This is a genomic window from Candidatus Pelagibacter bacterium nBUS_29 (genome assembly GCF_051200905.1).
In the GTDB taxonomy this organism is placed as follows: Bacteria; Pseudomonadota; Alphaproteobacteria; order Pelagibacterales; family Pelagibacteraceae; genus Pelagibacter.
Window position 1 is genome coordinate 173,015 of record NZ_CP172843.1, and the last position, 57,671, is coordinate 230,685.

Annotated in this window: 53 protein-coding genes, 1 tRNA gene, 1 other RNA gene and 2 pseudogenes (2 of these 57 running past the window's edge); 48 read left to right on the forward strand and 9 right to left on the reverse strand. The window is 30.6% G+C overall.

Going from position 1 to position 57,671, the window contains the following annotated elements; translation table 11 throughout:
- Positions 1-450: the beginning of a type I glyceraldehyde-3-phosphate dehydrogenase gene (gene gap / locus ACIJYA_RS00895; RefSeq protein ID WP_435088606.1), read on the reverse strand. It extends 558 nt beyond the left edge of the window; 450 of the gene's 1,008 nt are visible here — the first part of the coding sequence; it begins with the start codon at positions 448-450; the stop codon falls past the left edge of the window.
- Positions 447-2,411 carry a transketolase gene (tkt, locus tag ACIJYA_RS00900; RefSeq protein ID WP_435088607.1) on the reverse strand — a complete coding sequence of 655 codons (1,965 nt, stop codon included), beginning with the start codon at positions 2,409-2,411 and terminating at the stop codon, positions 447-449. Before tkt ends, gap begins: the two co-directional genes overlap by 4 nt.
- A 53-nt stretch (positions 2,412-2,464) precedes the next feature.
- Between tkt and ACIJYA_RS00905 the strand changes: the two genes are divergently transcribed.
- The 18 genes from ACIJYA_RS00905 to ACIJYA_RS00990 all read left to right on the forward strand — a co-directional run bounded on the left by ACIJYA_RS00905 (position 2,465) and on the right by ACIJYA_RS00990 (position 18,272).
- Positions 2,465-2,788 carry a 5-formyltetrahydrofolate cyclo-ligase gene (locus ACIJYA_RS00905; protein ID WP_435088608.1) on the forward strand — a complete coding sequence of 108 codons (324 nt, stop codon included), beginning with the start codon at positions 2,465-2,467 and terminating at the stop codon, positions 2,786-2,788.
- On the forward strand, positions 2,776-3,222 hold the full coding sequence (locus tag ACIJYA_RS00910) for a cell division protein ZapA (protein ID WP_435088609.1): 447 nt from the start codon (positions 2,776-2,778) through the stop codon (positions 3,220-3,222). Before ACIJYA_RS00905 ends, ACIJYA_RS00910 begins: the two co-directional genes overlap by 13 nt.
- A gap of 6 nt (positions 3,223-3,228) precedes the next feature.
- Positions 3,229-3,768 (forward strand): 5-formyltetrahydrofolate cyclo-ligase, encoded by a 540-nt coding sequence (locus ACIJYA_RS00915; RefSeq protein WP_435088610.1) that lies wholly within the window; start codon positions 3,229-3,231, stop codon positions 3,766-3,768.
- 1 nt (position 3,769) lies between these two features.
- Complete coding sequence (locus tag ACIJYA_RS00920; protein ID WP_435088611.1) at positions 3,770-4,573, forward strand: TIGR00282 family metallophosphoesterase; 804 nt, start codon at positions 3,770-3,772, stop codon at positions 4,571-4,573.
- An 8-nt stretch (positions 4,574-4,581) separates the two neighbouring features.
- Positions 4,582-5,307 (forward strand): YebC/PmpR family DNA-binding transcriptional regulator, encoded by a 726-nt coding sequence (locus ACIJYA_RS00925; RefSeq protein ID WP_435088612.1) that lies wholly within the window; start codon positions 4,582-4,584, stop codon positions 5,305-5,307.
- Positions 5,307-5,798, forward strand: coding sequence for a crossover junction endodeoxyribonuclease (locus tag ACIJYA_RS00930; RefSeq protein WP_435088613.1), 492 nt, complete (start codon positions 5,307-5,309; stop codon positions 5,796-5,798). Before ACIJYA_RS00925 ends, ACIJYA_RS00930 begins: the two co-directional genes overlap by 1 nt.
- A gap of 52 nt (positions 5,799-5,850) precedes the next feature.
- Positions 5,851-6,525, forward strand: coding sequence for a protein TolQ (gene tolQ, locus ACIJYA_RS00935; protein ID WP_435088614.1), 675 nt, complete (start codon positions 5,851-5,853; stop codon positions 6,523-6,525).
- Complete coding sequence (tolR, locus tag ACIJYA_RS00940) at positions 6,526-6,942, forward strand: protein TolR (RefSeq protein WP_435088615.1); 417 nt, start codon at positions 6,526-6,528, stop codon at positions 6,940-6,942.
- A 6-nt stretch (positions 6,943-6,948) separates the two neighbouring features.
- Positions 6,949-7,809, forward strand: coding sequence for a cell envelope biogenesis protein TolA (locus ACIJYA_RS00945; protein WP_435088616.1), 861 nt, complete (start codon positions 6,949-6,951; stop codon positions 7,807-7,809).
- Between the two features lie 8 nt (positions 7,810-7,817).
- On the forward strand, positions 7,818-9,161 hold the full coding sequence (gene tolB, locus ACIJYA_RS00950) for a Tol-Pal system beta propeller repeat protein TolB (RefSeq protein WP_435088617.1): 1,344 nt from the start codon (positions 7,818-7,820) through the stop codon (positions 9,159-9,161).
- A gap of 85 nt (positions 9,162-9,246) precedes the next feature.
- Positions 9,247-9,741: a peptidoglycan-associated lipoprotein Pal gene (gene pal / locus ACIJYA_RS00955; protein WP_435088618.1), complete on the forward strand. Its 495-nt coding sequence runs from the start codon at positions 9,247-9,249 to the stop codon at positions 9,739-9,741.
- A gap of 82 nt (positions 9,742-9,823) precedes the next feature.
- Entirely contained in the window at positions 9,824-10,819 is a 996-nt protein-coding gene (ybgF, locus tag ACIJYA_RS00960) for a tol-pal system protein YbgF (protein WP_435088619.1), read from the forward strand.
- Complete coding sequence (gene tilS / locus ACIJYA_RS00965; protein WP_435088620.1) at positions 10,779-11,804, forward strand: tRNA lysidine(34) synthetase TilS; 1,026 nt, start codon at positions 10,779-10,781, stop codon at positions 11,802-11,804. The genes ybgF and tilS overlap by 41 nt, the downstream gene beginning before the upstream one ends.
- A 66-nt stretch (positions 11,805-11,870) precedes the next feature.
- Positions 11,871-13,778: an ATP-dependent zinc metalloprotease FtsH gene (ftsH, locus tag ACIJYA_RS00970; protein WP_435088621.1), complete on the forward strand. Its 1,908-nt coding sequence runs from the start codon at positions 11,871-11,873 to the stop codon at positions 13,776-13,778.
- Between the two features lie 9 nt (positions 13,779-13,787).
- Complete coding sequence (gene folP / locus ACIJYA_RS00975) at positions 13,788-14,843, forward strand: dihydropteroate synthase (RefSeq protein WP_435088622.1); 1,056 nt, start codon at positions 13,788-13,790, stop codon at positions 14,841-14,843.
- Positions 14,840-16,171, forward strand: coding sequence for a phosphoglucosamine mutase (gene glmM, locus ACIJYA_RS00980; RefSeq protein ID WP_435088623.1), 1,332 nt, complete (start codon positions 14,840-14,842; stop codon positions 16,169-16,171). Before folP ends, glmM begins: the two co-directional genes overlap by 4 nt.
- On the forward strand, positions 16,168-16,980 hold the full coding sequence (gene thiD, locus ACIJYA_RS00985; protein WP_435088624.1) for a bifunctional hydroxymethylpyrimidine kinase/phosphomethylpyrimidine kinase: 813 nt from the start codon (positions 16,168-16,170) through the stop codon (positions 16,978-16,980). The genes glmM and thiD overlap by 4 nt, the downstream gene beginning before the upstream one ends.
- Positions 16,980-18,272 (forward strand): adenylosuccinate synthase, encoded by a 1,293-nt coding sequence (locus ACIJYA_RS00990; protein ID WP_435088625.1) that lies wholly within the window; start codon positions 16,980-16,982, stop codon positions 18,270-18,272. Before thiD ends, ACIJYA_RS00990 begins: the two co-directional genes overlap by 1 nt.
- On the opposite strand, the gene rpoH is transcribed toward ACIJYA_RS00990, so the two are convergent.
- Both rpoH and ACIJYA_RS01000 read right to left on the reverse strand, forming a co-directional pair.
- Positions 18,269-19,162, reverse strand: a complete 894-nt coding sequence (gene rpoH / locus ACIJYA_RS00995; protein WP_435088626.1) for an RNA polymerase sigma factor RpoH — start codon at positions 19,160-19,162, stop codon at positions 18,269-18,271. The genes ACIJYA_RS00990 and rpoH overlap by 4 nt on opposite strands.
- Before the next feature lie 41 nt (positions 19,163-19,203).
- Complete coding sequence (locus ACIJYA_RS01000) at positions 19,204-20,184, reverse strand: RluA family pseudouridine synthase (RefSeq protein ID WP_435088627.1); 981 nt, start codon at positions 20,182-20,184, stop codon at positions 19,204-19,206.
- 23 nt (positions 20,185-20,207) lie between these two features.
- Here ACIJYA_RS01000 and ACIJYA_RS01005 point away from each other — a divergent pair.
- Positions 20,208-20,284 (forward strand) — tRNA-Arg (locus tag ACIJYA_RS01005).
- Positions 20,285-20,357: 73 nt separating this feature from the next.
- Here ACIJYA_RS01005 and ACIJYA_RS01010 read toward each other — a convergent pair.
- Positions 20,358-21,290, reverse strand: a complete 933-nt coding sequence (locus tag ACIJYA_RS01010) for an L-threonylcarbamoyladenylate synthase (protein ID WP_435088628.1) — start codon at positions 21,288-21,290, stop codon at positions 20,358-20,360.
- Between the two features lie 20 nt (positions 21,291-21,310).
- Between ACIJYA_RS01010 and ACIJYA_RS01015 the strand changes: the two genes are divergently transcribed.
- From ACIJYA_RS01015 to dxs, 3 genes are read left to right on the forward strand one after another with little or no spacing between them, the layout of a single operon-like run.
- On the forward strand, positions 21,311-21,547 hold the full coding sequence (locus tag ACIJYA_RS01015; protein ID WP_435088629.1) for an exonuclease VII small subunit: 237 nt from the start codon (positions 21,311-21,313) through the stop codon (positions 21,545-21,547).
- Positions 21,544-22,416: a polyprenyl synthetase family protein gene (locus ACIJYA_RS01020; RefSeq protein WP_435088630.1), complete on the forward strand. Its 873-nt coding sequence runs from the start codon at positions 21,544-21,546 to the stop codon at positions 22,414-22,416. Before ACIJYA_RS01015 ends, ACIJYA_RS01020 begins: the two co-directional genes overlap by 4 nt.
- Positions 22,416-24,329: a 1-deoxy-D-xylulose-5-phosphate synthase gene (gene dxs, locus ACIJYA_RS01025; protein WP_435088631.1), complete on the forward strand. Its 1,914-nt coding sequence runs from the start codon at positions 22,416-22,418 to the stop codon at positions 24,327-24,329. The genes ACIJYA_RS01020 and dxs overlap by 1 nt, the downstream gene beginning before the upstream one ends.
- Positions 24,330-24,337: 8 nt before the next feature.
- Here the strand turns inward: dxs and aroC are convergent, their stop codons facing one another.
- Positions 24,338-25,420 (reverse strand): chorismate synthase, encoded by a 1,083-nt coding sequence (gene aroC, locus ACIJYA_RS01030; protein WP_435088632.1) that lies wholly within the window; start codon positions 25,418-25,420, stop codon positions 24,338-24,340.
- Positions 25,421-25,453: 33 nt separating this feature from the next.
- On the opposite strand from aroC, the gene pdxH reads away from it, so the two are divergent.
- Positions 25,454-26,080, forward strand: a complete 627-nt coding sequence (pdxH, locus tag ACIJYA_RS01035) for a pyridoxamine 5'-phosphate oxidase (protein ID WP_435088633.1) — start codon at positions 25,454-25,456, stop codon at positions 26,078-26,080.
- Here pdxH and ACIJYA_RS01040 read toward each other — a convergent pair.
- Positions 26,077-27,090, reverse strand: a complete 1,014-nt coding sequence (locus ACIJYA_RS01040) for a polyprenyl synthetase family protein (RefSeq protein ID WP_435088634.1) — start codon at positions 27,088-27,090, stop codon at positions 26,077-26,079. The two genes, pdxH and ACIJYA_RS01040, sit on opposite strands and share 4 nt — an antisense overlap.
- 116 nt (positions 27,091-27,206) lie before the next feature.
- Here ACIJYA_RS01040 and ACIJYA_RS01045 point away from each other — a divergent pair, with 116 nt between their 5' ends.
- From ACIJYA_RS01045 to ppdK, 4 genes are read left to right on the forward strand one after another with little or no spacing between them, the layout of a single operon-like run.
- Positions 27,207-28,013: a S49 family peptidase gene (locus tag ACIJYA_RS01045; RefSeq protein WP_435088635.1), complete on the forward strand. Its 807-nt coding sequence runs from the start codon at positions 27,207-27,209 to the stop codon at positions 28,011-28,013.
- Positions 28,003-28,884 carry a glycine--tRNA ligase subunit alpha gene (locus ACIJYA_RS01050; protein ID WP_435089238.1) on the forward strand — a complete coding sequence of 294 codons (882 nt, stop codon included), beginning with the start codon at positions 28,003-28,005 and terminating at the stop codon, positions 28,882-28,884. The genes ACIJYA_RS01045 and ACIJYA_RS01050 overlap by 11 nt, the downstream gene beginning before the upstream one ends.
- Positions 28,885-30,951 carry a glycine--tRNA ligase subunit beta gene (glyS, locus tag ACIJYA_RS01055; RefSeq protein WP_435088636.1) on the forward strand — a complete coding sequence of 689 codons (2,067 nt, stop codon included), beginning with the start codon at positions 28,885-28,887 and terminating at the stop codon, positions 30,949-30,951. It begins immediately after the preceding gene.
- On the forward strand, positions 30,951-33,608 hold the full coding sequence (ppdK, locus tag ACIJYA_RS01060; RefSeq protein ID WP_435088637.1) for a pyruvate, phosphate dikinase: 2,658 nt from the start codon (positions 30,951-30,953) through the stop codon (positions 33,606-33,608). The genes glyS and ppdK overlap by 1 nt, the downstream gene beginning before the upstream one ends.
- A gap of 18 nt (positions 33,609-33,626) precedes the next feature.
- On the opposite strand, the gene ssrA is transcribed toward ppdK, so the two are convergent.
- Positions 33,627-33,925: a transfer-messenger RNA gene (ssrA, locus tag ACIJYA_RS01065) on the reverse strand.
- A 4-nt stretch (positions 33,926-33,929) separates the two neighbouring features.
- On the opposite strand from ssrA, the gene thyX reads away from it, so the two are divergent.
- Together thyX and ACIJYA_RS01075 are read left to right on the forward strand one after the other, a co-directional pair.
- Positions 33,930-34,877: an FAD-dependent thymidylate synthase gene (thyX, locus tag ACIJYA_RS01070; protein ID WP_435088638.1), complete on the forward strand. Its 948-nt coding sequence runs from the start codon at positions 33,930-33,932 to the stop codon at positions 34,875-34,877.
- 67 nt (positions 34,878-34,944) lie between these two features.
- A complete protein-coding gene (locus ACIJYA_RS01075; RefSeq protein WP_435088639.1) occupies positions 34,945-35,826 on the forward strand; it encodes a 2OG-Fe(II) oxygenase in 882 nt (293 codons plus the stop codon).
- 8 nt (positions 35,827-35,834) lie between these two features.
- Here ACIJYA_RS01075 and ACIJYA_RS01080 read toward each other — a convergent pair whose 3' ends face one another.
- Complete coding sequence (locus tag ACIJYA_RS01080; RefSeq protein WP_435088640.1) at positions 35,835-36,659, reverse strand: Mrp/NBP35 family ATP-binding protein; 825 nt, start codon at positions 36,657-36,659, stop codon at positions 35,835-35,837.
- Between the two features lie 51 nt (positions 36,660-36,710).
- Here ACIJYA_RS01080 and hflK point away from each other — a divergent pair, with 51 nt between their 5' ends.
- The 19 genes and pseudogenes from hflK to ACIJYA_RS01175 form a co-directional block, all read left to right on the forward strand.
- A complete protein-coding gene (gene hflK / locus ACIJYA_RS01085; RefSeq protein WP_435088641.1) occupies positions 36,711-37,814 on the forward strand; it encodes an FtsH protease activity modulator HflK in 1,104 nt (367 codons plus the stop codon).
- The gene (hflC, locus tag ACIJYA_RS01090; RefSeq protein WP_435088642.1) at positions 37,815-38,684 is read left to right on the forward strand and encodes a protease modulator HflC; all 870 of its coding nucleotides are present in this window, start codon (positions 37,815-37,817) and stop codon (positions 38,682-38,684) included.
- 10 nt (positions 38,685-38,694) lie between these two features.
- Complete coding sequence (locus ACIJYA_RS01095; protein ID WP_435088643.1) at positions 38,695-38,880, forward strand: DUF2065 domain-containing protein; 186 nt, start codon at positions 38,695-38,697, stop codon at positions 38,878-38,880.
- 1 nt (position 38,881) lies between these two features.
- Positions 38,882-40,291: a Do family serine endopeptidase gene (locus ACIJYA_RS01100; RefSeq protein ID WP_435088644.1), complete on the forward strand. Its 1,410-nt coding sequence runs from the start codon at positions 38,882-38,884 to the stop codon at positions 40,289-40,291.
- A gap of 2 nt (positions 40,292-40,293) precedes the next feature.
- A complete protein-coding gene (gene miaA, locus ACIJYA_RS01105; RefSeq protein WP_435088645.1) occupies positions 40,294-41,205 on the forward strand; it encodes a tRNA (adenosine(37)-N6)-dimethylallyltransferase MiaA in 912 nt (303 codons plus the stop codon).
- Between the two features lie 48 nt (positions 41,206-41,253).
- Entirely contained in the window at positions 41,254-43,020 is a 1,767-nt protein-coding gene (locus ACIJYA_RS01110; RefSeq protein WP_435088646.1) for an acetolactate synthase 3 large subunit, read from the forward strand.
- Positions 43,021-43,569, forward strand: coding sequence for an acetolactate synthase small subunit (ilvN, locus tag ACIJYA_RS01115; RefSeq protein ID WP_435088647.1), 549 nt, complete (start codon positions 43,021-43,023; stop codon positions 43,567-43,569).
- Positions 43,570-43,588: 19 nt separating this feature from the next.
- Positions 43,589-44,611 carry a ketol-acid reductoisomerase gene (ilvC, locus tag ACIJYA_RS01120; RefSeq protein ID WP_435088648.1) on the forward strand — a complete coding sequence of 341 codons (1,023 nt, stop codon included), beginning with the start codon at positions 43,589-43,591 and terminating at the stop codon, positions 44,609-44,611.
- An 83-nt stretch (positions 44,612-44,694) separates the two neighbouring features.
- Positions 44,695-46,257: an ABC transporter substrate-binding protein gene (locus ACIJYA_RS01125; RefSeq protein ID WP_435088649.1), complete on the forward strand. Its 1,563-nt coding sequence runs from the start codon at positions 44,695-44,697 to the stop codon at positions 46,255-46,257.
- 62 nt (positions 46,258-46,319) lie between these two features.
- Positions 46,320-47,303, forward strand: a complete 984-nt coding sequence (locus tag ACIJYA_RS01130) for an ABC transporter permease (protein WP_435088650.1) — start codon at positions 46,320-46,322, stop codon at positions 47,301-47,303.
- Positions 47,287-48,222 (forward strand): ABC transporter permease, encoded by a 936-nt coding sequence (locus ACIJYA_RS01135; RefSeq protein WP_435088651.1) that lies wholly within the window; start codon positions 47,287-47,289, stop codon positions 48,220-48,222. Before ACIJYA_RS01130 ends, ACIJYA_RS01135 begins: the two co-directional genes overlap by 17 nt.
- Entirely contained in the window at positions 48,219-49,901 is a 1,683-nt protein-coding gene (locus ACIJYA_RS01140; RefSeq protein ID WP_435088652.1) for a dipeptide ABC transporter ATP-binding protein, read from the forward strand. Before ACIJYA_RS01135 ends, ACIJYA_RS01140 begins: the two co-directional genes overlap by 4 nt.
- A 101-nt stretch (positions 49,902-50,002) precedes the next feature.
- On the forward strand, positions 50,003-51,571 hold the full coding sequence (locus tag ACIJYA_RS01145; RefSeq protein WP_435088653.1) for a 2-isopropylmalate synthase: 1,569 nt from the start codon (positions 50,003-50,005) through the stop codon (positions 51,569-51,571).
- 1 nt (position 51,572) lies between these two features.
- A pseudogene (locus ACIJYA_RS01150) lies at positions 51,573-52,608 on the forward strand (rod shape-determining protein).
- Positions 52,609-52,613: 5 nt separating this feature from the next.
- Positions 52,614-53,471, forward strand: coding sequence for a rod shape-determining protein MreC (gene mreC, locus ACIJYA_RS01155; protein WP_435088654.1), 858 nt, complete (start codon positions 52,614-52,616; stop codon positions 53,469-53,471).
- Positions 53,471-53,989, forward strand: a complete 519-nt coding sequence (locus ACIJYA_RS01160; RefSeq protein ID WP_435088655.1) for a rod shape-determining protein MreD — start codon at positions 53,471-53,473, stop codon at positions 53,987-53,989. The genes mreC and ACIJYA_RS01160 overlap by 1 nt, the downstream gene beginning before the upstream one ends.
- A 43-nt stretch (positions 53,990-54,032) precedes the next feature.
- Positions 54,033-55,885: pseudogene (gene mrdA / locus ACIJYA_RS01165) on the forward strand (penicillin-binding protein 2).
- Positions 55,886-57,010 (forward strand): rod shape-determining protein RodA, encoded by a 1,125-nt coding sequence (rodA, locus tag ACIJYA_RS01170; RefSeq protein WP_435088656.1) that lies wholly within the window; start codon positions 55,886-55,888, stop codon positions 57,008-57,010.
- A 69-nt stretch (positions 57,011-57,079) separates the two neighbouring features.
- A protein-coding gene (locus ACIJYA_RS01175; RefSeq protein ID WP_435088657.1) for an NAD(P)/FAD-dependent oxidoreductase crosses the window boundary here: on the forward strand, positions 57,080-57,671 show its 5' end (the start). The gene runs 650 nt beyond the window's last position; the window shows 592 of its 1,242 coding nt (coding positions 1-592); the start codon lies at positions 57,080-57,082; the stop codon falls past the right edge of the window.

Below are 57,671 nucleotides of genomic sequence, written 5' to 3' on the forward strand. Positions count from 1 at the left end.
AGCAGAAATTATTTCATCATTTTTAGTAAGTTCACCTTCATTTACACCAAAAACAATAGTTTTGTCAGCGTTTTTACATGGAGCAGAAACTATAACTTTTTTTGCACCATTATTAATGTGTGCTAGTAGTTTTTCTTTTGAATTAAATTTTCCAGTACACTCAAAAACATAATCAACACCAAGTTTTTTCCAATTAATATCTTCAATTTTTGACTCTTGGGAAAAAGTAATCTTATTTTTATTAATAATTAAATGATTTTCATCACAATCAAGATCTGCATTAAATTTTCCATGTACAGAATCATATTTAATTAGAGCGCAACTTGCTTCAGAATTAGATCTGTTATTGATGTGTTTTATTTTTATATTTTTGTTTTGACTTTCAATGATCGCTCTAATAACCATCCGTCCAATTCTTCCCATTCCATTTATTCCAACATTTATAGTCATATTTTTTTTCTAACTAGTTTTTTTGATTTGTTTGTAATGTTTGCTGCTGTTAAACCAAAATGTTTATAAATTTCTTTGTATGGTGCACTTTTACCAAATGTATCAATTCCAAAAGTTAAACCATTATCACCAACATACTTTTTCCAGCAATCTGTTGATGCCGCTTCTATAGAAATTTTTATTTTTGTTTCATTAATAATTTTTTGTTTGTATGAATTTGGCTGTAAGTCAAAAAGATCTTGGGAAGGCATCGATATCACTTTTGAGTATATCTTATCTTTGGCCAATTTATGACTAGTCTCGATCGCCAAATTAACCTCAGAGCCACTTGCAAGTATTGTTAAATCAATCTTTTTATTTGTTCGTAATATTTCATAGGCTCCAAAAGAACACTTATTGATCTTTGAATATTTTATTCTTATTGGATCAAGGTTTTGCCTAGTCAAAGATAAAACACTTGGTGTTTTTGAACTTTTTAGCGCATGTTCCCAACACTCAATAGTTTCCATTCTATCTGCAGGTCTAAAAACATTAAGATTTGGAATAGAACGTAAGCCTGACAATTGTTCTATTGGTTGATGAGTTGGGCCATCCTCACCAAGACCAATTGAGTCGTGTGTCATAACATAAATAACTCTTTGCTCCATTAGTGCTGATAATCTTATTGATGGTTTACAATAATCTGAAAATATTAAAAATGTTCCACCATAAGGAATAAAGTTACTATGAAGGGCAAGTCCATTCATTATCCCACTCATTGCATGTTCTCTCACACCATAGTGAATGTAATCACTATTAAAGTCACCTGGTTTTACTATTTTATGATGTTTTGTTTTAGTATTGTTTGATCCTGCCAAATCAGCAGAACCTCCAATTAAATTATTACTAACACTAGTCAATGCATTCAAAGTAAGTTCTGAGGATTTTCTTGTTGCTAAACATTTAAGTTCTTTAATTGTTTTTTGTTTTTCTGTTTTTAAAATTTTTGTAAAATTATTTTTTAGTAAATTATTTATTATTACTTTTTTCTTTTTATAAATTTTGTTCCAATTATTCTCAAGTTTTTGTCCTTTTTTACCAATTTTTTTCCACTCATTTAAAATTTTATTTGGAATTTCAAAAGGTTTGTAATTCCAATTAAGAGCATTTCTTACTAATTTAATTTCATCTAAACCTAGAGGACTTCCATGAGATGATGATTTACCAGATTTATTTGGTGAGCCATAACCAATTTTAGTCTTACATGAAATAACAGTTGGTTTTTTTGCATTTTGGACTTTTTTTAGAGCCTTAAAAATTTCTTTTTCATTATGACCATTGATAAGAATGTATTCCCAGCCATAACTTTCAAATCTTTTTTTAAAGTTATCTGAAACTGCCAAACTAGTTGGTCCGTCAATCGATATTGAATTATTATCAAAAAGCATTACTAGATTTTTGAGTTTCAAATGTCCCGCCAAACTCATTGCTTCGTGACTTATTCCTTCCATTAGACAACCATCTCCTGCAAGAACATAAGTTTTGTGATTTATAATTTCTTTACCAAGTTTCTTTTTTAAAATTTCTTCAGCAACTGCAAACCCAACAGCATTTGCAATTCCCTGACCAAGTGGACCAGTTGTAGTCTCAATACCAGTTTTGGAGTGATACTCTGGATGACCTGCACAAATTGAATTAAGCTTTCTAAATTTTTTTATACTACTAAGTGAAATACTTTTATATCCAGTCAAGTATAACAGAGAATAAAGTAGCATGGAGCCATGACCTGCAGATAAAACAAATCTGTCTCTATTAAGCCAATTTGGATTTTTAGGATTAAATCTTAAAAAATTTTTAAATAGAACAGTTGCAACATCTGCCATACCCATCGGCATACCAGGGTGACCAGAATTTGCTTTCTGCACAGCATCAATTGAAAGAAATCTGATGCAATTAGCTAAATCATTATGTAGTTTATTCAAAAATATCCTGACTAGACTTAGAAGAATCTATTTAATAATATAAACATATATATATGAATTCTATAATCGAAAAAGAAAAAAAATTAAACGAGGCTTTATCAAAGTTAAAAAATTTAGATCTAACTAATCCTGATTTGAGAAATAATATTGATGATTTAAATTCTCAAAAAACTCAATTAGAAATTGAAAAATCTCAATTAGAGGATAAATATAAATCTTTATTGGATGAACACACAAATTTAACAAAAAAACTTGAAGAAATTCAAAATAATGAAAAATTAGAAGAGAAAAAACAGACCGAGTTCTCTGAAAAAATTGATGAATTAAACCAAGAAACAGATACTTTGTTGGAAGAAATAGACAAATGGCAAATGTAAGCATTAAATTTAACAATAAAGAATTTTTATTGTCATGTGAGGATGGTCAAGAGGAACATCTTGAGGAACTATTAATCCATATTAATCAAAAGTTTAATGATTTAAAAAACAATCTTGGAAATTTAGGAGAAAATAAATTGCTTTTAATTACAGCTGTAAAAATTATGGATGAGTATTATGAAACTAAAAAAAGGGTTGATCAAAAAAAAAATGAATTAAAAGATCTTTCTAATAAATTTAGAGAATTGAAATCACTTATTTATGACTATAGAGATAAAAAAGAAGAAGAGGTTAAAGAGTTAAATGCTAATCATTCAAATTTTAAAAACGAAATTGAGGCCAATCATAAAAAATACGAACAATTAATTGATGAAGCTGCAGATGAGATATCTAATTTTGTTGAAAAAACTAAATTAGAAAATATCTCTCAATAAATCTTTGTGAATAAATCTCAAATTAGAAAAAAGATTTTAAAAATTAGAAAAAAAAATTTTGATAAAAAATTTAAAATTAATTCAGGTAAGTTAATTACCTATTTAGAAACAAATATATCAAATCTTAAAAATATTGGTGGTTATTATCCATCTAATTATGAAATTGATGATTTAGAAATTTTAGAATTGTTAGAAAAAAAAAAATTTAATATATCACTACCAATTATAAAAAAAGATAATCAGATGAACTTTTTTAAATGGTCAAATAACGAACCATTAAAGATAAATAAATTTGGTATTCCTGAACCAGTATCAACTAAGATTTTTTATCCAGACATTCTGTTAATTCCATTAGTTGCTTTTGATAGTAATTTAAATCGATTGGGCTACGGTGGGGGTTTTTATGATCGTTATATTCAGAAAATTGAAAAAATTAAAAAAATAATAAAAATTGGTTTAGCTTTTTCTTTCCAAAAAACCTCATCATTACCTATAGATGAATATGATAAAAGATTAGATTTTATAATTACAGAGAAAGAATTTTAAGATGAGAATATTATTTTTAGGTGATGTAGTTGGAGTTTCAGGTTGCTCAAAACTGATGAATAATTTAATGAACGAAATCAAATCAAAAAAAATAGATTTCGTAATTGTAAATGGTGAGAATGCAGCTTTTCAAGGCGTAGGTTTAACCAAAGAAATATGTAATGATTTTTTTAATTGTGGAGTCGATGTAATTACAACTGGTAACCATGTGTGGGACCAAAAAGAAATAATGGAATTCATAGATAAAGAAGACAAATTGTTACGTCCTAAAAATCTTTTTGAACCAGCTCCAGGTAAAGGCTTTAATATTTATAACACCAAAAACAATATTAAGATTGGAGTGCTAAACTTAATGGGCAATGTCTTTATGAAAAAAAGTGATGACGTTTTTGAAGTTTCAGAAAAATTTATGAAACAGCATAAGTTAAAACAAGACTATGATTTGCTTGTAGTTGATTTTCATGGTGAAATAACAAGTGAAAAAAATGCAATAGGACATTTGTTTGATGGTAAAGCCTCATTAGTTGTTGGAACTCACACACATATTCCGACTAATGATGCAAGAATATTAGATGGTGGCACAGCATATCAAACAGATGCTGGAATGTGTGGAGATTATAATTCTGTTATTGGTATGAATACTGAAAATTCATTAAATAGATTTTTAAAAAAAAATTCAATTAAACATTTTCCAGCTATAGGTGATGCTACTTTGTGTGGTGTAATTGTTGATTGTAATATAGAAACAGGATTAGCAAATAACATTGAAAGTTATATTTGCGGAGGTCAGTTAAAAAATACTTAGAAAAAATTATGTCAGGTCATTCAAAGTGGGCGAGTATCAAACATTCAAAGGGAAAAGCAGATAAGCAAAGATCTAAAATTTTCTCAAAATTATCTAAAGAGATAAGTGTAGCTGCAAAACTTGGTGATAAAGATCCAGCAATGAATCCAAGATTAAGATCTGCGATTCAAGCTGCAAGATCTGCCAATATGCCAAAAGACAATATTGAGAGAGCTATCGATAAATCTTCAGTAAACGCAGAGTCTAATTTTGAAAATTTAAGATATGAGGGATTTGGCCCTGATAAAATTGCTGTAATTGTAGAGACTTTAACAGACAATAAAAATAGAACTGCATCAAATATAAGAACTATATTTCAAAAAAATGGTGGTAGTTTGGGAACACAAGGCTCTGCATCTCATAATTTCAATCAATTAGGCATCATTAAAATTGATAAAAAAGAAATATCTGAGGAAAATATTTTTGAATTAGCAATAGACTCAGGAGCAGATGAATGTATTTCTAATCATGAATTTCACGAAATTCAATGCGCTATGAGTGAAATTTATAATGTTAAAAAAAAATTAGAAAAAATTATATCAAATTTTATTTCAACAGAGATTGAATGGATTCCCTTAAATAGTGTTAATATTGAGAAAGATAGAGAAGAGGCTGCGATTAATTTTTTAGAAACATTAGAAGATGATGATGATGTGCAAAATGTTTTTTCAAATGTTAACTTTGGTAATAATTAATGTTGGTAATTGGCATCGACCCAGGTATTTCTGGATCAATTTGTTTTTTTCACGAGGGCAAAATCATTGATGTGGTAGAAATGCCAACAATGGCTGAGGGTAAAAAAAATAAAAAACAGGTAAATGGCTCTCAAATTTTTAATGAAATTTCTGAAAGAATTAAAAAGTTTGAAAAAGAAGACATTAAAGTAGTTGTAGAGCAAGTATCAGCTATGCCGGGTCAAGGTGTAACTAGCATGTTTAATTTTGGGCAGTCTTTTGGAGTTTTAAAAGGCATTTGTTCTGCGATGCAATTGCCTGTGTATTTTGTAAGACCTGCAAAATGGAAAAAATATTTTAATCTTATCAATTCTGAAAAAGATGCAAGCAGAACAAAGGCAATTGAAATTTTTCCATACTTTTCAGGTCAATTATCAAGAAAAAAAGACTCTAATAAAGCTGATGCTATTTTGATAGCAAGTTTTTATTATGAAACTTACAAAACTGAATAATAGTAAAAAATTAAAGACAAATTCATGACACATTTAAGTGTGAAGTATAATTATGGAAGTTGATATCGCATCACAAGCAGTAGGATTGGGAACTAATACTGATTTTTCTTTAATGAGCTTATTTTTAAGAGCTGATATAGTTGTCAAATCAGTAATTATTATTTTGATAGTTTGCTCAATTTATTCATGGGCAGTAATTATAGAAAAATTTAGATTATTTAAAAGAATCAATAAATCTTCAGAGGAGTTTGAGGAAAATTTTTGGAATTCAAAATCAGCAGAAACATTTTATAATAGTTTACCAACAAAAGTCGATGATCCAACGGCAGTAGTTTTTCAGGAAGCAATGGAGAGTCTTTTGAAAAAAAAATCCAAAAATAATTTAAGTGAAAAAATGAGTATTTTTTTAGAAGTTGGGATTGAAAAACAAATGTCTAAAATTGATAAAGGGTTTACATTCCTAGCCACAGTTGGATCGACTGCACCTTTTATTGGTTTATTTGGAACAGTATGGGGGATAATGAATTCATTCCAATCTATTGCAATTTCTAGAAACACTAGTTTAGCAATTGTAGCTCCAGGAATAGCAGAGGCATTATTTGCTACTGCCCTAGGATTGTTAGCTGCAATTCCTGCTGTAGTTGCGTATAATAAGTTTAACACTGACTCACAAAAATATTCTCAAAAATTAGAAAACTTTTCAAAAAGATTTTTAACAATAATTTAGATGGCATTTAAATTAAATCGTTCATCAAAAGGACCTATCAGTGAGATTAATGTGACACCATTTGTAGATGTCATGCTAGTATTATTAATTATATTTATGGTAACTGCGCCATTGCTTACAGTAGGTGTACAAGTAGATCTTCCGGAGACATCTGCAGACTCCCTTCCAGAAGAAGCTGAGCCATTAACACTTTCAATAAATGCAAAAGGTGAAATTTTTATTCAAGAAGCAAAAGTAGAATATGAAAAAATTATTGCTAAAGTTTTAGCAGTTTCAAAAAATAGAACTGATACAAGGATATATGTAAGAGGAGATAAGACAATTAACTATGGTAGAGTATTAGAGATAATGGGCTTATTATCCGGATCAGGTTTTACTAAGGTTGCCCTGATATCTGAGCCATATAAACAAAGGTAGATCTGTATGAATAGAAGTATAATTATATCTTCTGTTTTACATACAGCATTAATATTTATCACCGCCATGAGTTTACCATTTTTAACTAAAAAACCCCTAGATATTCCACCAATTGTTTCTGTGGAATTAATTCAGATTGCAGAAAAAACAAATATCCCATTTGCCCCTAAAGCAAAAAAAATAATTGAGAAGGTAAAAGAAAAAGAAAAAAAATTAGTATCAGAACAAGCACCTCCAAAAAAAGTTAAAAAAACAAAAACAAAAACAGTTGTCTCAGTTGATAAAAGTGAAAAAATTGACAACAAAACACCAGAAGCAATCCCGCTCCCAGAAAAAACTGTAAAAAAAATTGAGACAAAAAAGGAAAATAAACAAAATCCAGATAAATTAAATGAGGAGGTAAAACAAGTCTCAGAATTTGAAAAAAAAGAATTTGTTGATTTAGATAATATTGCAAAATTAATTGATAAAGCAAAAGAAGACACAGCTGAAGTGGTTAAAAAAAATAATGATATTACGCAAGACCAAGATAAAAACATTGTAACTTCAGGATTAACTCTAAGTGAAGAAGATGCTTTAAAAGCTCAAATTTTTGGATGCTGGAGTATTCCTCTTGGATTACCTTATAACGAAGATTTGTTAGTTAGAATTAAATTAATGCTTGAACCTGATGGCTCAGTAGCAAAAACTGAAATTTTAGATCATGCAAGAATGAATAAACCAGGTCAGGGATTTTATAAAGTGTTAGCTGAAAGTGCATTAAGAGCTGTAAAATTATGCCAACCATTAAGAGTTCCAACAACAGGCTATGAAAGATGGAAAGAATTACAATTAAATTTTGATGCAAGAGAAATGTTAGAAGGTTAAGATAAAAGATGAAAAAAATATTTATAATTTTACTTTTTACAGTTTTAGTTCCAATTAATGCTTTTGCTTTAATTGAAGTAGATATTACTAGAGGAAATTTAAACCCACTCCCATTAGCAGTTTCACCATTGTCAATTGATGATCAGTCAAGAAAAAGTTTTGAAAAAATTCTTAAGGAACAAAATATTGGATCTGAAATTTCAAGCATAGTTGAAAATAATTTAAGAACATCTGGTCTGTTTAATCCACTGAGTAAAGATGCATTTTTACAAGCACCAGATATTGCAAATTTAAAACCTAGATTTGAAGATTGGAATTTAATCAAAGCTCAAGCACTTATAACTGGCAAAGTAACATATATTGACGAAAAATTAAGAGTTGAATTTAGGTTGTGGGATGTTTTGGCAGCTAAAGAGATGATGGCATTAGCATTTACGACTGTACCTAATAATTGGAGAAGAGTAGGACACATTATATCTGATAAAGTTTATGAGAGATTAACTGGAGAAAAAGGATATTTTGATACAAGAATAATTTATGTTGCTGAAGAAGGTCCAAAAACACAAAGAAAAAAAAGATTAGCTATTATGGATCAGGATGGTGCAAATAATAAATTCCTGACACTTGGAAATGAGCTAGTATTAACTCCTAGATTTAATCCTACCAGTCAAATGGTTACATATTTGTCTTACTTTAAAAATTTACCTAGAGTATATCTTTTAGATATTGAAACAGGAACCCAAGAAGTCGTTGGTGATTTTCCTGGAATGACTTTTGCACCTAGGTTTTCTCCTGATGGCAAAAAGATAATCATGAGTTTTGCTAAAGATGGAAAATCAGATATCTACACTATGGATTTAGAAAATAGATTAGTTGAAAGAATAACTAATCATCCTTCAATTGATACTTCACCATCTTATTCTCCAAATGGAAAATATATAGCTTTTAACTCTGACAGAAGTGGATACCAGCAAATTTATCTCATGAAAAGTGATGGGAGTAATGTTAAAAGAATTTCATTTGGAAACGGTATTTATGGAACGCCAGTCTGGTCTCCAAGGGGAGATTTAATAGCGTTCACTAAATTACATAAAGGAAAATTTTATATTGGTGTGATGAGGACAGATGGTAAGGGAGAAAGATTATTAACTGAAAACTATTACCAAGAAGCCCCATCTTGGTCACCCAATGGTAGAGTTTTAATTTTTTATAGAGAGACAAAAACTAACGCAAAAGGTGAAGGTTTTTCTGCTAAGCTATGGTCAATAGATTTAACTGGATATAATGAACGTTTAGTTGAAACTGAAACAGACGCCTCTGACCCATCATGGTCATCTTTATTGAGTAATTAAGTAAAAAAACTTGATTTTTTGACTTGAAACCTCTATTGAGTTGTGAAAAAGTAAGAAATTGAAATTAGCAGCAAGGAGCAATTTAATGATACTAAGCAAAATTTACAAAAACACACTTTTAATATTAGCGGCATGCCTAGTGTTATCAGCATGTGCAACAAAAAAAGAAGTAGCAACTGATGCAATACAAGGTCAGATGCAAGGTGATGTTTACACAGGAACTGATACAGTTGAATATTTGGCTGATGGTGTTCCAGACAGAGTTTTCTTTGCGACAAACGAAACTATTTTAACAACAGCTTCAAGAGAGACATTAAGAGCTCAAGCGGCTTGGTTAAGAAAAAATTCTAGCATCAATGTTGTTCTTGAAGGACACGCAGATGAAAGAGGAACAAGAGAATATAACTTAGCGCTTGGAGAAAGAAGAGCTAATTCTGCAAAAGATTACTTAATGACTTATGGAATATCTTCAGACAGGATTTCAGTATTAAGTTATGGAAAAGAAAGACCAGTAGATGCTGGTTCTAACCCATTAGCTTGGTCAAAAAATAGAAGATCTGTAACTGTTAAAGCAAATTAAAGAATTAAATTTAAAGACCCTAAAGCATAAAAGTTTTAGGGTCTTTTTTTTGCCATTTTTATAACCATAAATCTAAATACTAATGAGATTTACATTAAAATTAATATTACTAATTTTATTCAATTTAGGTTTTTTACAAAATTCTTTTTCAGATAATCATAATATTTATGAAACTTTAGAAATAATCAAGAATGACCTTAAAACTCTTGAAAGAGCAGTTTATTCAGGTTCAATTGAAATCAATACCTCATCAAAAGAACAATCAAATATTGAGCTAGATAGTAATTCAGAAGATGTCCTGACAAGGCATTTATTAAAATTATCTGAAGTTGAGGATCAATTTCGGCAATTAACTAATAAATTTGAAGAAATTAATTTTAAGCTTGATAAATTATCAAATAGATTATCAAAAATTCAGGCTGATAATCAGATAAGATTTCAAGATTTAGAGTCTGCAATAAGTTCTAGTGATAATACAACACAATTGTCCTCTAAACCAAAAACAGACACAACAAAAAGTGAAATATTACCAGGGAGTTCGCAGCCACAAGATCTAGGCACAATATCGTACAAAGATACAGAGACATCTGAAACATCTCAGCAAATTCAATCTGTAGATACTACCGCATCTGTTGTGACTGAAACTTTTCAGGCAGAAGAAAAAATATTACCACAAGATCTTACTCCAAAAAAACAATATGAGTTTGCAACAAGTTTTTTAAAAGTTGGTGATTACAGTACAGCTGAAAGAGCTTTTAGAGAATTTGTTTTATCTAATAGCGAACATGAATTAGCTGGTAGTGCTCAGTATTGGTATGCTGAAACATTTAGAATAAGACAACTATATACTGATGCTGCATCAGCTTACTTGGAGGGTTATCAAAAATATCCAAAAGGTAACAAGGCTCCTATAAATTTGTTAAAACTTGGTGTATCAATGGTTCAGATTGGAGAAAAAGATCAAGGTTGTAAAATGATTAATGGTGTAGAGCTACAATACCCTAAGGCAAGTCAATCAGTAATTCAAAAAGCAAAATATGAGTCTAAAAAATTTGAATGTATCAAAGAAGACTCGTAAGTTTTTATTAGATAAATTAAAAGATAGTCGAACTCTTCAAATTTATAAAAAATTTGAAGACAACCTTCATATTAAAAATAATTTTATTGTAGCTCTTTCAGGTGGTCCAGATAGTCTTGCATTATCTTTTTTAGCAAAAATTTATTCAATTAAAAAATCTTTAAATGTGAAATATTTAATTGTCGATCATAGATTGAGAAAAAATTCAACATTAGAGGCTAAATATGTTCAAAAAAAATTAAAAAACTTTTCTATAAAATTAGATATTTTAACCTGGAAGGGAATAAAGCCTAGTAAAAATATTCAATCGATTGCTAGAGAAAAAAGATACAAGTTATTAACAGACGCAGCAAAAAAGTATCGAATACAAAATATTCTTCTTGGCCATCACCTAGACGATTTATTTGAAAATTTTTTTATAAGAATTTTAAGAGGTAGTGGTTTAAAGGGATTAATTTCATTAGATAGAGAGACACATAAAAATCAGGTCAATTTGATTAGACCTTTAATTAAAATAAATAAAAAGGACCTGATATATGTAAGTAATTATATTTTTGGATCATATATTAAAGACCCATCAAATGAAGATGATAATTTTAAAAGAGTAAAAATTAGAAATTTTTTAAAACAATTAAGTTTAGAGGGTTTTGATAGAAAAAAGTTTTTTTTAACAATTAAAAATCTAAAATTTGCAAATGAGAATATAGAGTTTTACACTAAAAAAAATTTAGAGGACAATGTAACAATTTTAAGTCAAAAAAATAATGTTATTCTAAAAGAAAATTTTTTTTCTCAGTCAAACGAAGTTGTATTTAGGTCTTTAACCGAGGTAATAAAAATTGTAGGTAAAAAGTATTACGCTGTCAGAGGAAAAAAAATTGATAAAATTATTCACTTAATAAATTTTAAATCCTCCTTCAAAGTTACTTTAGGTGGCTGTGTTATTAAAAAGGTTAATGAAACTGTAATTTTGTCCAAAGAGTAACAAAACATAAATATTTAATGATATTTTGTCACTTGTTAATCTTGTAATAATTCTTATCTTACTATTATGAATTTAAAAAATCTCGCTATGTGGGGAATTATAGTCTTCCTGACTATTGGCTTATATAACATGTTTAAGAATCCTCAGGCAAACGTAAGAGGAGGAAATCAAATTATATTTTCAGAATTTTTAACCTCAGTTGAAAATGGAGAGGTTTTAAAAGTTGAGATTCAAGGGAATAATATTAAAGGAGTTTTTTCTAATGGTAACTCTTTTTCTACATACTCTCCTAATGACCCTAACTTAATCGAAAAACTATCTGATAAAGGAGTTAGTATTTCAGCTGCACCTTTAGATGAAAAAATGCCTTCACTGTTTGGAGTTCTTTTATCTTGGTTCCCAATGTTGCTATTAATTGCAGTTTGGATTTTCTTTATGAGGCAAATGCAAGGTGGCAAGGGTGGTGCAATGGGATTTGGAAAATCTAAAGCTAAAATGATGAATGAGCTTAAAGGTAAAGTTACATTTAATGATGTCGCTGGGGTAGAGGAAGCTAAAGAAGAAGTAGAAGAAATTGTAGAATTTTTAAAAGATCCAAAAAAATTTAGTAGATTAGGAGGAAAAATTCCTAGAGGAGCTCTATTAGTTGGCCCTCCTGGGACTGGAAAAACATTGCTGGCAAGAGCAATCGCTGGTGAAGCTGGTGTTCCGTTTTTTACCATTTCAGGTTCAGACTTTGTTGAAATGTTTGTTGGAGTAGGTGCCTCAAGAGTTAGAGACATGTTTGAGCAGGGTAAAAAAAATTCACCATGTATTATTTTTATAGATGAGATAGATGCAGTCGGCAGAAGTAGAGGTGCTGGATTAGGAGGAGGAAATGATGAAAGAGAGCAAACCCTAAACCAATTGTTAGTTGAAATGGACGGATTTGAAACAAATGAAGGTGTTATTATTATTGCAGCAACGAATAGACCTGATGTACTTGATCCAGCTTTATTAAGACCTGGAAGATTTGATAGACAGGTGGTTGTTTCGAACCCAGATATCATAGGAAGAGAAAAAATTTTAAAAGTTCATGTTAAAAAAATTAAGATGGCGCCAGATGTAAATTTAAGAACTATAGCTAGAGGGACACCTGGTTTTTCAGGTGCAGATTTAGCCAATCTGGTTAATGAGTCAGCTTTACTGGCAGCAAGAAAAAACAAAAGAATTGTGACTTTAATTGAGTTTGAAGAAGCTAAAGATAAAGTAATGATGGGATCTGAAAGACGATCAATGGTAATGACAGAAGACGAAAAAAAATTGACAGCATATCATGAGGGAGGTCATGCTTTGGTGTCATTTAACATGCCAAGTTATGACCCAATACACAAAGCAACTATAATTCCAAGAGGTAGAGCGCTAGGAATGGTTATGAATCTACCAGAGAGAGACAAACATGGGTATTCAATTAAATATTTGAAAGCAAGGATGGCTGTATGTTTTGGTGGAAGAGTTGCTGAAGAATTAATCTTTGGAAAAGACAATATATCTACAGGTGCTGGTGGTGGTAGTGGATCAGATATAAACCAAGCTACCCAACTTGCAAGAGCTATGGTAACAAAATATGGAATGAGTGAAGAAATGGGCCCAATAGAATATGGAGAAAATCAAGAGGAAGTATTTTTAGGTAGGTCAGTTACTCAAACACAATCGGTCTCAGAAGAAGTAGCTAAAAAAATAGATAAAGAAATCAGAAAATTAGTTGATGAAGGTTACAACGAGGCTACAAAAATATTAACTGAAAAAATTGATGATTTACACAAAATTGCTAAAGCTCTTATTACTTATGAAACTTTAACTGGTGAAGAAATTGAAAATATAATTAATAAAAATTTATACCCAAAAGATAAAGTGACTGAAGAACCCAAAGAAAATGATGATCAAAGCTCAGCTTTAGGTGCTATGGGTTTAAAACCAAAAATAGTTCATTAACATAAAGAAATGAGAAGATATTACACTAGAGCGTGTAATTTCTATTATGGAAGTGAGTCAAGACTATTAGTAAATAATAATAAAACAATTCCTCTAAATGGAAATAAAAAAATTTCATTCGATCATATTGAGATAATATCAAGAAATTCTAAAAAAAAAATTTCTATAAATAAAATAAATGATTTAAAAAAATCATTAAAAGAACAAATCAAATTTGATTTAAAAAAGATTAAATCAAAAAAAAAGAATTTTTCAAATTTAAATTTTTTAAAAATACCAAATATAATGGGGGTATTAAACATTACACCAGATAGTTTTTCTGATGGAGGAAAATTTAATAAAGACAGTAAAGGACTAAAGCATGCATTAGAGATGTTTGATTTAGGAGCAAATATTATTGATATTGGTGGAGAGTCAACAAGACCTGGATCAAAAGCAATAAATAATAAAATAGAATGGAAGAGAATAGAAAAGCTTATTAAGTTGATAAGTAAAAAAATCCCAATTTCATTAGATACAAGAAAATCTGAAGTTATGAAAAAAGGAATTAAACATGGTGTTAAAATTATTAATGATGTGTCTGGGCTAAATTATGATTTTGAAACTGTTAATGTTTTAAAAAAATATAAAACCCCTTTTGTTGTTCAACATTCACAAGGGACACCTGAAAAAATGCAAAATAAGCCACAATATAAAAATGAATTATTAGATATCTATGATTTTTTTGAACAAAAAATAAAATTTTTAAAAACAATTGGAATAAAACACAATAATATTATTATTGATCCAGGTATAGGCTTTGGAAAAAATTTAAAACACAATATTAGTCTTTTAAGTAATATTTCTATTTTTCACTCCCTAGGATTTCCTATACTGGTAGGTAACTCGAGAAAAAGATTTATTAAAGAAATAGCAGGTAAAAATGACACTAAAAACAGAATTGGAGGAACAGTAGCTTCGTCAATTTATCTAATGATGCAAGGAGTACAAATTTTAAGAATTCATGATGTAAATGAATTGCTTCAAAGCATAAAAGTCTTTAAAGAAATAACAAAATACAAATGACAAAAAAATATTTTGGAACTGACGGAATAAGAGGTGCAATTAATAGCAAATATATTAATGGTGATATGTTCTTTAAGTTTGGCCTTGCTTCAGGTACATTTTTTAAATCTCAAAAAAAATTAAAACAAACAGCAATAATAGCTAAAGACACAAGACTGTCTGGCTATACTCTTGAACCGGCGTTAGTTTCAGGACTGACATCAGCTGGAATGCATGTTTACACACTTGGACCCTTGCCAACAAATGGTTTGGCAATGTTAACAAAGGCAATGAAAGCTAATATGGGTATTATGATAACTGCCTCTCATAATCCACATTATGACAATGGTTTAAAATTATTTGGCCCTGACGGCATGAAGTTATCTGATAAAATTGAAAAAAAAATAGAAAATTTGATTGATAAAGAAATTACAAAAAATCTCTCAAGTCCAGAAAAATTAGGGAGAGTAAAAAGGTTAGAAAATGGAACAAAAAAATATCTAAAAATTTTAAAAAAAAATTTTCCAAAGGAATTTAATTTAAGAGGATTAAGAATAGTAATTGATTGCGCAAATGGTGCGGGCTACAAAGCAGGACCAGAACTACTAAAGTCTTTGGGGGCAAAAGTAATAGCAATTGGCATAAATCCAAATGGTATGAATATTAATCAAAAGTGTGGCTCTACATATCCAAATAAGATTAAACTTGCAGTAAAAAGATATAGAGCTCACCTTGGCATTTCTTTAGATGGTGACGCTGATAGAATTATAATGAGTGATGAATTAGGAAATATAATTGACGGAGATCAAATAATTGCAGCTTTAGCTACAAGATGGAAGAGTAAAAAAATGTTAAGAGGAGGTGTTGTGGGCACCTTGATGTCAAACTATGGTTTAGAAAAATTTTTTAAATCTGAGAAGATAAAATTTATAAGAGCAAATGTTGGTGATAGGTATGTAAAAGAAAATATGCAAAAAAATAATTTTAATTTAGGTGGTGAACAATCTGGTCATATTATTTTAGGCAAGTTTGCAACAACTGGAGATGGACTGCTGGTTGCGTTAGAAGCATTATTTGCATTAAGAAAAGGAAGAAAAGCTAGTTCTTTTTTTAATAAGTTTAAAAAAACTCCTCAAATTTTGGAAAATATTTCAGTAAAGAATAAATCTATAATTAAAAACCTAGAAGTAAAAAAATCAGTAAAAAAAGCAGAAAGACTAATGAAAGGTCATGGAAGAATTTTAGTTAGAGAATCAGGCACAGAGTCAAAAATAAGAGTCATGGGTGAAAGTGAAAACAAACATCTTTTAGATAAGTGCATAAATATTATTTTAAAACAAATAAAGTGAAGCCTAACTCCAAAGTATTAATTATTGCAGGATCTGACTCTTCAGGTGGAGCTGGAATTCAGGCTGACATCAAAACTATTACAGCACTTGGCTCTTATGCGATGACAGCGATTACTGCTATTACAGCTCAAAATACAATAGGAGTTAAATCAATTGTTCCAGTTCCACCAAAAGAAATTTCAAATCAAATTTTATTTACTGCGAAAGATATTAATCCTGATGCGATTAAGATTGGCATGCTACATTCTACCAAAGTAATTGAATCTGTTATTAATTCTCTAAAGATAATTAAAGTAAAAAGAATAGTCCTTGATCCTGTTATGGTTGCAAAAGGTGGAGTTAAATTAATAGCTGATGATGCAATTAAATTATTAAAAAATAAATTAATAAAAATAGTTACATTGCTCACACCTAATATTCCAGAAGCAGAAATATTAACTAATACAAAAATTAAATGTAAAGAAGATATGATCTTTGCTGCATATAAATTAATAGAAATTGGTGCAAAAAATGTGTTAATTAAAGGAGGTCATTTAAACTCAGAAATTGTTGAAGATATATTTGTTTCAAAATCTGATATTAAAATTTTTAAGAGTAAAAGATTTAAAACCAAAAATACCCACGGAACAGGATGCACTTTATCTAGCGCAATAACTACATTTTTATCTTGTGGAAAACCTATAAAGAAATCTTGTGAGCTTGGCATTAACTATGTAAGTTCTGCTATTAGAACTAATCCCGAATATGGAGAAGGTCATGGTCCAATTAATCATCTTCACACAATTAATATAGAAAGAAAATTTAGATAATGAAAAATATAGTTGTAGTTGGATCTCAGTGGGGTGATGAAGGAAAAGGTAAAATTGTTGATTGGCTTTCAGAACAAGCTGACGTTGTAATTAGATTCCAAGGAGGACACAATGCAGGTCACACCCTAGTAATTGATGGAGTGACTTATAAATTAAGATTATTGCCATCCGGCATTGTACGAAAAAATAAAATTTCAATTATTGGAAATGGAGTAGTTGTCGACCCATGGGCGTTACTGGAAGAAATTGAAGAAATAAAATCCAAAGGTGTCAATGTAGATGTAAATAATTTCATTATTTCAGAAGCTGCAAATTTAATTTTGCCATTTCATAGAGAAATGGATGAAATAAGAGAAGATGCAGCAGGTAAAAGTAAAATTGGAACAACTAGAAGAGGAATTGGCCCTGCATACGAAGATAAAGTTGGAAGAAGATCAATCAGAGTAATGGATCTCAGGTCTGAAAAAAATTTGGACCAAAGGTTAGAATCTGTTTTAGTTCATCATAATGCAATCAGAAAAGGTCTTGGAAAGAAAATTTTTGAAAAAGAACAACTTAAATCAGATTTATTAAAAATCGCACCTCAAATATTAAAGTTTTCACAACCAGTTTGGCTCAAAATTGATGAGTTCAAAAAACAAAAAAAGAAAATTTTATTTGAAGGTGCTCAGGGAATTTTATTAGATGTAGATCATGGAACATATCCTTATGTAACTTCTTCTAACACTGTTGCATCAAGTGCTGCAACAGGTACAGGATGTGGTCCAAATTCAATTAATTATGTTTTAGGAATTACAAAAGCCTACACAACAAGAGTTGGCGAAGGTCCCTTTCCAACAGAATTAACAGATGATATTGGAGAATTGCTTGGTACTCGGGGAAAAGAATTTGGTACAGTGACCAGTAGAAAAAGAAGGTGTGGATGGTTTGATGGCGTTTTGGTTAGACAGACTATAAAAATTTCAGGTATAGATGGTATTGCGCTTACTAAACTTGATGTTCTTGATGAGTTGGATGAAATTAAAATGTGTGTTGAGTACCAACTTGATGGAAAAAAAATAGATTATTTGCCTGCAGCAGTTGAAGATCAGTTAAAAATAAAGCCAGTTTACAAAACTTTTCCCGGATGGAAAAAATCTACAAATGGAATCAAAGATATGAATGCATTACCTGAAAATGCAAAAAAATATATTTATGCAGTAGAAAATTTTATAGGCGCGAAAGTATCCAGTGTATCTACTAGTCCTGAAAGAGATGATACCATTTTAGTTGAAAATCCTTTTGATATTTAATTTACAGGTAACAAATTTTTAGATTTTGCCATAAGTAGCATTTGTTTTTGTAATTTCTCAAATGCCTTATTCTCAATTTGTCTTACTCTTTCTCTACTAATTTTATGTTTTTTGCTCAAATCCTCTAAAGTTGTAGGATTATCATTTAACCTTCTAGAATATAAAATTTCTTTTTCTCTTTCATTTAGAACTTTGATTGAATTTTTTAATAAATCTTTTCTTTGCTCCATTTCTTCTTGATGAGCAAATTTTAGATCATGGTCTAGTTCTTTATCGACTAACCAATCTTGCCATTCATCTCCATCTTCACCAACTTGAGCATTTAATGAAAACTCTTTACCGGAAAGTCTTCTATTCATTGAGACAACTTCATCTTTACTTACATCTAATTTATTAGCTATTTCATTAACATGTTCGTCTCTTAAATCACCTTCTGTTTGTGGTGCTATTTGATTTTTTATTTTTTTGAGATTAAAAAATAATTTTTTTTGAGCTGTAGTTGTTCCAATTTTGACTAAACTCCAAGATCTTAATATATATTCTTGGATAGAAGCTTTGATCCACCACATCGCATATGTCGCTAATCTAAAACCTTTTTCAGGTTCAAATTTTTTAACAGCCTGCATAAGACCAACATTTCCTTCAGAAATCATTTCATTTACAGGTAATCCATAACCTTTGTATCCCATTGCAATTTTAGCCACTAATCTTAGGTGACTCGTTACTAATTTTTCAGCTGCTTTGATATTGCCTGTAGTTTTCCAATTTTTTGCTAACATGTATTCTTCTTCTGCAGCTAGCATTGGAAATTTTTTAATTTGTTCTAAATATGCTGACAAACCCCCTTCATTTGAAAGAGCTGGCACATTACTATTAAAAGTTGCATTCATGGAGATATTTATTTAATTAATTATATTAAATTTTCAATGGTTTATTCGCTAGTATTTTTAAGCATTTTTAATAAATTATTCAGTTCTTGTGGCAAAATTGAGGAAAAAATCATTTCTTCATTAGTTTTTGGATGAATGAAACCCAGAGTTTTTGCATGTAAAAATTGTCTATTTAATTTCGAGATTAAACTTTCTAATCCCATATCAATATTTTTTAACTTCTTATATTTTTTTTTATATTTATCATCCCCAACAATGCTGTTTCCCATATGCGTCATATGAACACGAATTTGATGAGTTCTTCCAGTTTCTAATTTACACTCAACTAAACTTAATGTTGGTGTTTTATCGTTTTCAAAAATTTCTATAGTTTTATAATTGGTAATTGCATGCTTACCTTTGGATCTGCTTACCTCCATTAATTGTCTGTTCTTTGAACTTCGAGTTATAAATGTATCAATTCTACCAGATGAAGGTCTTAGTTTGCCCCAAATTAACAGCTGATAAACTCTTGTGATTGTATGATCGCTAAATTGTTTCGATAAGTTTTCATGTGTTTCATTATTTTTTGCAATAACCACTAAACCTGATGTGTTTTTATCAATCCTATGTACTATCCCTGGTCTAAGCTCATCTCCAATAGTTGATAGTGAGTTATTATCATAATGCATTAACGCATTAACAATTGTTTTGTCATAATTTCCAGCTCCAGGATGCATAATTATTCCAGCTGGTTTGTTGATTACTAACAAATCTTCATCTTCATGAATTATTTCCAGTTTAAAGTCATAGGGTTTTAGTGACGCTACTTCAGGTTCTGGGATATTGAGGCTTAATTTGTCACCAGTTAAAACTTTTTTTGAAGGACTTTTAATAATTTCATCATTTAATTTTAGTTTTTCTTTTAAGATTAAGTTTTTAATTCTTGTCCTACTAATTAACTCTTCTCTTTTGTTGATTAATACATCTACTCTTAGATTGTTTTCATTTTCTTCGACTATAAAATTAATGTTTTTTTTCATAAAATGTAATACTAATACTATATGCGCTTGTAGCTCAACTGGATAGAGCGCCTGACTTCGGATCAGGAGGTTCTGGGTTCGACTCCTAGCAGGCGCGCCAATTTATTTGCCAAAAATTGATTTAAGTACCTTTCTCTCTTTAATAAATTTATTACTTCAATTGATTTTGCCATTTAATATCTTGAAGCTCTTTTCAATCTATCATTAATTGTTTTGCCAATTCCTTTATTTTGAATTTTTTCAACTGCAATCATTTTATAACCATCTTTTTTAATTTTTCTTAATAATGTGTATAGATTTTTAGCAGATTGCTTAAGATTATTTTTTTTACTTAAATAGTAGTAATTTTTTAATGTAGTTTTTCTTTTTTTTATCAATACAAAAGCTTCATCTTCTTTTGGTTTTTTTGCATTTGTTCTTAATGGAATGCCAGGAGAGTAATGCAAAGAAAATTGTCCAGGCGCAATCTTTTTTTTTGAATTAGTTTTGATTAAAACCTTTTTTTTTAATATTTTTTCTATTTTTGAAACGTCTAATCCTCCAAGTCTTAGTATTGTTGGTTTGCCTAAAAGATTAATAATTGTTGACTCTAAACCAATCTGACATTTGCCTCCATCCAAGACATATTTAATTCTTGCTCCAAACTCCTCTATAACATCAGACGCTTTAACAGTGCTTAATCTAGTTGATATATTTGCACTTGGGGCAGCTAATGGATAGTTCAAACTTTTAAGTAGTTTTTTAAATAATGTATGTTTGGAAAAACGCACTGCTAGGCTTTTTTGTTTGTTGGTTACAAATTTAGAAATTTTGGAACCTTTTTTCAATTTTAAGATAAATGTAATTGGTCCAGGAGAGAATTCATTATACAGCTTGATAAAATTATCATTAATAACACAATCATCTTTAAGCCTATCAATATCTGAATAATGAACAATTAAAGGGTTATTCATCGGTCTTTTCTTCAACTTAAATATCCTTTTTACAGATAGGCTCGAATAAGCATTTCCAGCTAATCCATAGACAGTTTCAGTAGGCACAGCTACACAATGATTCTTATCTAAAAATTTTTTAGCTTTTTTGATATTTGATTGAATAGATTTCATGTATTAATAATTATTATTATATGAAAGATAAAAATTTACTACCTGATAATAATACAAGTTCGCTTGAAGAATTAACAGATCAAGCAAATCAAATAATTGAATCTTTAGAAAATGAAAAAGATCTAAATAATTCTGTAGAAAGCTATCAGCAATTATTAAAATTGAACAATATTATTGAAAAAAAATTTCATAAAAATTTTAGATCTATAAGTGAAGAAACCAGTAAAAAAGTTAAAGAAATCATTAAAAAAAAATGAAAATTAAACTTGATAGGATTGCAAAAGATACAAACCTTTTTTTAGATAGATTTCTTGATAAGCAGAATAATTCTAAGTTAATTCCAGCGATGAAGTATGGTTTGTTTCCTGGTGGAAAAAAAATCAGATCTAAAATTTTAATTGATGTTGGTTCATTGCTAGGAATAGATTATAAAAAATTAATTGCTATTGGCGCTGCTGTAGAATGTATTCATGCTTATTCACTAATTCATGATGATTTACCATGTATGGATAACGACAAAATAAGAAGAGGAAAACCATCTACGCACATTAAATTTGGAGAGTCTACAGCGGTCCTTGCTGGAAACTCATTGCTTACAATGGCATTTGAAATTTTAGCAAGTCCTACTTTAAAAATAAATGAAAAAATTAAAATTGATTTAATTAAGAAACTATCTGAATGCTCAGGTCACTTAGGTATAGCTGGTGGTCAATATCTGGACCTTAGCTATGAAAAAAAAAAGATCTCTCAAAGCAAGATTATAGAAATGGAAATTAAAAAAACAGGAAAATTATTTAGTTTTTGCTGTGCTGCTCCAGCAATTATTAAGAAAAAAAATATTAATGAAATTAAATTTTTTGAAAATATTGGTTCTGATATAGGTTTATTATTTCAAATAGCTGATGATTTAATTGACTTTAAAGGTAACTCTAAAATAGCTGGCAAAAAAACAGGAAAAGATCAAAAGAAAGGTAAGGCTACACTAATAGGCTTACTTGGCTATATGAATGCAATTAAATATTGTGATAGAATTATTTTAAAAACAAATAAGAATTTAAAAAAATATGGTTCAAATTCTAAAAATATTAGAGAAACATTGAATTATATTTTATACAGAGAAAAATAATGAAAAATTATAGTTTTTTAAATGATATAAATTTTCCATCTGACTTAAGAAAGTTATCAGAACATGATTTGCAAAAAGTATCTGAGGAGGTTAGGGAAGAGATGATTGGTGCAGTGTCCGAAACAGGTGGCCATTTAGGGGCAGGCCTAGGTGTTGTTGAATTGACTGTTGCTCTTCATTACGTTTTTGACACTCCTAATGATAAATTGATTTGGGATGTGGGTCATCAGTCTTATCCACATAAAATTTTAACTGGAAGAAAAAATAAGATAAGATCATTAAGGCAAGGAAATGGACTATCAGGATTTACAAAAAGATCTGAGAGTGAGTATGATCCCTTTGGTGCCGCTCATAGCTCGACATCTATATCATCAGCACTAGGAATTGCTGAAGCAAATAAATTAGCAAATAAATCCTCAAATGTAATAGCTGTAATTGGTGATGGTGCAATAAGCGCAGGCATGGCTTATGAGGCTATGAATAATGCTGGAGCATCAAAAACAAAAATAATTGTTATTTTGAATGATAACGATATGTCAATTGCAAAACCAGTAGGTGCAATGAGAACTTACCTAGCAAAGTTATTAACTGGAAAAATTTATTTTAGTCTAAGAGAAACAATTAAATTGATTATGTCTTCGTTTTCAAAACGGTTTAGCGCAAAAGCAGGCAAAGCTGAAGATTTTCTGCGATCTGCAGTTACAGGAGGCACGTTATTTAACTCATTAGGTTTTTATTATGCTGGTCCAATTGATGGTCACGACCTAACAAGTCTTGTTCCAATTCTTAAAAATGCAAGGGACTTGAAACATGAAGGTCCAATTATGATCCATATTAAAACACAAAAAGGAAAAGGTTATTCATATGCGGAAAAAGCTACTGATCATTACCATGGTGTGTCAAAATTTAATGTTGAAACAGGTGAACAAGTAAAAAGTGGTAGCAATCTGCCAGCTTATACAAAAGTATTTGCTAACACTCTAGTCAAGCATGCTCAAAAAGATAGCAAAATTGTTGGTATAACAGCTGCAATGCCTGGAGGAACAGGTATGGATATTTTTGGAAAAGAATTTCCAAAAAGAATGTTTGATGTTGGTATAGCTGAACAACATGCGGTAACTTTTGCTGCTGGTTTAGCTACTGAAGGTTACAAACCTTATGCTGCAATTTACTCTACTTTTTTACAAAGAGCTTATGATCAGGTTGTTCACGATGTGGCTATTCAAAGTTTGCCAGTAAGATTTGCAATAGATAGAGCTGGCCTAGTAGGTGCAGATGGATCTACGCACGCTGGTTCATTTGATATTACTTATTTATCAACTCTTCCCAATTTTATTGTGATGGCTGCAAGTGATGAGGTTGAGTTAGTAAAAATGATTAACACCTCAATTGATATTAATGATAAACCAAGTGCGATTAGATATCCACGAGGAACAGGAATGGGTCTTGAATTACCTTCAATTGATGAAAAGATTGAAATTGGTAAAGGAAGAATTATTCAAGAAGGAAACCAAGTATGTATTTTAAGTTTGGGAACAAGACTTGAAGAATGTAAATTAGCAGCAGAGGAATTAAAGAACAAAGGTGTGTCAGTAACAATTGTTGATGCAAGATTTGCTAAACCTTTAGATCAAGAACTTATTTTAAAATGTGCTCGACAACATGAAGTAATGACAACTATAGAAGAAGGGTCGATAGGTGGTTTTGGTTCTCATGTTAAAAATTTACTAGCTGAGCGAGGTATATTTGATAAAGGATTAAAGTTTAGATCAATGACATTGCCTGACACTTTTATCGAACAAGATAATCCTAAAAAAATGTACGATGTTGCTGGACTAAATGCTTCTCAAATTTCAAAGAAAATTTTAGATGTTTTATTTACAAAAGACTCAATTAAAGTAGTTAAAAATTAAAAATAGATTTAACCACATTGTGCTTTGTTCATTAAATAATGATCTAATAAAACACAATTCATCATAGCTTCACCAACAGGAACCGCCCTTATTCCCACACAGGGATCATGCCGTCCTTTAACTGATATAATGGTATTTTTTCCAAATTTATTAATTGTTTTTCTTGCTGTTAAAATTGATGATGTGGGTTTTACAGCAAATGAAGCAATAATTTCTTGGCCACTTGATATACCACCCAAGATACCTCCAGCATTATTAGAATCAAATTTTAATTTTTTACCTTTTTGGGAAATCTCATCTGAGTTTTGTTCTCCAGTTAATTGTGCTGAATTCATTCCTGATCCAATATTTACTCCTTTGACAGCATTTATACTCATCAAACCAGAGGCAATGTCTGAATCTAGTTTTGAATATATTGGTGCACCAAGCCCAGCCGGTATACCTCTTGCTCTCACCTCAATAACAGCTCCACAGGAAGATCCATTTTTTCTAATATCTAGTAAATATTTTTCCCAGAGACTGATCATTGATTTATCTGGACAAAAAAATGGATTTTTTGAAATTACTTTATCATCCCATTGATTTTTATCACATCCCAATATTCCTAGTTGAGTAACTGCACCTATGACTTTAAATTTCTTACCTAATTTTTTTTGTAAAACAATCTTTGCTATTGCTCCGGCTGCAACTCTAGCTGCAGTCTCTCTTGCAGAAGATCTTCCACCGCCTCTATAATCTCTTATACCGTATTTTTTAAAATAGGTTAAATCAGCATGTCCTGGTCTAAATTTATCTTTTATATTACTATAATCTTTTGATCTCATATCTTTGTTAAAAATTATAAGTGATATAGGGGTCCCAGTGGTTTTTCCTTCGAACACACCAGATAAAATTTGAACTTTATCGTCTTCTTTACGTTGAGTAGTAAACTTTGATTGTCCTGGTTTTCTTCGATCCAGTTCTATTTGTATATCTTGTTCATTTATGCTTATGTTTGGTGGACAACCATCAACTATACAACCTATAGCAGGGCCGTGAGATTCACCCCATGTTGAGAAACGAAATAGCTTTCCAAAAGTATTAAATGACATTATTTATAATATATAGATTATTTTGTTTAAATTATGAATCAAAAAAACTTACTTGGCCTTAATAACTGTTTTTTAGATCTAGATGATCCAATTCAATTATTTAAAGTATGGATGGATGAAGCCAAAAAACTGGAACCCAATGACCCTAATGCGCTTTCTTTGGCAACTTCTAATAAGGACAATCTACCTTCAGTTAGAGTAGTTTTGTTAAAAGAGTTTAATCAAAATGGATTTGTATTTTATACTAATTTAAACAGTCAGAAAGGAAATGAACTTAAAGAAAATCCTAATGCTGCAATGTGTTTTCATTGGAAAAGCCTTTTAAGGCAAGTAAGAATTAGTGGAGCGATAACGCAGGTAGAAGACAAAGTAGCTGATCAATATTACAATTCAAGAGGATATGATAGTAGAATTGGTGCCTGGGCATCAAAACAAAGTAAAGAACTAAATAATAGAGAGGAACTTACAAAGTCAATTAAAGAATATAAGCAAAAATTTAATGATGAAAATAATGTACCAAGACCTAATCATTGGTCTGGTTGGAATTTATCACCAACAAGAATAGAATTTTGGTTAGATGGAGATAGTAGAATTCATGAAAGATTAAATTATACTATTGATAAAAGTGGAAATTGGATAAAATCTTTATTAAGCCCTTAAAAATTTCTCGCTAAACTAAATGAAGTAAGATTTTTAAGAATATCTTTTTCCTTTGAGTCTTTAAATATAGTTAAAGAATTTGAAGCAAGATTAATGTAATGTTGGGCTTTTTGATAGCATTCTTTAATAATATTATATTTTTTTATTAAAGAAACTATTTCATTAAAGTCATCTTTATCTCTTGTATCTTTTTTAAAAAGATTAATTAATAATTTTTTTTCATCGAAGTCTATTTTTTGAAAAAGTAAAATGACAGGTAAAGTAATTTTTCCTTCAAAAAAATCTTGACCAATTTTTTTTCCAAATAATTTGAGATCAGAATTATAATCTAGAGTGTCATCTGCAATTTGAAAGGTGAGACCAAGATTTCTTCCGTAAAATTCAAGAGCATCCTTTTTTTTTGAGGCTACATTTGATAAAATTGCTCCTACTTTTGTTGCAGCTGCAAATAGTTCCGCAGTTTTTGCTGAAATAATTTTTAAGTAAGTTTCTTCTAACATGTCAACCTCACCTTTGTGCTGAAGTTGCAAAACTTCTCCTTGAGCAATCTTCGAAGAAGTCGATGATAATAACTTTAAAATTTCTAAATTTCCATCCTCCACCATCATTTCGAAACATCTGCTCAGCAAGTAATCCCCAATCAAAACCGAAGAATGATTATCCCAGACTTTATTCAGAGTTTCTTTACCTCTTCTTAAAACACCTTCATCTATTACATCATCATGCATTAATGTTGCACTATGAATTAATTCTACACACGCTGCTAGATTGATGTCTCTTGATCCTTTGGAATATTCGCATAATTTTGCAGCACCTAAAGTTAAAAGGGCTCGTAATCTTTTTCCACCAGTTTTAACATGATAGCCTGTCATTTTTTCCACCAACTCAACATCACTGGCTAATTTTGATTTAATTTTTTCCTCAGTTAAAATCAGTTTATCCTCAACAGAATCTTTAAGTTGAAAGTAAGAGTCGTTTATTTGTTTTTTAAGTTGTACTACAGTTCCCATAATCAATTTAAGTTAGTATAATTGAGTTTTATATATTACTTATCAATTGACGCACCTAATTCTTCAATTATAAGTAGCCTATATATATTCAATTAATAATTCTATAAGGAATAAAAATGTTCTCTTTTTTTAAAAAGAAAAAGACTGTATCCCATATAAAACTTAGTGGAGTTATTGGAAATGCAGGAAAATTTAAACAAGGAATTGATTTTGCTGGTCAAGAAGAGATCATAAAAAAAGCTTTTTCTCTTAAAAAAGCTACTTGTGTAGCTATTACTATAAACTCACCTGGAGGGTCACCAGTACAATCACACTTAATTTATAGTTTCATTAGAGAAGAGGCTAAAAAGAATAAAAAAAAAGTTATTGTATTTGCTGAAGATGTAGCTGCATCTGGAGGATATCTTATTTCATGTGCTGGAGATGAAATTTATGCAAACTCAAGTTCAATCATTGGATCCATTGGGGTGATCTATTCTTCATTTGGATTTACAGAGTTGATAAAAAAAATTGGTGTAGAAAGAAGAGTTCACACAGCAGGAAAAAACAAAAGTACATTAGATCCTTTTCTTGAAGAAAAAAATGAAGATATTGAGAGATTAAAAAAAATCCAATTAGATCTGCATAAAGATTTTATTGATGTAGTAGAGAAAAGTAGAGGATCTAAGCTTAACAAGTCTGAGATTGAACTTTTTTCAGGAGAATTTTGGTCTGGTAGTAAGGCAAAAGATCTAGGATTGATAGATGGAATAGGAGATGCGCATAAAATTTTAAAAGATAAATTTGGTGATGACGTTATAATTAAAAAATTTGAAAAATCTAAAGGATGGTTGAGTCAAAAATTATCTTCTTCAAGTAATCAAGTAGATCAATTAGCTAACATCTTAGATGAAAGGTCAATCTGGCAAAGATATGGTTTCTAAAATAAAAAAACCACAAAATAAATTCCAATCATTTCAAGAGACAATTCTTAATCTTCAAAAATTTTGGAGTAAAAAGGGATGCATCGTTTTACAACCATACGATATGGAGGTTGGTGCTGGCACATTTCATCCTGCTACTACACTTAGATCGCTTGGACCAAAACCTTGGAAAGCTGCTTATGTTCAGCCATCAAGAAGACCAACTGATGGAAGGTATGGTGATAATCCTAATAGACTACAACATTATTATCAGTTTCAAGTTTTAATAAAACCTTCTCCAGATAATATAAAGAAACTATATCTTAATAGTTTATCAGTTATTGGAATTGATCATAATGAGCATGATATTAGATTTGTTGAAGACGACTGGGAAAGTCCAACATTAGGAGCCGCTGGTTTAGGCTGGGAAGTTTGGTGTGATGGTATGGAGATAACACAATTTACATACTTTCAACAAATGGCAGGATTTGAATGTAAACCAGTTTCAGTTGAAATTACATATGGATTAGAGAGAATATGTATGTTTACACAGCAACAGAAAAACGTTTATGATCTAATCTGGAATGATGACGGCGTAAAGTATCATGATGTCTTTCACCAAGCTGAAAAAGAATTTTCTGCATATAACTTCGAACACGCAAATATAGAAAATTTATTTAAAATTTTTGATATGCACGAGCTAGAAGCAAAATCTCTTGTAGAAAAAAAATTATCATTGCCAGCATACGATCAATGTTTGAAAGCAAGTCATGTATTTAACATCTTGGATGCTAGAGGAGCAATAAGTGTGGCTCAAAGAGCTGGATACATAGGTAGAATTCGAGACATAACTAAAGCAGCTGCAGGTATTTGGCTAAATAGTCAAAGCTAGATGTCAGAATTTTTTTTAGAATTATTTAGTGAGGAAATACCTTCGTCTCTTCAGAAGAATTTAAGACAAGAATTGTTAAATAGTTTTAATAAACTATTTACTGAGAAATTTATTTCTTTCAAAAAAAACACTTCATACTCTACTCCAAATAGATTGATAATTGTATTTGAAAATGTACAAAAACAAGTAGTTTTAAAGTCTGAAGAAATAAAAGGACCAAATATAACAGCACCAGAAATTGCACTGGAAGGTTTTGTAAGGTCAAATAATATCTCTAAAAAAGATCTATTTAAAAAAGTAACAGAAAAAGGGGAGTTTTATTTTTTTAAAACAAAATCTAAAAAACTTGATACCCAAGATTTGTTAGAAGAGTTTGTGCCACTAGTATTACAAAAAATCCAATGGAAAAAATCAATGAGATGGGGTGATTTTGAGTTAAATTGGGGTAGACCACTAAAATCAATACTGGCATTATTTGACAAAAAAAAATTAACTTTTAATTTCCATCACCTAACTTCATCAAACTCAACTTTTATTGATAAAGAATACGAAGAAAATAAAAAAACATTTATTGATTTTAAGGAATACAGCAATTTTTTTAAAAAATTGAATATTATTATTAATCACAAGCAAAGAAAAGATTTAATAGAAAAAAAATTGAATGAGATTTCAAATAAAAAAAATATAAAGATTGAAAGCAACCCAAAACTACTTGATGAAGTTGTAGATCTAACAGATCAGCCAAATGTTATATTGTGTGAATTTGATAGAAAATTTCTTAATATTCCAAAAGAAATTTTGATTATAACAATGCAATATCATCAAAAATATTTTCCAACTTTTGATAAGAGGGGAAATATCACCAATGAATTTTTAGTTGTAACAAATAAAAAAGACTCAAAAGGTTTTATAAAATTAGGAAATGAAAGAGTTGTAGAGGCCAGGTTAAGTGATGCTGAGTTTTTTTGGCAAAAAGATAAATCACAAAATTTAGTTAAAAGAGTTTCAAGACTAAAATCTATGAATTATTTTAAAGGTCTTGGAACATATTTTGACAAAGTTCAAAGAATGAGAAAACTTGGGGGGATGCTTTCAGATGAATTGTTAATCAGTAAAGATATGGTTGAATTATCCGCATCTATTTGCAAAGTAGATTTGGTTTCTGAACTTGTTGGAGAGTTTCCAGAACTTCAAGGAATTATGGGAGGTTATTTTGCAGAGGCACAGGGCTTTGATAAAGATATTTGTAAAGCTATTAGTGAACAATATTTACCAGCGGGATTAAATTCAAAAATACCCAAAAAACCTTACAGTATTGCACTATCGTTAGCCGATAAAATAGATACGTTGGTTGGTTTTTTTGGAATAAATCAAAAACCGACAAGCTCTAAAGATCCATTTGCCCTAAGAAGATTGGCTTTAGGAGTAATTAAAACAATAGTTGAGAATAAAAAAGATTTTAAAATAAGAGACTTAATTAGTTATTCATCCAGTTTATACATGGACCAAGGTTTTGAATTTGAAAATAAGTCTATGCAAAATGAGTTAGTTGATTTTTTTATGGATAGATTGAAATTTTACATGAAAGATGAGAAAATTCGTCATGATATTATTCAGGCCTCAACAAGTTTGGGTAGTTTAGATCAATCCGTAGTTATTTTTGGTAAAGCTAAAACTTTAAACAAAATTATTAATAAACCAAATGGAATTGATCTTATTTCAAGCTACAAAAGAGCATCAAGCATACTAAATAGTGAATTAAAAGATGATAAACTTGATCTATCAAATACAACTGATCCTGGTATTTTTAAAACAGAACTTGAAAAAAATTTGTTTAAAAAAATTAATGAATTAAGAAAATACTTTCAAAGCATCAATAAAGACGAGAATTTTGAGCAATCGCTTGCTAATTTAGCAGAGTCTAAAAAAGTAGTTTTTGATTTTTTTGACAATGTAATCGTAAATGAGGAAGACCCTGCGATTAAGAAAAACAGACTGGAACTAATTCAAATGTTATGTAAAACGTTTGATTATTATGTTAATTTTTCTCTAATAGATTCCCATTAATGAAAAAACTAATTTTAAATTTTAAATCTAAAGATAGTAAAAAGATAAAAAACCCTAAAAATTTTTTAGGGGGTAAAGGTGCCAATTTATCTGAAATGGGAAGAATGGGTCTTCCAGTTCCTCCAGGGTTTACGATTTCAACTAAAGTATGTGAACTTTTTTATAAAGATAAAAAAAAATTGAATAAAAATTTAGTATCACAAATCAAAAAAGAATTAAAAGTAATTGAAAAAGATGTTGGTAAAAAATTTGGTGACTTGAAGAATCCTTTACTTCTTTCTGTAAGATCGGGAGCTAGAGTGTCAATGCCTGGTATGATGGATACAATTTTAAATCTTGGCTTAAATGATAAAACGGTAAATGCATTATCTGCAAAAACTTCTAATGGAAGATTTGCTAAAGACAGTTATAGAAGATTTATTCAAATGTATGGTAACGTAGTGATGGGAGTTGAAGGTTATCATTTTGAAGAATTAATTGAAAATTACAAGCTTACTAAAGGAGTACTTTTAGACACTGACTTAGACGAAAATGATTGGGATGGATTAATCGTAGATTTCAAAAGAACTGTTAAGGAAAAAGCTAAGAAAGATTTTCCGCAAGATGTATATGAGCAATTATTGGGAGCAATCAGTGCGGTATTTTTATCTTGGGAAAGTAATAGAGCCAAAGTTTATAGAAAATTAAATCAAATCCCAGCTGAATGGGGAACGGCAGTAAATGTTCAATCAATGGTTTTTGGTAACATGGGTGAAGATTGTGCTACAGGTGTAGTATTTACAAGAAATCCATCAGATGGTTTAAATGAAATATATGGTGAATATTTAATTAATGCACAGGGTGAAGATGTTGTAGCCGGCACAAGAACTCCTCAATACATTACTAAAAAAGCAAGACAACAAGCAAAAGTAAAAGCTCCATCAATGGAAGAGGTAATGCCTCGTGTTTATAATCAACTCCATAAAATCTTAAAAAAATTAGAAAAACATTATAAAGACATGCAAGATGTCGAATTTACAGTTGAAAATAAAAAACTATGGATGCTTCAAACAAGATCTGGAAAAAGAACAGCTAAGTCAGCTGTAAAGATTGCTGTTGATATGGTTAGAGAAAAATTAATTTCAAAAAAAGAAGCTGTTTTAAGAATTGATCCAAATTCTTTAGACACTTTGCTTCATCCCACTTTAGATGAAAAAAGTTTAATCAATGTTATTGCAAATGGTTTGCCAGCATCCCCTGGAGCTGCAAGTGGAAAGGTAGTTTTTACTTCAGAAGAAGCTGAAAGATTAACAGGGATGATGCAAGATACAATTTTAGTTAGAGTGGAAACCTCTCCAGAAGATATTCAGGGAATGCACGCAGCCAAAGGTATTTTAACTGCAAGAGGAGGAATGACAAGTCATGCTGCAGTTGTTGCTAGAGGAATGGGTAGACCATGCGTTTCTGGCTCAAGTGAAATTGATATAAATTATGAGAGTAAATCATTTAAAACTTCGTCAATGGAAATCAAGGAAGGTGAAGTAATAACTATAGATGGTTCTACAGGTCGAATTATTTCAGGAAGTGTTGCAACTGTAAAACCAGAAATTTCTGGTGATTTTTCTAAATTAATGTCATGGGCTGATAGTTTTAGAAAATTAAATATTAGAACAAATTCAGAAACACCAAAAGATACAAAAACAGCAAAAGATTTTGGAGCAGAAGGTATTGGTCTTTGTAGAACAGAACATATGTTTTTTGATGAAGAGAGAATTTTATCTGTTCGTGAAATGATTTTATCTAAAACTAAAGAAGATAGAGCTAAAGCACTTGATAAACTTTTACCTCATCAAAAAAAAGATTTTGTAGAGATTTTTAAAATTATGGGTGGGTTACCTGTTACAGTTAGATTGCTTGATCCTCCTTTACATGAATTTTTACCTCGAACAGAAAAAGAAATTAGTGAAGTTGCAAATGTAGTCAGTCTTCCAATTAAAGAGGTAGAGTCTAGAATAGAAGAACTTCATGAACAAAATCCAATGTTGGGTCATAGAGGTTGTAGACTTGGCATATCTTTTCCAGAAATTTACGAGATGCAATGTAGAGCTATTTTTGAAGCGTTAGTAGAGCTTAAAAAGAATAAAATTAGATCAGCTTTTCCAGAAATTATGATTCCTTTAGTGTCCACAGAGGCAGAAATTAAGATCATGAAAAATTTAGTAATAAATATTGCAAGTGAAGTTCAAAAACAACATAAAGCAAAAATAGAATTTATGGTTGGTACAATGATTGAGCTACCAAGAGCTGCTATAAAGGCAAAAGAAATAGCAAAACATGCTGAGTTTTTTAGTTTTGGTACCAATGACTTAACTCAAACTACTTTTGGAATTAGCAGAGATGATAGTGGAAAATTTTTAAATGATTATTTAGATAATAAAATATTTTCAATTGATCCATTTGTTTCAATAGATGATGGGGTCGCTGATTTAGTTGAAATCGCTGTTGAAAAAGGAAAAAGCCAAAACAAAAAATTAAAACTTGGAATTTGTGGCGAACATGGAGGTGATCCCAAAAGTATTGAGTTTTGCTCTAAAGCAGGTTTAAATTATGTTTCCTGCTCACCTTACAGAGTTCCAATTGCAAGATTAGCTGCTGCTCAAGCAGAACTAAAAAAATAAATAAATATTTGAGAATTGTAAGGGGCGTTCTGTTGCCAGGTGCCCCGGACCCCGTCTACTTAATTAACAAAGTTAATTAGGCAGCAAGTGCGTAACTTTCGTTAGCAATTATAAATTAGCCCGTTACGGTGGAACAATTCCGAACAAAAGAATAGCCTTTAGTCATCCGTCGAATCTAGTTCACCCCCATAAGTTGTAATGGTGGAGGTGGTGGGTACTGCCCCCACGTCCGCAATGGTTATTACGAAATTCGTTTATCGTCATAGTTGGAAAACCAACATTATTAATATAAAAGCAATTACAAGAGATTCAATAAAAATCATGAAATTAACTAGCGAACAATCACAAGAAATTAAAGAACAACAGTCTCAACAGAATCAAACTAAGAGAGTTACAGCTCCTGCACTTGAAAATATTCTATACGAAGCAATTCCTGCGTTGGATCATGGTTTTGTAAGAGTTATTGATTATATGGGTGATGACACATCAATTGTTCAATCAGCTAGAGTTTCTTATGGTAAAGGAACCAAAAAGGTCTCAACAGATGCAGGGCTGATTAAATATTTAATGAGGCACTGGCATAGTACTCCATTTGAAATGTGTGAAATTAAATACCATGTTAAGCTACCAATTTTTATTGCCCGTCAATGGATTAGACACAGAACAGCTAATGTAAATGAGTATTCAGCAAGATATTCTATTTTAGATAAAGAATTTTATTTACCAAGTACAGAAAATTTAGCAGCCCAATCTACAAGCAACAGACAAGGTAGGGGAGACGTTCTGGAAGGTGAACAGGCAAAAGAAGTTTTGGAACTTTTAAAAAATGATGCTGAAAGAACTTATGATAATTATGAAACTATGTTGAATGAAAGATTTGACGGCTCAACTATAGATGAAAGTAAAAAAGGTTTAGCTAGAGAACTTGCAAGAATGAATTTAACTTTAAATACTTACACACAGTGGTACTGGAAAACTGATTTGTTAAATTTAATGAATTTTTTAAGATTAAGAGCTGATAGTCATGCACAATATGAAATAAGAGTGTATGCAGATATTATGTTGGATACTGTTAAAAAATGGGTTCCAATAACTTATGATGCATTTATGGATTATAGGGTTGGTGGAACTGAAGTTTCAGCCAAAGGTAAAGTAATTATCCAAAAACTTATCAAAGGTGAAAATGTTGATGTAGATAGTTCAGGACTTTCAAAGAGAGAATGGAACGAACTAATGATTGCTTTTGATCTTAATGAAAAAATTATCTAATAGATATATTTATCATAATAGTATTTTAGTTTAAAAATTAAAAAATTTAATTTACTATTAAATTAAAATGAAGCTATTGCACCCATATATAAGCTATAAAGAAGCAATAAAACCAGATATTTGTCAGAAAATAATCTCACTCGGTTTATCTAATATCGAAGAAAATAAAAAAAAAGGAATTTCAACACAGGGGAATACTCTAAATGAAAAACATATAAATCGTGAAAGAAATAAAGTTTCAAAGGATATAACTGTTTCAGACAAAACAAATGAGGAAATTAAAAAAGAAGGTTTTAATTTAGACCAAATTGTTGTGCGTGACAGTGAAATATGTTGGCTTAAAGATAAATTTTTATACGATCTTATTCTTCCTTTAATTGAAAAAGCCAACAGAGAAGCAGGCTGGAATTGGAATATTGATACAGCTGAAATGTTTCAGTTTACAGTTTATCACGGTAGAAAAGAAGATGGTGGATTTTATGGGTGGCATTCTGATGGGTCTTCAGATTTTAATAGCGCCATAAGACCAGCGATAAAAGTAAGCGATAACCCACTAACATTTAAACCACCAAAGAAAAACTTCAATGATCAATCCAGTACTGCTGGAAGTAATGCAATTATGCCAGACATGGAAAAGGAGGACTTACCATTAAAAAAAGACAAGTCTGGTCTCATTCCAATATTTTCACAAGACGATAAGAAATGGGGAAAGGTTAGAAAAATTAGTATGACTTTAAATTTGACTGATCCAAATAGCTACGAAGGTGGAAATTTAAAATTTGATCTAGGCCCGCATGTTAAAGGAAATAGAATTAAGGTTTGTGACGATAGTAGATCACAAGGATCGCTAATTGTATTTCCATCTTTCATGTATCATTGTGTAACTCCTGTCACTATTGGAACAAGATTTTCATTAGTTTTGTGGTGTTTAGGGAAACCCTGGCAGTAGAAATAAATCTATATATATATTGATCTAATCTTTTCAGCTAATTGTATAAATATTTTTGAAATTTCATGTTCAGGATTAGCTTCGACTATAGGCTTTCCTTCATCTCCATTCTTTCCAACTTCAGGATTAATAGGTATTTCTCCTAAAAATTCTTTTTCAAATTCTTCTGCAGTTCTTCTAACGCCACCTTCACCAAAAATTTTATATTTTTTACCATCATCTCCAGTAAAGTAGCTCATATTATCGACTAACCCTAAAATTTTAACTCCAAGTTTATCAAACATTTTGATACCTCTTTTAACGTCTAATAAAGCTACTTCTTGAGGAGTAGAGACAATTATGGCTCCATCCATCTTAATTTCTTGTGAAAAAGTTAACTGAGTATCCCCAGTTCCTGGAGGCATATCAACAATAATGAAATCTAAATCTTTCCAATTCACTTTTTGAGTAAAAGTTTTAATTGCACTGGTTACCATAGGACCACGCCAAATCATTGGAGTTTGTTGATCTGCTAAAAAACCAATGGACATACATTGAATATCATATTTAACGATTGGCTCTAATTTTTGACCATCACTTTTTGGCTTTTCATTAATATCAAACATTTTTGGAATAGATGGGCCATAAATATCAGCATCAAGTAAACCAACTTTACAACCAACTTGTTTTAAAGCTAATGCGAGATTCGTTGCAAATGTAGATTTTCCAACTCCTCCCTTTGCACTTGAAATTGCAATCGTAAATTTTGTTCCTAAGATAGGATTTTTAGTGAATTTCCTGGGCTCCAGCTTCTTTTTCATTGCGTCACTTAGTTCTGGCTTTTTATCAGTCATATTTTCATGATTACTTGTTTTTTAGAATAAAGACACTATATACTTTGTCATATGTCAGATGATTTTAAAGGCAGAGGTGGAAGTCCATGGGGAACACCCCCAGGTGGAGGAGGAAATGGTTCGGGTAAAGGACCAACGCCACCAGATATAGATGCAATTATTAGAGATATTCAAAACAAAATTAATAAATTTTTACCCGGCGGAAGTAAATCAGGTGGAAAGCCAATCGGTTTAATTTTAGTTATTTTACTTTTTGTATGGCTTGCAAGTGGTTTATATAGAGTATTACCTGATGAACAGGGTGTTGTTTTAAGATTTGGTAAATTCATAAAAACAACTCAACCTGGTCTTAACTATCACATACCTTTTCCAGTAGAGACAGTAGAAACTCCCAAAGTTACCAAAGTAAATAGAATGGATATTGGTTTTAGATCTGAAAGAGATAGTGGTTTTTCTTCAGGAGGAGGAGTAGCAGATGTTCCTCAAGAAAGTTTAATGTTAACAGGAGATGAAAATATTGTGAACATTGACTTTTCAGTATTCTGGGTAATTAAAGATGCAGGAAAATTCTTATTCGAAATTCAAGACCCTCAAGGAACTGTTAAAGCAGCAGCAGAAACGGCTATGAGAGAAGTAATTGCCAAAAGCGATATTCAGCCAATTTTAACTGAAGGAAGAGCAAAAATTGAGATAGAAACTCAAGAAATTATTCAATCAATTTTAGATGAATACAATAGTGGAATTCAAATTACACAAGTGCAGACTCAAAAGGCGGATCCACCAGATCAGGTAATTGATGCGTTTAGAGATGTTCAAGCTGCTAGAGCAGACATGGAAAGATCTAAAAATGAGGCGGAAGCCTATGCTAACGATGTGATACCAAGAGCAAGAGGGGAAGCTGCAAAAATTTTACAAGCAGCAGAAGCTTATAAACAAAAAGTTGTAGCATCAGCTGAAGGTGAAGCTAGCAGATTTATTTCAATTTATGATGAGTATGCAAAAGCTAAAGAAGTTACTCAAGAAAGAATGTATCTAGAGACTATGGAGAAAGTTTTAGCAGATATTGAAAAAGTGATTATTGAAAAAAATGCAGGATCAGGAGTAGTTCCCTATCTTCCATTACCTGAATTAGGTAAATCGAAAGCGAGCAATTAAATGAAAGTACAAAAAATATTATTTCCTGTAATTGCGATATTAGGAGCTTTAGTTTTCTTTTCAGTATTTATTGTAAAAGAAGTTAATCAAGCAATTGTTCTACAATTTGGTGACCCTAAAAAAATTATTGTTGAACCAGGCATAAATTTTAAATTACCTTTTGTTCAAAATGTTGTTTTTTTAGATAGCAGGATTTTAAATTTAGATACACCGCCAGCAGAAGTTATTGCATCTGACCAAAAAAGATTAATTGTGGATGCATTCGCAAGATTTCAAATTACAGACCCTTTAAAATTTTATATTTCAGTTGGAAATGAAAGAGTTGCAAGATCAAGATTAGCAACAATCATAAACTCAAGAATTAGAAATGTTTTAGGACAACAAGAATTACAAACCTTACTTTCTAAAGATAGATCTAAACAAATGTCTTTAATTCAAGAAGGTGTAAATACAGAAGCCAAAAAATTTGGTATCAAAATTGTTGATGTGAGAATTAAAAGAGCAGACCTTCCTCAAGCAAACAGTGATGCAATTTATAGAAGAATGCAGACTGAAAGAGAGAGAGAAGCTAAAGAATTTAGAGCAAGAGGTGCTGAGATGGCGGTTACTATTACCTCAACTGCAGATAAAAAAGTTTCAGTAATTCTAGCAAATGCCAATAAAGACTCTGAGATCATGAAAGGGGAAGGTGATGGAGAAAGAAATAAAATCTTCGCTGAAGCCTTTGGAAGAGATCCAGAATTTTTTGCATTTTACAGAGCGATGCAAGCATATGAAACAGCTCTAATTGGTGGAGATACATCATTAATATTATCTCCTGATAGTGAATTTTTTAAGTTTTTTGGAAATATAAAACCTAAATCAGAATAACCTATTTAATATGAAAGAATTGATCATAGCATTTGGTCTCTTTCTTTTTATCGAAGGAATTTTGTATGCCATATTTCCATCAAAAATGAAAAGTATGTTGAGAAAATTAGAATTTGTAAAGGAAAGTCAGTTGAGATCAGGTGGGCTAATTTTTGCAGTTTTAGGATTTGTAATTATTTATTATATTAAAAGGTAGTATGAAAAAAATTAAATTAATATTATTAACACTTATTTTTACACTTAGTTATTCAATACAATCTAATTCAAAATCAGTGCCAGCATCTTTTGCAGATCTTGCAGAAAGATTAATGCCATCAGTAGTTAATATTTCAACCACTCAAACTGTAACCACAACAACAAATCCATTTCCATTTCAATTTCCTCCAGGCTCACCATTTGAAGATATGTTTAAAGAATTCGGCACACCACAAGAAAGAAAATCATCTGCCTTAGGATCTGGGTTTATAATTGATGAAAAAGGGATAGTGGTTACGAATAATCATGTCATTCAAGATGCAGAAGACATTATAGTAAGAGTTAATGGCAATGAAGAATACAAAGCAAAAGTAATTGGTGCTGATCCTTTATCCGATATAGCAGTACTTCAACTAGAAACTGGTGACAAATTTACTCCAGTTGCTTTTGGAAACTCAGATAAAGCAAGAATTGGTGATTGGGTGATTGCTATTGGAAATCCATTTGGTTTAGGTGGAACAGTAACATCGGGAATTATTTCTGCAAGAAATCGATCAATTGGATTATCTAGATATGAAGATTATATACAAACAGATGCATCGATTAATTCAGGAAACTCAGGAGGCCCATTGTTTGATATGGATGGAAATGTAATTGGAATTAATACGGCAATTCTTGGAAGAAATGGATCAATTGGAATAGGTTTTTCAATTCCGTCAAACAGTGCAAAGATTGTGATAGATCAACTGATAGAGTTTGGTGAGACTAAAAGAGGTTGGTTAGGTGTAAGAATTCAAGATGTAACACAAGAAATTGCTGATGTTGAAAAACTAGATGAGCCCAGAGGAGCATTGGTTGCAAGTGTTGCAGAAAACAGCCCATCAGACAAAGGTGGAATTAAAGCTGGAGATATTATTTTAGAGTTTAATGGAGTTAAAATAAACCAAATGAAGGAATTACCAGCAATTGTTGCAAAAACAAAAGTTGGAACAAATGTTAAAGTTAAAGTTTGGAGAAATAAAAAAGAGTTAATTAAGAATATTCTTTTAGGAAGATTGGAGACATCAGATGATTTTAAAGTAAGTGAAAAAAAATCTGAACCACCTAAAGATATAATAATAGAAGACTTAAAAATTACTGTCAGAAAATTGACTAAAGAAGATATCAAAACTAGAAAACTTCCTAATCAAACTTCAGGATTAGTTGTTACCAAAATAGGAAACACTAGCCCATTACTTAAATCAATTGAGGCCAATAGTATTATAGTTGAGGCGCAAAAAATAAAAGTAAAGAATGCAAAAGACTTAGAAAAAATTGTTAAAGACGTATTAAATTCTAATCAAAAGACAATTTTACTAGCAATATACAATAATCAAAATCAAAGAAGATACATTGGTGTTAAACTAGATTAATCATGGATTTTAAATCCAAGATTATTTTAATTTCTGGACCAACTGCTTCTGGAAAATCTACTTTTTCAGTTAAACTTGCTAAAAAAATTAATGGTGAAATCATTAACGCGGATAGTATGCAGGTTTACAAAGAATTAAAAATTTTATCTGCCAGACCTAATCCCAAAGATTATCAAAAAATAAAACACCATCTGTATGGTTTTCATAGTGTTAAAAAAAACTTTTCAACAGGAGATTGGCTTAAAATTTCAATTAAAAAAATTAATGAAATAAAAAAAAGAAAAAGAACACCAATTTTTGTTGGAGGAACAGGATTATATTTTAAAGCTTTAACAGATGGATTAGTAAATATTCCAAATATTCCAATAAGATTTAGAAACAAAGTAAGAGCTTTACATAAGGATTTAGGTCAAAAAAAATTTTATCAAAAACTTATTAAGTTTGATCCAAATTCAAAAGAAAAAATTAATCCAACTGATGCTCAAAGATCAATCAGAGCTTATGAGGTGAAGCAATTTACAAAAAAATCTCTTCATGATTGGTTTCAAAATACAAAATCATATTTTGATAAAGATGATTTTTTAAAAATCTATATTAATTATCCACGCGAAGAACTTGTTCAAAGAATTGGCAAAAGAGTAGAAAAAATGATTAAGGTTGGTGCTGTTCAAGAAGTTAAAAAATTTGTTAAACTGAAAGTTAGAAAAGATAAGAGCGTCAATAAAGCCATCGGCATCAATGAGATCAAAGAATATCTGGAGGAAAGAAAAGATATGACTGATGTTATTGAAAAAATATCAATAAAGACCAGACAATACGCTAAAAGACAAAGTACTTGGGCGCGAGGTAACATGATGAGTTGGCTAAAATTGCACCCTCAGGACTTAAATAAATTTTTAAAAAAAATTAAATAATTCATTCTATAACTTGACCAATCAGTACAACTTCAGCTAGATTGCGAAATGCCAAAATTATATAGTGGAGCAGAAATTGTATTTAAGTGCCTTGAAGAACAAAAGGTAAGTCATATTTTTGGTTACCCTGGTGGAGCAGTTCTTCCAATTTATGACGAACTTAAAAATCATTCTTCAGTAAAACATATTTTAGTAAGACATGAACAAGGAGCTGGTCATGCAGCAGAGGGTTATGCAAGATCTTCGGGTAAGCCTGGAGTTGTTTTGGTTACCTCTGGACCAGGTGCAACAAATGTTGTTACTGCATTAACAGATGCATACATGGACTCTGTACCATTAGTTTGCATCTCTGGACAAGTACCCACTCATTTAATAGGAACTGATGCATTTCAAGAGTGCGATACAACTGGAATTACAAGACCATGTACAAAACATAATTGGTTAGTAAAAAATATTAATGATCTTCAAAGAGTAATGCACAAGGCATTTGAAGTTGCAACGACTGGAAGACCTGGACCTGTACTAGTAGACATTCCAAAAGATATTCAGTTTGCAAAAACTAAATATGTTTCATTAAAAAAAGAAAAAAAAATAGAAATTAAAAATAACAATAGATTTAAGCAAAAAGACATTGATCAATTAATTGAGTTAATGAACAAAGCTTCAAAACCAATTTTTTACACAGGCGGTGGAGTTGTTAACTCTGGACCGAAAGCAAGCGAACTTTTAAGAGAGCTAGTTGCATTAACTGGCTTTCCAATTACTACAACATTACAAGGATTAGGTTCTTATCCAGGGGATGACAATCAATTTTTAGGAATGCTTGGGATGCATGGAACTTATGAGGCTAATAATGCTATGCATGATTGTGATTTATTAATTAATATTGGTGCTAGATTTGATGATCGTATTACTGGTAAAATTGATGAGTTTTCACCTAAATCAAAAAAAGTACATATTGATATTGATCCTTCATCAATAAATAAGATTATAAAAGTAGACTTAGCAATTGTTGGTGATGTTAAAGATGTTATTAGATCAACAACCAAAACTCTAAAAAAGAAAAATTTAAATTTAGAAAAATCAAATAAACAAAAAATTTCAAAATGGTGGCAGCAAATTCAAAAATGGAGAACGAAGCAATCCCTAAACTTTATTAATAGTGACAAAATAATTAAGCCTCAACATGCTGTTCAAAGACTTTATGAATTAACTAAAAACCAAGATACATTTATCACAACAGAGGTTGGTCAACATCAAATGTGGGCTGCACAACACTATAAATTCAATAAACCTAATAGATGGATGACTTCTGGAGGTTTGGGTACTATGGGTTATGGTTTACCTGCTGCAATAGGTGTTCAAGTTGCAAATCCTAAGAAATTAGTAGTTGATATTGCTGGCGAAGCTTCAATTTTAATGACCATGCAAGAGATATCGACTGCAATACAGTATAATTTACCAATAAAAATATTTATTTTAAATAATCAATATATGGGAATGGTAAGACAGTGGCAGGAATTACTTCATGAAAAAAATTATTCAGAAAGTTATTCTGAGGCATTGCCAGATTTTGTAAAATTAGCTGAAGCTTATGGATGTGTTGGTATAAGAGCTGAACATCCAGATGAATTAGATGAAAAAATTGAGGAAATGATCAATGTTAATAAGCCAGTTATCTTTGACTGCCATGTTGACCAAGCTGAGAATTGTTTTCCAATGATTCCATCAGGAAAACCACACAATCAAATGTTATTAGGTCCAAAAGACCAAGAAGAAAACAAAATTACAGGCAAAGGAAAAGCGTTAGTTTAAATGGTAAAATCAAAATCAGCATATAGCTCACCAAGCAAACTTAGTAAATTAGAGACCCATATAATTGTAGTTTGGGTAGATAATGAAGCAAGTGTCTTATCTAGAGTGGTTGGTCTTTTTTCTGGAAGAGGGTACAACATCGAGTCACTAGCAGTAGCTGAGGTTGACCAAAAAAATAATCTTTCAAGAATTACAATTGTAACAACAGGAACACCTGAAGTAATTGAACAAATTGTTCTACAATTAAAAAAATTAGTTCCAGTTCACAAAGTAGGTAATTTCAAAAGAGAAGATAAAAATGTAATTTTTAAAGAAATGGCGTTATTTAAAGTAATTGGAAATACCGCTAAGATTAAAAAGGCTTTAAATGCTTGTAAAAAATTTAATCCAGTTATATTAGATCAGACAAATAAGTCTGCAGTAATTCAAATAACTGCGTTGAGAAGAGAAATAGATAAAATGACAAAGAATTTAAAATCGCACGGTCTTATAAGTGTCTCAAGAACTGGAGCGGTTGCAATGACTAGAGGCGCTGAAATATTTAACTAATTAATTAAGGAGAAAAAAAATGAAAATGTTTTATGAAAAAGATGCAGATGTTGATCTAATTAAAGGAAAAAAAATTGCAATTTTTGGCTATGGAAGTCAAGGACATGCTCATGCCTTAAACTTAAAAGATAGTGGTGTTAAAGAAATAGTTGTAGCACTTAGAGAAGGATCTTCAAGTGTAGCAAAAGCTGAGTCTAAAGGTTTAAAAGTTATGAATTTATCTGATGCAGCTGCTTGGGCGGATGTAGTGATGATTTTAACACCTGATGAATTACAAGCTGAGATTTACAAAAACCACATTGAACAAAGAGTTAAAGAAGGAACAAGTATTGCATTTGCTCATGGATTAAATGTTCACTATGATTTAATCAAAGCGAGAAAAGATTTAGATGTATTTATGGTTGCTCCAAAAGGCCCTGGTCATTTAGTTAGAAGCGAATATGAAAAAGGTGGCGGAGTACCATGTTTGTTTGCTGTTCATCAAGATGGCTCAGGCAAAGCTAGAGATCTAGCGTTATCATACGCGTCTGCAGTTGGTGGTGGAAGATCTGGAATTATTGAAACTACATTTAAGGACGAAGTTGAAACAGATTTATTTGGAGAACAAACAGTTTTATGTGGTGGCCTAGTTGAGTTGATTAAAAATGGTTATGAAACTCTAACAGAAGCAGGTTATGAACCTGAGATGGCTTACTTTGAAACTGTTCATGAAGTTAAATTAATTGTTGATTTAATTTATGAAGGTGGAATTGCAAACATGAACTATTCTATTTCTAATACAGCTGAGTATGGTGAATATGTTTCGGGTCCTAGAATAGTTAATAAAGAAGAAACCAAAAAAAGAATGAAAGAAGTTTTGACCGATATCCAGTCAGGAAAATTCACAAAAGAGTGGATGGATGAATGTAAAAATGGTCAAAAGAACTTCCTTGCAACTAGAGCTAAATTAGCTGAGCACTCGGTAGAAAAAGTTGGTGCAGAACTAAGAGCTATGATGCCTTGGATTAGTAAGAAGAAATTGGTTGATAGCGACAAAAGTTAATTATTATCTAAAATTTTATCTGTAATAATTTAGTTATTTCATTTATACTTTTTTTAAATAAATTTAAGGAAAAGAGGGAAATAATGAAAATAAAAAATTTTATTAGAGTTTTACTATCTGTAATTCTAGTATTTGGATTTTCTTCAGCATGGGCCAAAACTATCAAATGGTCAATGCAAGGAGATAGTTTAACACTAGATCCACACGCACAAAACGAAGGTCCAACCACTCAAGTTTCAAGACAGGTTTACGAAGCACTTGTTCAAAGAGGTTTGGATATGAAAATTGGTCCTGCGTTAGCAAAAAGTTGGAAAGCAACTGATCCTAACACATGGGTATTTACATTAAGAGAAGATGTAAAATTTTCAGATGGTTCTGCAATGACATCTAATGATGTTGTATTTAGTGTCTTAAGAGCCAAACAAAGAACATCTGATTTTAAAGAATATATTAGTACTATTTCAGGGGTTGAAGCTATTGGTGATTACTCAGTTAAAATTACAACAAGTAAGCCTAACCCAATTCTTTTGAACCAATTATCAAACATTTTTATAATGTCTAAAGCATGGTCTGAAAAGAATTTTGCAATGTCTCCTCAAAACTGGGATGCTGGTCAAGAAACCTTTTCTGCAACTAATGCATTGGGAACGGGTCCTTTTAAAATCACTTTAAGAGAGCCTAACACTAAAACTGTGTTTAAAAGAAATAAACACTGGTGGGGTGAGATGACTGATAAAAAAGTAACTCAAATTGAATTACTTCCAATTAAAAATGCAGCAACAAGAGTTGCAGCATTATTATCTGGAGAAATTGATGTAGTTACTGATGCACCAGTTCAAGATTTAGCACGAATTGGATCTTCATCTGCACACAAAGTTGAAAGTACTGCACAAATGCGTACAATTTTCTTAGGTATGGATCAAGCTGCTGATCAATTAAGAACTGGTAATACAGGTGATAACCCATTTAAGAAAAAAGAGGTAAGACAAGCTCTTTATCAAGCAATTGATATCGAAGCGATCAAGAAAAAAGTTATGAGAGGTTTAAGTGAACCAGCAGGAATAATAACTTTTCCAGGTGTAAATGGTTACACTGCAGATCTTGATAAAAGATTACCTTACGATGTTGATGCTGCAAAAAAACTATTAGCAGATGCAGGTTATCCAAATGGTTTTGATGTTGAATTAAGATGTCCAAATGACAGATATGTAAATGATGAAGCAATTTGTACTGCTGTTGTTGGTATGTTTGGTAAAATTGGTGTTAATGTAAATTTATTTGCACAAACTAAAAGTAAACACTTTAAAGAGCTAAAAGATAATCAAGGTGATTTCTATATGCTTGGTTGGGGTGTTCCTACTCTAGATAGTCACTATGTATTTCATTATTTATATGAGTTTGGTGCTAGCTGGAACAAAGTTAACTTTAGTAACTCTGAAGTAGATGCTGCGATAAGAGTTATGGAAGGTGAAGTTGATTTAGATAAAAGGAATGCTGCAATAGCTAATGCTTGGAAAATTGTGAAAGATGATATTTCTTATCTTCCTCTTCACCACCAAGTAATTTCTTGGGCATCTAAAAGTGGAGTTAATGTACCTATCAGACCGAATAACGAACCGTTATTCAGAACTGCTAGCTTTAACTAAAAAAATTATTACAAGCCCTCTATATTTGCATAGAGGGCTTGTAACTTAAAGATCTTCTCAAATTGATAAAATATTTTTTTAAACGGTTGTTTCAATCAGCTTTGGTTATGCTAGTTGTTGCCCTTGTATCGTTCTCTTTATTTAATTTTGTTGGTGACCCAATAAACAATATGGTTGGTGAAGAAACCTCAGATGAAGAGAGAGCTGAATTAAGAGAAACACTAGGTTTAATGGACCCAATTCCTGTTCAATTTTCAAGATTTGTTGTAAACGCATCTAAAGGAGAATTTGGAATTTCTTATCAATTAAGAAGACCAGTATCTGATTTAATTGTTGAAAGGTTACCTGCAACAATTGAGCTGGTAGTAATTTCAGCTTTAATTGCTCTAATAACTGGAACATTATTAGGAGTTTATACAGGTATCAATAGAGAGGGTTTTTTAAGTGACATTATTCTAGCAGTCTCTTTGCTTGGAGTTTCACTTCCCACATTTGTAATTGGAATATTATTTATATATTTATTTGCAGTAATTTTAGGAATTTTACCGTCCTTTGGTCGAGGTGAGGTAGTAGATCTTGGATTTTGGAGCACAGGATTTTTAACAATCTCAGGATTAAAGGCAATTATACTTCCGTCAGTTACATTAAGTCTATTTCAAATGACTTATATAATCAGATTAGTAAGAGCTGAGATGATGGAAATTTTACAAACAGATTACATTAAGTTCGCGCGCGCGCGTGGGATTAGTGAAAATAGTATAAAATATAAACACGCATTAAAAAATGGATTGATCCCAGTAATTACTATTGCTGGAATTAATATTGGAACATTAATTGCATTTTCTATTATTACTGAAACAGTTTTTCAATGGCCAGGGATGGGATTTTTATTTATTCAAGCAGTTCAATTTGTTGATATTCCAATTATGTCTGCCTATTTAGTATTTATTGCTTTTGTTTTTGTAATGATAAATTTTATTGTAGATATTCTTTACTATTTTATAGATCCAAGAATTAGAGTTAAAGGAGATGTTTCAAGTGGATAAGACTATAAGTACTTGGGAAAGAATTAAAGATAGTGATATTTATCATAGTTTTATAAAGTCTCCCACTGCAATTATATCATCAGTAATTTTATTTATAATTTTCTTTTGTTCTTTTTTTGTAGAATTTATTACCCCTTATAATCCATTTGACCCTTCATCTCTATCACTGATGGAAGCTTTTACTCCACCATCTTGGACTGAGGATGGTCTTGCGAAATTTATTTTAGGAACTGATGGTCAGGGTAGAGATATGTTATCAACAATTCTTTATGGCTCTAGAATTTCTTTAATTGTTGGTTTTTCAGCAATCATATTTAGTTTGATACTTGGTGTTGGGCTAGGATTAACAGCAGGATATTTTGGTGGCAAATATGAAATGGTAGTAATGAGATTAACGGATGTTCAGCTTACGGTGCCAAGTATTTTAATGGCACTTTTAGTTGATGGAATTGCAAGGGGATTAATTACAAGAGAGATGCATGATGAGATGGCAATTTATGTTTTAATCTTTGCAATTGGAATTTCAGAGTGGCCTCAATTTGCAAGAGTTTCAAGAGCAGCAACTTTGGTAGAAAAAAACAAAGATTATGTTTCAGCTTCAACTATAATTGGAGTTTCAAATTTAATTATTATGTTTAAACATATTTTACCAAATATTTTAAGACCAGTATTAGTTATAGGAACTATTGGTCTTGCACTTGCAATCATAGCTGAGTCAACTTTAAGTTTTTTAGGTGTGGGTGTTCCTCCAACAACTCCATCTTTAGGAACACTAATAAGATTAGGAAATGATTTTTTATTTTCTGGTGAATGGTGGATTACTTTTTTTCCAGCAATATTTTTAGTAATTTTAGCTTTCTCAATTAATCTTTTAGGTGATTGGATGAGAGACACATTAAACCCAAGGTTAAAAAAATGAGTTTCTTAAAGATAAAGAATTTGAGCGTAGATTATCCAATGAGAAAGGAAACGGTTTATGCCGCTAAAGATGTAAATATTGAGGTTAATAAAGGTGAAATACTTGGTTTAGTAGGAGAGTCTGGATCAGGCAAAAGTACTGTCGGAAATGCAATTATTAATTTAATTGATGCACCTGGCAAAGTGTCAAGCGGGTCAGTAATGTTAGGTGATTTAAATATTCATGAAGATCCAAAAAATATTGTAAAATATAGAGGTAAAAAAATTGGACTTATATTTCAAGATCCTCAAACCTCTTTAAATCCAATATTAACAATTGGTGAACAATTAATAGAAACGATCCAAACACATCTTGATTTAACAAAAGAAGAAGCAAAAATTAAATCAATCAATTTATTGAAAGAAGTTGGAATTAAGGATGCGGATACAAGATTTAATAATTATCCCCATCAGTTTTCAGGAGGAATGAGACAAAGAGTAGTTATTTCACTTGCATTATGTTGTGAGCCAGAACTTTTAATTGCAGATGAACCTACTACAGCTTTAGATGTTTCAATTCAATCCCAAATTCTTGATTTAATTAAAAGATTAACAAAAGAAAGAAATCTTGCAGTAATTTTAATTACACACGACATGGGAGTAATTGCTGAGACAGTAGATAGGGTAGCTGTGATGAAAAATGGGAATTTAATTGAAATTGGTGAAACAAAAGAAATTTTAACAAAACCAAAAGAAACATATACAAAAAGTTTAATTAGTTCAGTACCCCCAACCAATAAAAAAATTTCAAGATTTGTTATAATTGAAAAAGAAAACAAAAGTAATCAATATAGTAATATTAAAATTTTAAACAGATGGAATAAAAAAGAAATTATAGAACAAGATTTAGTTAAAATTAAGAATCTTAGTAAAAGTTTTGATGATAACTTTTTTACAGAAAGTTCTAAAAATTCAGTAATGGCTGTAGATAATGTTTCATTTGAAATTAAAGAAGGCGAGTCATTTGGTTTAGTTGGTGAAAGTGGAAGTGGAAAATCTACAATTGCTAAAATGATTGTAAATTTATTTAAGCCATCTGCTGGAGATATTTTTTTTGATAATGTTTGTATTACAAAAATTAAGACTAGATCAGAAATGATGAAATTTAGAAAACAAATTCAAATGATTTTTCAAGATCCATATTCTTCTTTAAATGGAAGGTTGAAGGTTAAGGATATAATCTCAGAACCAATTAAACTTCACAATCCCTTGATATCAAGTACTGATTTAAATAATTATATTTATGATTTATTAGAGTCTGTAGAGCTTTCGCAAAAATCTGCAGATCGTTATCCACATGAATTTTCTGGAGGTCAAAGACAAAGAATTTCTATTGCAAGAGCATTAGCCACCCAACCGAGACTTCTTGTGTGTGATGAGCCAACCTCCGCTTTAGATGTTAGTATTCAAGCACAAATTTTAAACTTATTAAAAGATCTTCAAGAACAATTAAATTTAACCATTTTATTTATTAGCCATGATTTACCAGTGGTTAGACAAATGTGTGATAGAATTGGAGTATTAAAAGACGGTAAATTGTGTGAGGTAGCTAAAACAGAGGAACTTTTTTTGAAGCCCAAACACGATTATACAAAAAAACTTTTACACTTAATGCCTAAAATTGAATCTATTTATAATTAGTTTTAGGTGGCCTAAAATGAGCTAATATTAAGAGTAATTTAAGTTATTATTTTGCATTCTCTCTTATAGATTGTATTATACATTTTCAAAAAAATTTTGTTATGAGCGACAAAGATAAAGTATTTATATTTGATACTACTATGCGTGATGGTGAACAATCACCAGGTGCGTCTATGAGTTTAGAGGAGAAAATTCAAATTTCTAGAATTTTTGATGAGCTTGGAATTGATATCATTGAAGCTGGCTTTCCAATAGCATCGCCCGGTGATTTTGAAGCCGTAAAAGCAATAAGTAAAATTGTAAAAAACTCGATTCCTTGTGGATTATCGAGAGCTAGTAAGAAAGATATTGATGCGTGCCATGAAGCGTTAAAAGCAGCTCCAAGATTCAGAATTCATACTTTTATTTCAACAAGTCCATTACATATGAAACATAAGTTGAATAAAACTCCAGAACAAGTTTTGGAAGCTATTAAAGAAAGTGTGACCTATGCAAGAAATTTAACTGATGATGTTGAATGGTCATGTGAAGATGGCACAAGAACTGATATGGATTTTATGTGTAAAATAGTTGAGCTTGCAATAAGCAGTGGTGCTAAAACAATTAATATTCCAGATACAGTTGGTTATACAATTCCATCAGAGTTTACAAAAATTATTTCAACATTAAAAAATAAAGTTCCAAATATTGATAAAGCAATTCTATCTGTTCATTGTCACAATGATCTAGGATTAGCAGTAGCAAATTCTTTGGCTGGTGTTGAGGCAGGGGCTAGACAAGTAGAATGTACAATAAATGGAATCGGTGAGAGAGCGGGCAATGCAGCTCTTGAAGAAATAGTTATGGCTATTAGAACAAGAAATGATCTGATGCCATACTCAACTGGAATAAAAACTGAATTATTAAGCAAAGCTTCAAAAATAGTTTCGAATGCAACCTTCCCAGTTCAATTTAACAAAGCGATTGTTGGAAAAAATGCATTTGCTCATGAGGCGGGTATTCACCAAGATGGAATGCTAAAGAATAGAGAAACTTATGAAATTATGACACCAGAAAGTGTAGGTGTTAAAAAAACATCTTTAGTGATGGGCAAGCATTCTGGAAGACATGCTTTTAAAGAAAAACTTAATGATCTTGGTTATGCTGATGTAACTGATGATGTGATTCAAACTGCTTTTGGAAAATTCAAAGTTTTAGCAGATAAAAAGAAACATGTTTATGACGATGATATAATGGCATTGGTCGATGATAGTCTTATTACTGATAACCAGATAAATGCAATTAATTTAAAATCTTTGAAAGTTTTTGCAGGAACAGGTGAACCTCAAAGAGCAGAAATGACTTTGGATGTTTATGGTGAAGTTAAAAAAACCTCGGAAACGGGTGATGGTCCTGTTGATGCAATATTTAAATGTATAAAAGTTTTGTACCCTCATGACGTAAAATTACAATTGTATCAAGTTCATGCAGTAACAGAGGGAACGGATGCTCAAGCAACAGTAAGTGTTAGAATTGAAGAAAAAGGAAAAACAACAGTTGGGCAGGCAGCAGATACAGACACATTAGTTGCATCTGCCAACGCATATTTAAGCGCATTAAATAAAATGATTATTAAACGAGATAAAACAGCTCCAATGGAGCAAGAAAATGAAAAAGTGAGAGGTATATAAAATGGGACTATTCGATAGAGTTAAAAAAATTTGGAGTCAAGATATGGCAATTGATCTTGGAACTGCTAACACACTAGTTGTTTTAAAAGGTCAAGGGGTAGTTCTAAATGAACCCTCTGTTGTTGCAATAGTTGATCAAAATGGAAAAAAAAATGTATTGGCAGTTGGTGATGAAGCAAAAACAATGCTTGGAAGAACGCCAGGAAATATAAGTGCAATCAGACCTTTAAGAGACGGTGTAATCGCAGATTTTATCGTTACTGAGGAAATGATAAAACATTTTATTAAAAAAGTTCATAAGGGAAGTACATTTGCAAATCCAAGAATTTTAATTTGTGTTCCAACAGGCTCAACACCTGTTGAAAGAAAAGCAATTCAAGATAGTGCACTTGCTGCAGGTGCTAGAAGAGTTCAATTAATTGAAGAACCTATCGCTGCTGCTATTGGTGCGGGACTTCCAATTTCTGAGGCAACAGGTTCTATGGTTGTAGATATAGGTGGTGGAACAAGTGAGATAGCTGTTATGTCTTTAGGTGGGTTGGTTTACTCTAAATCTTTAAGAGTTCGCTGGTGACGCTATGGATACCGCAATTGTTAATTACATGCGAAAAGAATATAATCTTTTAATTGGAGACGGCACCGCTGAAAAAATTAAAAAAGAAATGGGTACTGCATTAGCATCAGGTAAAAATACATACCCAGTTAAAGGTAGAGATCTTAGATCTGGTACACCAAAAGAAGTAAATATTACAGAAGAAGATACTGCAGAAGCATTAAATGACATAATGAAAGAAATGATTAATGCCATTAAACAAGCCTTGGAAAATACACCTCCAGAATTATCTGCTGACTTAGTTGATATGGGATTAACATTAACAGGTGGTGGAGCATTATTGAAAAATATTGATAAAAGGTTTGCAAAAGAAACAGGTTTACCAGTCCATGTTGCGGATGATCCATTATCTTGTGTTGCAGTTGGTACTGGAAAAGCGTTAGATCAAGAAGAAACATTTTCCACTATGTTATCTGAATATTAAGATCTATGGCTTCAAGCAGAGATGATTTTGTAATTGCAATTAGATCTGCTTTTTTAAAAAAAAGTTATCAGCAAAAATTTTCATTACTAACTTATATATTTTTATCCTTTGTTATAATAATATTAGGAAGTTTAAATTTTAAAGCTGTTCAATATATAAAAATAGGTATTAATGAAGTTGTTTATCGCTCATCTTTTATTGCCTCTTCTCCAGAAAATTATTTTAAAGATGTTAAAATTAAAATAGAGGAACATTTTAACTTTTATAATCAGTATAAAAAAAGTGAAATTGAATTAAAAAAATTAAAGGAAAATAAACTATCTAACGATTTTTTAGTTTTAGAAAATAATAAATTAAGAGAACTAATTAACGAAACAGTACAGTCAGAAGATGTGTACGCGAAGGTTTTAGTCGACAAAGACAGTCCTTATTTAAAATCAATTATTTTAAACAAAGGTTCAAAAGATAATGTCAAAATTGGTATGGCAATTGTAGATGGTATCTATTTAGTGGGTAAAATAATTGAAGTAAATTACACCAATTCTAGAGCGTTACTCTTATCTGATTTAAATAGTAAAATTCCAGTTTTATTAGAACCAATAGATATTCATGCTGTGCTCTCTGGAACAGGAAAAAATCATGGTGTCATTGAATACACTAAAGATGAATATAATCAGAAATTAGATGGCAAAGAAATGATTGTTTATACCTCTGGATATGGTGGTTTATTTAAATCAGGCTTACCAGTAGGCAAAATATTCACTGATAATATAAATAAAGAAAATAAAGTAAATTTTTTTTCTGATTTTAGACAATTAGATTATGTAAAAATCGTTTCTTATGACATCGGGAGCGGTAATTAATGTCCTCACTTAATAAATATAATCTCACAAAATCATTATTATTTTATCTTCCTGTATTTTTTTTATTTTTATCTGTATTAAATGAAATTGATTTTAATTACTTAGAAGTAAAATATTTTTCATTAAACATAGCTCATATTTTAATATTTTATTGGACATTGAAAAATCCAAGATATTTAAATTATGGGTCAATATTCCTAGCAGGTTTAGTTAATGATGTAGTAGTTGGTTTACCTGTAGGTATTAGCAGTTTTTGTTATCTGTTAATCTGTGCGGTAACAGCATATTTGAGAAATATTACCATTACACCAAAATTTATAAATGACTGGATATCATTGTTGTTTACCATTTCATTAGTTAACTCTATCCAAATTATAACTTTAGATTTTATATTCTCAATTGAAGTTAACTATTTAAGGTACCTGATAAATTCAGGTTTCACTTTTATTTTTTATCCAATTTTTTTATTTTTATTTAATATTTTAGAAAAAAAAATCACAATTCAGAAAAATGATTAAAAGAAATTTTGGTATAAGAAAATCAGACATTATAAATCGACGAATGTTTATAATTGGTACAGCTAAGTTGATTATTTTTAGTGGATTAATTGCTCGTTTATTTTCATTGCAAATTAATGATAACAAAAAGTATTTAACACTATCTGACAAAAATAGAATTAGAGAGTGGAAACTGCCTCCTACACGAGGAAATATAATTGATTATTTTGGAAATATAATTGCTGGTAATTTAAAAGTATATCAATTGCATATTATTCCTGAACAGGTTGAAAATTTTAATTATCTTCTTTCAAGATTAAAAGTAATTTTAAACTTAAGTTCAAAAAAAATTGAAAAAATAAAAAAAAAAGAAATCAATTGAAGCCATGGGAAAGTTTAATTATTTCAGAAAATTTAAGTTGGGACGAATTTTCAAAAATTAACAATTATTTGTATGAATTGGCAGGAGTAAAACCTGTCATGACTATTTCAAGAGATTATCCGTTTGACGACATTTATACCCATGTATTAGGGTATGTAAGTCAACCTGATGAAGATGATATTTTAGCAAATAAAGTGATTCAAGAAAAATTTGTTCCTGGAATAAAGATTGGAAAGTTGGGATTAGAAAAAACTTTAGAAAATGATTTAATTGGTGTGAATGGCATACAAAGATATGAGGTCAATGCTTATGGTAAAAGAATAAATCATCTTGAGTATCAAAAAGGTAAACCAGGTTCAAAAATAAGGATTACAATCGATACAGAAGTGCAAAAATTATCTGCTAAATTATTAGTCGGTAAAGCTGGCTCAATAAGTGTGATAGATATTTATACAGGTGAAGTAATTGCGATGTATTCATCTCCCTCATACAACCCAAATTCTTTTTTATTTGGCATAAGTCAAGATGAGTGGCAATTGATTAGAAACAACCCATTAAAGCCATTAATTAACAAAACTATTTCGGGACTTTATTCACCAGGCTCAACTATCAAACCAATTGTTGCTTTATCAGCTTTAGAAAATGGAATAATCGACACTAAATTTAAGGTTAACTGTAAAGGTAAAATGGAATTACATGGCCAAACTTTTCACTGCTGGAAAGAAAGAGGGCATGGTTATGTTTCCTTAAAAAATGCTATGAAACAATCATGTGATACCTATTTTTATGAAGTAGCAAGAAAACTTGGTGTAGATAGATTAAAAATTACTGCTGATAAATTTGGTTTAGGAAAAAAAGTTCTAGGAGAATATTTTGAAAATGAAAAAACAGGTCAGTTCCCTGATACAAAATGGAAAATAAATAACCTTGGTAAAGGTTGGGTATTAGGTGAAACTTTAATCACTGGTATCGGTCAAGGATATACTCAAACAACTCCTATTCAACTTTGCTTAATGACAGCTCAAATTGCCAATGGTGGTTATAAAATTAAGCCTAAAATTTTAACTGACGATAATCAACTAACATCTGAACAAGTTAAAAAGGCTATGCAGGATAGTAAACTGAATAACTCTTATGATCCATTATATGATGATCAAAAAAATATTAAGATTATTCAAGAGGCAATGTTTAGTTCAACCAATGAATTAAGAGGAACTTCATACAAGTCGCGAATAGAGGATCCAAAATATCAATTTGCAGGTAAAACTGGAACTGCTCAGGTTAAGTCAATAAGTAAAAGAGAGCGAGAGCTTGATCTTAAAACTTTTCAAATACCATATGAAGAGAGAGATCACGCTTTATATGTTGCTTTTGGTCCATATAAAAATCCAAGATATGCAGTTAGTATTATTGTAGAGCATGGTGGCTCAGGTAGTTCAGCTGCAGCACCAATAGCAAAAGAATTATTTAAATTAATAGTTGATCGTCACGAATTTAGAAAAAAACTACCAGACTACAAAGAGTTTAATATTTAAATGTACCAGTATAAACGATTAAATTCAGATCAAAATTTTTTTCAAAAAATTAAAAATTTAGATTTTATTTTATTGTTTTGTATAATTATCTTATCAGCATTAAGTGTTTTTATAATGTATTCTACTGATGGGGGTGAATTTCTTTACCATACAAAAAGTCATTTAATAAAATTAATAGTTTTTTTTATTTTGATGTTAGTGATTTCATTTTTTAATATTAAGTTTTGGCATCTATGTTCTTATTTTTTATATGGAGCAATCATTTTATTACTTATTTGGGTTTCTCTATATGGAGTAAAAGTATCAGGATCACAAAGATGGATTAATTTATATTTTTTAGTTTTACAACCATCAGAATTAATGAAAATAGGAATTATTTTATGCCTTGCAAAATATTATCATCGTGTGAGCATTGAAAAAGTAAATTCATTCACTAGTATTTCTGTTTCACTGGCTATAATTGTAATACCAATAATGTTTGTATTATCTCAGCCTGATTTAGGAACATCTATATTAATAGTAACTAGTGGGCTAATCGTAATATGGTTGGGTGGTGTAAAAATAAAGTACTTTGTTGTGTCATTTGTAGTTTTTTTGATTTCATTACCATTCATAATTACTTATTTAGAGCCTTATCAAAAACTTAGAATTTTAACTTTTCTAGATCCTGATCGAGATCCATTAGGAGCTGGTTATCAAATTATCCAATCTAAAATTGCGATAGGTTCTGGGGGATTTTCAGGAAAAGGTTTTCTGCAAGGGACCCAAAGTTATTTAGAATTTCTTCCAGAAAAACACACAGACTTTATTTTTACTTTATTTTCAGAGGAGTTTGGTTTCATAGGTTCATTAGGACTTTTATTGCTATACACAATTATTATTCTGAGAATAATCCAAATAGGTGCCATCTCAAAAAATAGTTTTGCAAGACTTTTTTGTTTTGGTTTTGCATTTGCTATTTTTATTTATATTACTGTCAATTTATCAATGGTGCTAGGGCTGCTGCCTATAGTTGGCTCACCACTACCAATAATGTCATATGGGGGATCTTCAATGCTTGCAACAATGATTGGTTTTGGCATCGTAATGAGTGCTAAAGTTCATAGCCAACAAACTATAGCTTAAAAAATTCTAATATAAATAAAGTATAATTTGTCACTACCAAATATTAAAATTTGATTATAAAAAGCATTTGTGAACAAAAATATTAAAGTCGGAATCGTAGGTGCAGGAATACAAGGTGTATCAAATGCTTTGTTTCTACAAAAAAAAGGTTTTAATGTAACTATTTTTGACAGAGACAATCCTGGTACTCAAGCCGCCTCTTATGGAAACGCAGGACATTTTTCACCTTATGCTTCAGTTCCTTTAAATCGCCCAGATGTTTTAGCAGATGTACCTTCAATGTTATTAAGTTCATCAGGACCTTTAGCTTTGAAATGGAATTATGTACCAAAGATGATTCCATGGTTTTTAAAATTCATAATGAATTCTACAACAAAAAATATGATGCACACTGCTAAAAATATGCATCAAATTTTAGATTTAGCATTACCTGCTTATGATGAGCTTTTTGATGAAATTGATTTAGAGGGTTTAGTTGAAAATAAAGGAATTCTATATATTTGGAATGATCAAGATCTTAAAAGCAGAGAATTAGAAATTAAGATTAGAGACGAGCTAGGTGTTGAGCAACAATTAGTTAACAAATCTGAAATTCATGATCTTGAACCACACATTAAACCTTTTTATCATGCAGGTGTTTATTATCCGTATGCAAGACATG

What these genes read in the sequence shown, in the direction of transcription:
- ACIJYA_RS01045 (WP_435088635.1), top strand. Translation starts at nt 27,207, where the DNA reads ATGTTCTCTTTTTTTAAAAAGAAAAAGACTGTATCCCATATAAAACTT.
- ftsH (WP_435088621.1), top strand. Translation starts at nt 11,871, where the DNA reads ATGAATTTAAAAAATCTCGCTATGTGGGGAATTATAGTCTTCCTGACT.
- pal (WP_435088618.1), top strand. Translation starts at nt 9,247, where the DNA reads ATGATACTAAGCAAAATTTACAAAAACACACTTTTAATATTAGCGGCA.
- ACIJYA_RS01080 (WP_435088640.1), bottom strand. Translation starts at nt 36,659, where the DNA reads ATGACTGATAAAAAGCCAGAACTAAGTGACGCAATGAAAAAGAAGCTG.
- ACIJYA_RS01050 (WP_435089238.1), top strand. Translation starts at nt 28,003, where the DNA reads ATGGTTTCTAAAATAAAAAAACCACAAAATAAATTCCAATCATTTCAA.
- ACIJYA_RS00925 (WP_435088612.1), top strand. Translation starts at nt 4,582, where the DNA reads ATGTCAGGTCATTCAAAGTGGGCGAGTATCAAACATTCAAAGGGAAAA.
- ACIJYA_RS01140 (WP_435088652.1), top strand. Translation starts at nt 48,219, where the DNA reads ATGAGTTTCTTAAAGATAAAGAATTTGAGCGTAGATTATCCAATGAGA.
- ACIJYA_RS01010 (WP_435088628.1), bottom strand. Translation starts at nt 21,290, where the DNA reads ATGAAATCTATTCAATCAAATATCAAAAAAGCTAAAAAATTTTTAGAT.
- ACIJYA_RS00930 (WP_435088613.1), top strand. Translation starts at nt 5,307, where the DNA reads ATGTTGGTAATTGGCATCGACCCAGGTATTTCTGGATCAATTTGTTTT.
- rpoH (WP_435088626.1), bottom strand. Translation starts at nt 19,162, where the DNA reads ATGAATGCAACTTTTAATAGTAATGTGCCAGCTCTTTCAAATGAAGGG.
- ACIJYA_RS00910 (WP_435088609.1), top strand. Translation starts at nt 2,776, where the DNA reads ATGGCAAATGTAAGCATTAAATTTAACAATAAAGAATTTTTATTGTCA.
- ACIJYA_RS01000 (WP_435088627.1), bottom strand. Translation starts at nt 20,184, where the DNA reads ATGAAAAAAAACATTAATTTTATAGTCGAAGAAAATGAAAACAATCTA.
- ybgF (WP_435088619.1), top strand. Translation starts at nt 9,824, where the DNA reads ATGAGATTTACATTAAAATTAATATTACTAATTTTATTCAATTTAGGT.
- ACIJYA_RS01015 (WP_435088629.1), top strand. Translation starts at nt 21,311, where the DNA reads ATGAAAGATAAAAATTTACTACCTGATAATAATACAAGTTCGCTTGAA.
- ACIJYA_RS01040 (WP_435088634.1), bottom strand. Translation starts at nt 27,090, where the DNA reads ATGGGAACTGTAGTACAACTTAAAAAACAAATAAACGACTCTTACTTT.
- ACIJYA_RS00920 (WP_435088611.1), top strand. Translation starts at nt 3,770, where the DNA reads ATGAGAATATTATTTTTAGGTGATGTAGTTGGAGTTTCAGGTTGCTCA.
- hflC (WP_435088642.1), top strand. Translation starts at nt 37,815, where the DNA reads ATGAAAGTACAAAAAATATTATTTCCTGTAATTGCGATATTAGGAGCT.
- miaA (WP_435088645.1), top strand. Translation starts at nt 40,294, where the DNA reads ATGGATTTTAAATCCAAGATTATTTTAATTTCTGGACCAACTGCTTCT.
- pdxH (WP_435088633.1), top strand. Translation starts at nt 25,454, where the DNA reads ATGAATCAAAAAAACTTACTTGGCCTTAATAACTGTTTTTTAGATCTA.
- thyX (WP_435088638.1), top strand. Translation starts at nt 33,930, where the DNA reads ATGAAATTAACTAGCGAACAATCACAAGAAATTAAAGAACAACAGTCT.
- mreC (WP_435088654.1), top strand. Translation starts at nt 52,614, where the DNA reads ATGGCTTCAAGCAGAGATGATTTTGTAATTGCAATTAGATCTGCTTTT.
- ACIJYA_RS01095 (WP_435088643.1), top strand. Translation starts at nt 38,695, where the DNA reads ATGAAAGAATTGATCATAGCATTTGGTCTCTTTCTTTTTATCGAAGGA.
- ACIJYA_RS01160 (WP_435088655.1), top strand. Translation starts at nt 53,471, where the DNA reads ATGTCCTCACTTAATAAATATAATCTCACAAAATCATTATTATTTTAT.
- tolR (WP_435088615.1), top strand. Translation starts at nt 6,526, where the DNA reads ATGGCATTTAAATTAAATCGTTCATCAAAAGGACCTATCAGTGAGATT.
- ACIJYA_RS01075 (WP_435088639.1), top strand. Translation starts at nt 34,945, where the DNA reads ATGAAGCTATTGCACCCATATATAAGCTATAAAGAAGCAATAAAACCA.
- ACIJYA_RS01135 (WP_435088651.1), top strand. Translation starts at nt 47,287, where the DNA reads ATGTTTCAAGTGGATAAGACTATAAGTACTTGGGAAAGAATTAAAGAT.
- ACIJYA_RS01125 (WP_435088649.1), top strand. Translation starts at nt 44,695, where the DNA reads ATGAAAATAAAAAATTTTATTAGAGTTTTACTATCTGTAATTCTAGTA.
- ppdK (WP_435088637.1), top strand. Translation starts at nt 30,951, where the DNA reads ATGAAAAAACTAATTTTAAATTTTAAATCTAAAGATAGTAAAAAGATA.
- hflK (WP_435088641.1), top strand. Translation starts at nt 36,711, where the DNA reads ATGTCAGATGATTTTAAAGGCAGAGGTGGAAGTCCATGGGGAACACCC.
- ACIJYA_RS00990 (WP_435088625.1), top strand. Translation starts at nt 16,980, where the DNA reads ATGAAAAATATAGTTGTAGTTGGATCTCAGTGGGGTGATGAAGGAAAA.
- ACIJYA_RS00905 (WP_435088608.1), top strand. Translation starts at nt 2,465, where the DNA reads ATGAATTCTATAATCGAAAAAGAAAAAAAATTAAACGAGGCTTTATCA.
- folP (WP_435088622.1), top strand. Translation starts at nt 13,788, where the DNA reads ATGAGAAGATATTACACTAGAGCGTGTAATTTCTATTATGGAAGTGAG.
- ACIJYA_RS01110 (WP_435088646.1), top strand. Translation starts at nt 41,254, where the DNA reads ATGCCAAAATTATATAGTGGAGCAGAAATTGTATTTAAGTGCCTTGAA.
- ACIJYA_RS01020 (WP_435088630.1), top strand. Translation starts at nt 21,544, where the DNA reads ATGAAAATTAAACTTGATAGGATTGCAAAAGATACAAACCTTTTTTTA.
- aroC (WP_435088632.1), bottom strand. Translation starts at nt 25,420, where the DNA reads ATGTCATTTAATACTTTTGGAAAGCTATTTCGTTTCTCAACATGGGGT.
- tilS (WP_435088620.1), top strand. Translation starts at nt 10,779, where the DNA reads ATGAGTCTAAAAAATTTGAATGTATCAAAGAAGACTCGTAAGTTTTTA.
- dxs (WP_435088631.1), top strand. Translation starts at nt 22,416, where the DNA reads ATGAAAAATTATAGTTTTTTAAATGATATAAATTTTCCATCTGACTTA.
- ilvC (WP_435088648.1), top strand. Translation starts at nt 43,589, where the DNA reads ATGAAAATGTTTTATGAAAAAGATGCAGATGTTGATCTAATTAAAGGA.
- tolB (WP_435088617.1), top strand. Translation starts at nt 7,818, where the DNA reads ATGAAAAAAATATTTATAATTTTACTTTTTACAGTTTTAGTTCCAATT.
- glmM (WP_435088623.1), top strand. Translation starts at nt 14,840, where the DNA reads ATGACAAAAAAATATTTTGGAACTGACGGAATAAGAGGTGCAATTAAT.
- ilvN (WP_435088647.1), top strand. Translation starts at nt 43,021, where the DNA reads ATGGTAAAATCAAAATCAGCATATAGCTCACCAAGCAAACTTAGTAAA.
- ACIJYA_RS01145 (WP_435088653.1), top strand. Translation starts at nt 50,003, where the DNA reads ATGAGCGACAAAGATAAAGTATTTATATTTGATACTACTATGCGTGAT.
- glyS (WP_435088636.1), top strand. Translation starts at nt 28,885, where the DNA reads ATGTCAGAATTTTTTTTAGAATTATTTAGTGAGGAAATACCTTCGTCT.
- rodA (WP_435088656.1), top strand. Translation starts at nt 55,886, where the DNA reads ATGTACCAGTATAAACGATTAAATTCAGATCAAAATTTTTTTCAAAAA.
- ACIJYA_RS00945 (WP_435088616.1), top strand. Translation starts at nt 6,949, where the DNA reads ATGAATAGAAGTATAATTATATCTTCTGTTTTACATACAGCATTAATA.
- tolQ (WP_435088614.1), top strand. Translation starts at nt 5,851, where the DNA reads ATGGAAGTTGATATCGCATCACAAGCAGTAGGATTGGGAACTAATACT.
- ACIJYA_RS01100 (WP_435088644.1), top strand. Translation starts at nt 38,882, where the DNA reads ATGAAAAAAATTAAATTAATATTATTAACACTTATTTTTACACTTAGT.